General features: G+C 70.2%; 39 protein-coding genes (1 of these 39 only partly in view). 28 read left to right on the plus strand and 11 right to left on the minus strand.

The window, feature by feature from the left end; genetic code table 11:
* Nucleotides 1-689: the 3' portion of a lipid-transfer protein gene (locus tag Aph01nite_RS15465; RefSeq protein WP_204041566.1), read on the plus strand. Its footprint begins 475 nt before the window's first position; the window shows 689 of its 1,164 coding nt (coding positions 476-1,164); its start codon lies off the left edge, out of view; its stop codon occupies nt 687-689.
* A gap of 15 nt (nt 690-704) precedes the next feature.
* On the opposite strand, the gene Aph01nite_RS15470 is transcribed toward Aph01nite_RS15465, so the two are convergent.
* Nucleotides 705-2,210 carry an RNA polymerase sigma factor gene (locus Aph01nite_RS15470; RefSeq protein WP_204041567.1) on the minus strand — a complete coding sequence of 502 codons (1,506 nt, stop codon included), beginning with the start codon at nt 2,208-2,210 and terminating at the stop codon, nt 705-707.
* 229 nt (nt 2,211-2,439) lie between these two features.
* On the opposite strand from Aph01nite_RS15470, the gene Aph01nite_RS15475 reads away from it, so the two are divergent.
* From Aph01nite_RS15475 to Aph01nite_RS15510, 8 genes are all read left to right on the plus strand, one after another.
* The gene (locus Aph01nite_RS15475; RefSeq protein ID WP_204041568.1) at nt 2,440-3,456 is read left to right on the plus strand and encodes an ABC transporter ATP-binding protein; all 1,017 of its coding nucleotides are present in this window, start codon (nt 2,440-2,442) and stop codon (nt 3,454-3,456) included.
* Nucleotides 3,449-4,120, plus strand: coding sequence for an ABC transporter permease (locus tag Aph01nite_RS15480; RefSeq protein WP_239161720.1), 672 nt, complete (start codon nt 3,449-3,451; stop codon nt 4,118-4,120). The genes Aph01nite_RS15475 and Aph01nite_RS15480 overlap by 8 nt, the downstream gene beginning before the upstream one ends.
* Nucleotides 4,117-4,779, plus strand: coding sequence for an ABC transporter permease (locus Aph01nite_RS15485; RefSeq protein WP_204041569.1), 663 nt, complete (start codon nt 4,117-4,119; stop codon nt 4,777-4,779). The genes Aph01nite_RS15480 and Aph01nite_RS15485 overlap by 4 nt, the downstream gene beginning before the upstream one ends.
* A gap of 36 nt (nt 4,780-4,815) precedes the next feature.
* A complete protein-coding gene (locus Aph01nite_RS15490) occupies nt 4,816-5,727 on the plus strand; it encodes an ABC transporter substrate-binding protein (protein WP_204041570.1) in 912 nt (303 codons plus the stop codon).
* Nucleotides 5,728-5,774: 47 nt separating this feature from the next.
* Complete coding sequence (locus Aph01nite_RS15495) at nt 5,775-6,254, plus strand: flavin reductase family protein (RefSeq protein ID WP_239161721.1); 480 nt, start codon at nt 5,775-5,777, stop codon at nt 6,252-6,254.
* 928 nt (nt 6,255-7,182) lie between these two features.
* Nucleotides 7,183-9,354 (plus strand): 1,4-alpha-glucan branching protein GlgB, encoded by a 2,172-nt coding sequence (glgB, locus tag Aph01nite_RS15500; RefSeq protein WP_204041571.1) that lies wholly within the window; start codon nt 7,183-7,185, stop codon nt 9,352-9,354.
* A 165-nt stretch (nt 9,355-9,519) separates the two neighbouring features.
* The gene (locus Aph01nite_RS15505) at nt 9,520-10,689 is read left to right on the plus strand and encodes a hypothetical protein (RefSeq protein ID WP_204041572.1); all 1,170 of its coding nucleotides are present in this window, start codon (nt 9,520-9,522) and stop codon (nt 10,687-10,689) included.
* 200 nt (nt 10,690-10,889) lie between these two features.
* Complete coding sequence (locus tag Aph01nite_RS15510) at nt 10,890-11,825, plus strand: FKBP-type peptidyl-prolyl cis-trans isomerase (RefSeq protein ID WP_204041573.1); 936 nt, start codon at nt 10,890-10,892, stop codon at nt 11,823-11,825.
* A gap of 33 nt (nt 11,826-11,858) precedes the next feature.
* Here Aph01nite_RS15510 and Aph01nite_RS15515 read toward each other — a convergent pair whose 3' ends face one another.
* Nucleotides 11,859-13,778 carry a 5'-methylthioadenosine/S-adenosylhomocysteine nucleosidase family protein gene (locus tag Aph01nite_RS15515; protein ID WP_204041574.1) on the minus strand — a complete coding sequence of 640 codons (1,920 nt, stop codon included), beginning with the start codon at nt 13,776-13,778 and terminating at the stop codon, nt 11,859-11,861.
* A 171-nt stretch (nt 13,779-13,949) separates the two neighbouring features.
* Here Aph01nite_RS15515 and Aph01nite_RS15520 point away from each other — a divergent pair, with 171 nt between their 5' ends.
* Nucleotides 13,950-15,548, plus strand: coding sequence for a glycosyl hydrolase family 18 protein (locus tag Aph01nite_RS15520; protein ID WP_204041575.1), 1,599 nt, complete (start codon nt 13,950-13,952; stop codon nt 15,546-15,548).
* 120 nt (nt 15,549-15,668) lie between these two features.
* Nucleotides 15,669-17,360, plus strand: coding sequence for a signal peptide peptidase SppA (gene sppA / locus Aph01nite_RS15525; protein ID WP_204041576.1), 1,692 nt, complete (start codon nt 15,669-15,671; stop codon nt 17,358-17,360).
* Nucleotides 17,361-17,406: 46 nt separating this feature from the next.
* On the opposite strand, the gene Aph01nite_RS15530 is transcribed toward sppA, so the two are convergent.
* Genes Aph01nite_RS15530 through Aph01nite_RS15540 form a run of 3 tightly spaced genes read right to left on the minus strand, consistent with a single transcriptional unit; the run spans nt 17,407 to nt 22,607 of the window.
* Nucleotides 17,407-18,765 carry a maltokinase N-terminal cap-like domain-containing protein gene (locus tag Aph01nite_RS15530; protein WP_239161722.1) on the minus strand — a complete coding sequence of 453 codons (1,359 nt, stop codon included), beginning with the start codon at nt 18,763-18,765 and terminating at the stop codon, nt 17,407-17,409.
* Between the two features lie 4 nt (nt 18,766-18,769).
* Complete coding sequence (gene treS / locus Aph01nite_RS15535; RefSeq protein ID WP_204041578.1) at nt 18,770-20,482, minus strand: maltose alpha-D-glucosyltransferase; 1,713 nt, start codon at nt 20,480-20,482, stop codon at nt 18,770-18,772.
* Nucleotides 20,483-20,513: 31 nt separating this feature from the next.
* Nucleotides 20,514-22,607, minus strand: a complete 2,094-nt coding sequence (locus Aph01nite_RS15540; protein WP_204041579.1) for an alpha-1,4-glucan--maltose-1-phosphate maltosyltransferase — start codon at nt 22,605-22,607, stop codon at nt 20,514-20,516.
* Nucleotides 22,608-22,948: 341 nt separating this feature from the next.
* Between Aph01nite_RS15540 and glgP the strand changes: the two genes are divergently transcribed.
* The 10 genes from glgP to Aph01nite_RS15590 all read left to right on the plus strand — a co-directional run bounded on the left by glgP (nt 22,949) and on the right by Aph01nite_RS15590 (nt 36,167).
* A complete protein-coding gene (gene glgP, locus Aph01nite_RS15545; protein WP_204041580.1) occupies nt 22,949-25,552 on the plus strand; it encodes an alpha-glucan family phosphorylase in 2,604 nt (867 codons plus the stop codon).
* A 126-nt stretch (nt 25,553-25,678) separates the two neighbouring features.
* Nucleotides 25,679-25,846 (plus strand): hypothetical protein, encoded by a 168-nt coding sequence (locus Aph01nite_RS15550; protein ID WP_204041581.1) that lies wholly within the window; start codon nt 25,679-25,681, stop codon nt 25,844-25,846.
* 17 nt (nt 25,847-25,863) lie between these two features.
* On the plus strand, nt 25,864-26,706 hold the full coding sequence (locus Aph01nite_RS15555; protein ID WP_204041582.1) for a M55 family metallopeptidase: 843 nt from the start codon (nt 25,864-25,866) through the stop codon (nt 26,704-26,706).
* Complete coding sequence (locus Aph01nite_RS15560) at nt 26,703-28,238, plus strand: flavin monoamine oxidase family protein (RefSeq protein WP_204041583.1); 1,536 nt, start codon at nt 26,703-26,705, stop codon at nt 28,236-28,238. The genes Aph01nite_RS15555 and Aph01nite_RS15560 overlap by 4 nt, the downstream gene beginning before the upstream one ends.
* 15 nt (nt 28,239-28,253) lie before the next feature.
* Nucleotides 28,254-28,745 (plus strand): YbaK/EbsC family protein, encoded by a 492-nt coding sequence (locus Aph01nite_RS15565; protein ID WP_204041611.1) that lies wholly within the window; start codon nt 28,254-28,256, stop codon nt 28,743-28,745.
* Between the two features lie 106 nt (nt 28,746-28,851).
* Nucleotides 28,852-30,978, plus strand: coding sequence for a serine/threonine-protein kinase (locus Aph01nite_RS15570; protein ID WP_204041584.1), 2,127 nt, complete (start codon nt 28,852-28,854; stop codon nt 30,976-30,978).
* Entirely contained in the window at nt 30,979-33,009 is a 2,031-nt protein-coding gene (locus Aph01nite_RS15575; RefSeq protein ID WP_204041585.1) for a serine/threonine-protein kinase, read from the plus strand.
* Nucleotides 33,010-33,088: 79 nt separating this feature from the next.
* Nucleotides 33,089-34,300, plus strand: a complete 1,212-nt coding sequence (locus Aph01nite_RS15580) for a serine/threonine-protein kinase (protein ID WP_204041586.1) — start codon at nt 33,089-33,091, stop codon at nt 34,298-34,300.
* Nucleotides 34,301-34,423: 123 nt separating this feature from the next.
* Complete coding sequence (locus Aph01nite_RS15585; RefSeq protein ID WP_204041587.1) at nt 34,424-35,203, plus strand: electron transfer flavoprotein subunit beta/FixA family protein; 780 nt, start codon at nt 34,424-34,426, stop codon at nt 35,201-35,203.
* Between the two features lie 10 nt (nt 35,204-35,213).
* Entirely contained in the window at nt 35,214-36,167 is a 954-nt protein-coding gene (locus Aph01nite_RS15590) for an electron transfer flavoprotein subunit alpha/FixB family protein (RefSeq protein WP_204041588.1), read from the plus strand.
* A 123-nt stretch (nt 36,168-36,290) separates the two neighbouring features.
* Here Aph01nite_RS15590 and Aph01nite_RS15595 read toward each other — a convergent pair whose 3' ends face one another.
* The 3 genes from Aph01nite_RS15595 to Aph01nite_RS15605 all read right to left on the minus strand — a co-directional run bounded on the left by Aph01nite_RS15595 (nt 36,291) and on the right by Aph01nite_RS15605 (nt 39,973).
* Entirely contained in the window at nt 36,291-37,469 is a 1,179-nt protein-coding gene (locus Aph01nite_RS15595) for an MFS transporter (RefSeq protein ID WP_204041589.1), read from the minus strand.
* Between the two features lie 628 nt (nt 37,470-38,097).
* Nucleotides 38,098-38,625 (minus strand): TetR/AcrR family transcriptional regulator, encoded by a 528-nt coding sequence (locus Aph01nite_RS15600; protein WP_204041590.1) that lies wholly within the window; start codon nt 38,623-38,625, stop codon nt 38,098-38,100.
* 193 nt (nt 38,626-38,818) lie between these two features.
* Nucleotides 38,819-39,973, minus strand: coding sequence for a cysteine desulfurase family protein (locus Aph01nite_RS15605; RefSeq protein WP_204041591.1), 1,155 nt, complete (start codon nt 39,971-39,973; stop codon nt 38,819-38,821).
* Nucleotides 39,974-40,168: 195 nt separating this feature from the next.
* Here Aph01nite_RS15605 and Aph01nite_RS15610 point away from each other — a divergent pair, with 195 nt between their 5' ends.
* On the plus strand, nt 40,169-40,516 hold the full coding sequence (locus Aph01nite_RS15610; protein ID WP_204041592.1) for a hypothetical protein: 348 nt from the start codon (nt 40,169-40,171) through the stop codon (nt 40,514-40,516).
* Between the two features lie 1,073 nt (nt 40,517-41,589).
* Here the strand turns inward: Aph01nite_RS15610 and Aph01nite_RS15615 are convergent.
* The gene (locus Aph01nite_RS15615; RefSeq protein WP_204041593.1) at nt 41,590-42,624 is read right to left on the minus strand and encodes a DUF695 domain-containing protein; all 1,035 of its coding nucleotides are present in this window, start codon (nt 42,622-42,624) and stop codon (nt 41,590-41,592) included.
* Between the two features lie 338 nt (nt 42,625-42,962).
* On the opposite strand from Aph01nite_RS15615, the gene Aph01nite_RS15620 reads away from it, so the two are divergent.
* Both Aph01nite_RS15620 and mnmA read left to right on the plus strand, forming a co-directional pair.
* A complete protein-coding gene (locus tag Aph01nite_RS15620) occupies nt 42,963-45,608 on the plus strand; it encodes a S8/S53 family peptidase (protein ID WP_204041594.1) in 2,646 nt (881 codons plus the stop codon).
* Nucleotides 45,609-45,668: 60 nt separating this feature from the next.
* Complete coding sequence (mnmA, locus tag Aph01nite_RS15625) at nt 45,669-46,745, plus strand: tRNA 2-thiouridine(34) synthase MnmA (RefSeq protein ID WP_275419236.1); 1,077 nt, start codon at nt 45,669-45,671, stop codon at nt 46,743-46,745.
* Between the two features lie 18 nt (nt 46,746-46,763).
* Here mnmA and Aph01nite_RS15630 read toward each other — a convergent pair whose 3' ends face one another.
* Complete coding sequence (locus tag Aph01nite_RS15630; protein ID WP_204041595.1) at nt 46,764-47,393, minus strand: MBL fold metallo-hydrolase; 630 nt, start codon at nt 47,391-47,393, stop codon at nt 46,764-46,766.
* On the opposite strand from Aph01nite_RS15630, the gene Aph01nite_RS15635 reads away from it, so the two are divergent.
* From Aph01nite_RS15635 to ligA, 3 genes are all read left to right on the plus strand, one after another.
* A complete protein-coding gene (locus Aph01nite_RS15635) occupies nt 47,392-48,414 on the plus strand; it encodes a methionine synthase (protein ID WP_204041596.1) in 1,023 nt (340 codons plus the stop codon). The genes Aph01nite_RS15630 and Aph01nite_RS15635 overlap by 2 nt on opposite strands.
* Before the next feature lie 64 nt (nt 48,415-48,478).
* Nucleotides 48,479-48,886, plus strand: a complete 408-nt coding sequence (locus tag Aph01nite_RS15640; RefSeq protein ID WP_204041597.1) for a hypothetical protein — start codon at nt 48,479-48,481, stop codon at nt 48,884-48,886.
* A gap of 146 nt (nt 48,887-49,032) precedes the next feature.
* On the plus strand, nt 49,033-51,237 hold the full coding sequence (ligA, locus tag Aph01nite_RS15645; protein WP_204041598.1) for an NAD-dependent DNA ligase LigA: 2,205 nt from the start codon (nt 49,033-49,035) through the stop codon (nt 51,235-51,237).
* 299 nt (nt 51,238-51,536) lie between these two features.
* Here the strand turns inward: ligA and Aph01nite_RS15650 are convergent, their stop codons facing one another.
* The gene (locus tag Aph01nite_RS15650) at nt 51,537-52,955 is read right to left on the minus strand and encodes a glycoside hydrolase family 6 protein (protein WP_204041599.1); all 1,419 of its coding nucleotides are present in this window, start codon (nt 52,953-52,955) and stop codon (nt 51,537-51,539) included.
* Nucleotides 52,956-53,280: 325 nt separating this feature from the next.
* On the opposite strand from Aph01nite_RS15650, the gene Aph01nite_RS15655 reads away from it, so the two are divergent.
* Nucleotides 53,281-55,350, plus strand: coding sequence for a putative bifunctional diguanylate cyclase/phosphodiesterase (locus Aph01nite_RS15655; RefSeq protein ID WP_204041613.1), 2,070 nt, complete (start codon nt 53,281-53,283; stop codon nt 55,348-55,350).
* The last annotated feature ends 20 nt before the right edge of the window (nt 55,351-55,370 follow it).

Raw genomic sequence — 55,370 nt, forward strand, 5'->3', positions numbered from 1 at the left:
ACGGCGTCAAGTCCGAGGACTTCGGGCGGGTCGCGGTGGCCATGCGGCGGCACGCCGCGAACAATCCGGCGGCCTGGTTCTACCAGCGGCCGATCACCCTGGCCGACCACCAGGCGTCGAAGTGGATCGTGGAGCCGCTGCACCTGCTCGACTGCTGCCAGGAGAGCGACGGCGCCGTGGCCCTGGTGGTGACCTCGGCGGAACGCGCCCGCGACCTGCGCAGGACCCCCGCGATGATCAAAGCCGCCGCCCAGGGCGCCGGCGCGGGCCAGATGATGATGACCAGCTACTACCGCGACGACATGACCGGCCTAGCCGAGATGGGCGTGGTCGGCCGCAAATTGTGGGAAATTTCGGGTCTGTCGCCGTCGGATATGCAGGCGGCGATTCTCTACGATCACTTCACCCCGTTCGTCCTGACGCAGCTGGAGGAACTGGGGTTCTGCGCGCGCGGCGAGGCCAAGGACTTCATCCGCGACGGCGGCATCGAGATCGACGGCCACCTGCCCGTCAACCCGCACGGCGGCCAGCTCGGCGAGGCCTACATCCACGGCATGAACGGCATCGCCGAAGCCGTGCGCCAGATCCGGGGCACCTCGGTCAACCAGGTCCCCGGCGTGACGAACATCCTGGTCACCGCGGGCACGGGCGTGCCCACCAGCGGCCTGGTCCTCGGCGCCGCCGACTGAACGACCCCCTGATCGTCAGGGCGTCACCAGCGTCGGCACCGAGAAGAACACCAGCAGCGCGATGGCCAGGCAGATCGCGAACCCGACCAGCTCCCAGAGCCAGTCGTAGTGCCGGTCGGCCGGCTGCTTGGCCGGCTTGACCTTCCGCTTCCGCTCCGGCCTCTTCGGCCGCTCGTGCTCCATGCCCGCCTGTACGGCTCGCGCCAGCGCGCTGGGCGTGTCGTCCACCGTGGTCGTGCCGGTGGGGAGATCGTCGTCGTCCCGTACGGGCAGGGTGGCCTCGATGCGGATCGGCTCGACGAGGACCATCTCGTCCGGTTCCACCTGCTCGACTGTCCCGGGCTTCTCGGCCGGTTCCGCTTTCGCGGGCTTCTCGATCTTCTGACCGGCGACCTTCAGGTCGCCCTGCCGTTCGGGCTTGCGGATCGCGTCCCGGACGACCGGCCTTCTGCGGAGCGGCTGCGTGACGACCGCTTTCGGCTCTTCGACGACCGGCTCGGTGACCGGTTCGACGGCGGCCGCCACGGGCTGCTCGGGCTCGGGGTCGGCCTCCGTCGGGGTGAAGCCGTCGAACGGCTCCATCCTGTTGAAGGTCGCCAGCCCTTCCTCGACCAGCGCCTCCACCTGGTCCACCGGCCGGGCCGGCATCGACCCCGGCCGCCTGCGCCGCGGATAGGTGTCCGCCAGCACTCGCATGATGGAACCGCGCAGCCGCGGCATCGGCTCGGTCACCGCTTCGTGCCGCCGCCGCTGCGCTCCCGGCTGGATGGCGTCCTTCGGCTCCGTCAGCTCCTCGGCCTGCACCACGCAGGCGTTGCTGACCTCGTCCGGGTCCTTCAACGGCAGCGGCCACACCGGTGTGGTCGGCCACAGCTTCTTAGTGATGACTCCAGGGGGCTTGGCCGCCGACGGCTCCTCGAAAGGGAGCGAGGACAGCACGCGGTGGCGCACACTGTGGGCGGGCTGCCGCCAGGGCAGCCGCGCCAGCACGTCCTCGATCGGGGCGACGCCGATGGCGTCGTAGATCTCGGCCACGTCCGCCGGGACGAACGGAGCCTCGCGGGCGGCCGTGACGGCGGTCCCGAGGGTCTGCCCGAAACGGTTCCTGGCGCTGGTGGCCAGCTCGGTGGCGGTGTCGACGGCGACGTCGAGCACCCAGGAGAGCTCGTTGACGTTCAGCCCGCAGACCGCCGAGAGCAGCAGCACTTCGCGCTGGTGCGGCCGGATGTCCCGGAAGACGCGCTCGATCAGCGCGGTCGCGGGGTCGGCCACCGAGTCGACGGCGGGCAGGGCATAGCTGACGTCGCGGCGGTAGATCTCGCGGCGGGCGAGCGCGTACAGGGCGGCACGCTGCGGCTCGTTGCCGGGGACGCTGGTGAGCACGGCCACCAGGGCGTCGGCGGCGGAGGCGGTCTCACCGAGCTGATCGTGACAGTACGCGAACAGCCCGGCGGCGTGACGCTCGTAGAGCTCTGCGATCAGGTCGCTGCGCGTGCGATGACCGGTGAGCGGTTGTGTCACGGCCGGTACCTCTGGGGTTCCTGTGGACGGATCGTAGGAGCAATCATGCCAAGGCCGGGACCTTCGGCGCACTATATAGCGGTTCTTTTTGATTGGATATTTGGGACGGCATATGGATAGATCATTTAGAAGTTCCAATTCAGTTGCCGTACGCGACAGAACTGACAGCCTCCTCGTAGGCTGACCGAGGAGATCAGGTGCCGGGACCGGCCATACCAAGAGGTCACGAGTGATCACATTTGACGGTGTCACCAAGCGTTACGCGGACGGGACCGTGGCTGTGGACAACCTCAGCCTGGAGGCGGCGAGCGGGACGATCACCGTCTTCGTGGGGCCGTCCGGCTGCGGCAAGACGACCTCGCTGCGCATGATCAACCGGATGATCGACGCCACCCAGGGCCGCATCCTGCTGGACGGGCAGGACGTCAAGCAGATCGAGCCGTCCACGCTGCGCCGCGGCATCGGCTACGTGATCCAGCAGGCCGGGCTGTTCCCGCACCGGCGGATCGTGGACAACATCGCCACGGTGCCGTACCTGCTGGGCTGGGACCGGAAGAAGGCGCGGGCGCGGGCCATGGAGCTGCTCGAACGGGTCGGGCTCGACGCCAAGCTGGCCCGGCGGTACCCGTTCCAGCTGTCCGGCGGGCAGCAGCAGCGGGTGGGGGTGGCCAGGGCGCTGGCCGCCGATCCGCCGGTGCTGCTGATGGACGAGCCGTTCAGCGCCGTGGACCCGATCGTCCGGATGAGCCTGCAGGAGGAACTGCTGCGGCTCCAGTCCGAACTGCACAAGACCATCGTGTTCGTCACGCACGACATCGACGAGGCGGTCAAGCTGGGCGACACGGTCGCGGTGTTCCGGGTGGGCGGGCATCTGGCCCAGTTCAGCGACCCGGCCACGCTGCTGAGCGAGCCCGCCGACGACTTCGTGCGTGAGTTCCTCGGCCGCGACCGGGGCATCCGCCGGCTGTCGTTCATCCCGGCCGCCGGCGTCGAGCTCAGCCCGCCGCCGCCGGAGCTCGTGCTGGAGGACGGCAAGCCGGTGGGGTGGAAGTCGGACGACGGGCTCCAGCCGTACGGGAGTTTCAATCCGGGGACGGACTCGCTGCGGGCGGCGCTGGACGCGTCGCTGCTGTCGGCGAACGGGATCGCGGTCGCGGTGGACGGCGACGGCAAGGTGCTCGGGGTGCTCGCCAGGGAGGCGCTGGACGGGGCGATCTCGGGCGGGCCGGGGGCGGCCCGTGGATGAGCCGCTCGTCCGCTGGGACTGGATCGCCAGGAACTGGGACAACGGGAGCCCGCTGGCGATCAGGACCCTGCTGGAGAACCACGTCGTGATGGCGTTCGTACCGGTGGTCCTCGGCCTGGTCCTGGCGCTGCCGCTCGGCCTGGCCTGCGCCCGCTGGCGGCTGCTCTACCAGCCGGTCACCGGCGTGATGAACATCGTGTACGCGATGCCGTCGCTGGCCCTGTTCTCCATCCTGCTGTCGGTGACCGGCCTCACCCAGACCACCGTGATCATCCCGCTGACCCTGTTCTCGCTGGCCGTGCTGATCCCGGCCGTGGTGGACGGCATGACCTCGGTGCCCGACCACGTCCGGCAGTCGGCCACCGCGATGGGCTTCCGGCCGCTGCGGCGGCTGGTCCTCGTCGAGCTGCCGATCGCCACCCCGGTGGTCCTGGCCGGCGTACGGGTGGCCACCGTGGCCAGCATCAGCCTGGTCAGCGTGGGCGCCCTGATCGGCCAGGGCGGCCTGGGCGCGCTGTTCACCGACGGCTGGCAGCGCCAGTTCTACACCCCCATCGTGGTCGGCATCGCGCTCATCGTGCTGCTGGCCGTCTTCGCCGACCTGCTCCTGATCGCGCTGCAACGGCTGCTGACGCCGTGGTCGCGGGCGAGGAGGTCGGCGTGAACTGGCTGATCGACTTCTTCGGGAACCCGGACAACTGGTCGGGCCCGGACGGCATCCCGGTCCGGCTGCTCCAGCACGTCGAGTTCTCCGTGCTGGCCTTCCTGATCGCGGCGCTCATCGCGCTGCCGCTCGGGCTGTGGGTCGGGCACACCGGCCGGGGCGCGGTGCTGGTGGTCCTGTCGGCCAACGCCGCCCGCGCGCTGCCGACCCTGGGCCTGCTGGTGCTGGTCGTGCTGCTGATCGGGGTCGGCACGATCTGGCCGGTGCTCATCCCGCTGGTGGCGCTGGCGATCCCGCCCATCCTGGTCAACACGTACGAGGGTGTCCGGGGCGTGGACCGGGACCTGCGCGACGCCGCGTACGGCATGGGCCTGCGCGGGCGGCAGGTGCTGTTCCGGGCCCTGGTGCCGGTCGCGCTGCCGCTGATCCTGCTGGGGCTGCGGCTGGCCGCGATCCAGGTGGTGGCCACGGCCACGGTCGCCGCGTACGTGGGTCTGGGCGGGCTGGGGCGCTACATCATCGACGGTCTGGCCACGAAGGACTATCCGAGTGTCTTCGGGGGAGCGGTCCTGGTCGTGCTGCTGGCGCTGGCCGTGCAGTTCGGCTTCGCACTGCTCAACCGGGTGGTCGTCTCCCCGGGGGTGCGCCAGGTCCGGTAATGTCTCCTTTACCTCCCGATTGTGAAGGGATCCTTGATGAAACGCCTCATCCTCACCGCGGTCGCCGCGGTGTTCGCCTTGTCCGCGTGCGGGGGCGGATCCGACCCGCTCAGCCAGGCCACGCCGTCCGCGCCGCCGGCCAGCTCGGGAGGTTCCGCGCCCGCCGCCGTGACCGTCGGCTCGTTCGACTTCCCCGAGAGCGTGCTGCTGGCTTCCATCTACGCCCAGGCCCTGACGGCCAAGGGCGTGACCGTGACGGAGAAGCCCAACATCGGCAGCCGCGAGGTCGTCTACGACCAGATCAAGAGCGGCGGCCTGACCGTGCTGCCGGAGTACGTCGGCTCGCTGCTGGGCTTCGTGGACAAGAACGCCACCGCCAAGAGCACCGCTGACGTGGTGGCCGCGCTGAAGACCGCCCTCCCGCCCGAGCTGGAGATCCTCACCCCGTCGGCCGCCGAGGACAACAACTCCCTGACGGTCACCAAGGAGACCGCCACCAAGAACAGCCTCACCACCATCGAGGACCTGGCCAAGGTGTCGAAGGACTTCGTCGTGGGCGGCCCGCCGGAGTTCAAGGACCGCCAGGAGGAGAACTTCAAGACCGTGTACGGCCTGGAGTTCAAGGCCTGGGAGCCCACCGGCGCCACCACCGCCGACGCGATCAAGAGCGGCACCATCCAGGTCGGCAACGTCTTCACCACCGACCCCAAGATCATCCTCAACGACCTGGTCTCGCTCCAGGACAACAAGAGCGCGTTCGCGGCCGAGAACGTGACCCCGCTCGTGAACAAGGCCGGCGTGGACGACACCGTGCGCACCACGCTGGACGCGATCTCGGCCAAGCTCACCACCCAGGGCCTGCTCGACATGATGAAGCGGGTCGCGGTCGACAAGGACGACCCGCCGGTCGTCGCCAAGGACTGGCTGACCCAGAACGGCCTGGTCTAGCACTCCCCGGAACCCTGGCCCTCGCAGGTGAGGGCTAGGGTTCTCCGGTGAGCGAGTTCACCGAGGCGATGGCGCAACTGGCCGGCGGCGTGGCCGTGGTCACCGTCAAGGACGGCCGCGACGACGTCGGCAACACGGTCAGCACGCTGCTCTCGGTCTCCGCGCAGCCCCCGCTGATCCTGGTCAGCCTGACCTCCTCCAGCTACCTGGCCGAACTCCTGCTCCGCCAGGACCGCTGGGCGGCCACCCTGCTCGCCGACGGCCAGCAGGCCATCGCCTCCCGCTTCGCCACCCCCGGCCGCCCCGGCGCGCGGCTACTGCTCGCGGGCACCCCCCACCACCGGGGGGTCGCCTCCGAGGCGCTGCTCATCGACGGCGGCGTCGCCGCCCTTGAGGCCGAGACCACCCGGGTCGTCCCGGCCGGCGACCACACCCTCTTCCTGGCCGCCGTGCTCGCGGTCGACTACGTCGACGCCGCCAGGGCCCCCCTGGTCCGGCTGCGCTCCCGCTACCGCGCCGTCGGCTAGCCCGTGCGCCGACCGTACGGCCCAGACCGCGCCGAAGACGTTGGTGTAGTAGAGCGTGGAGATCAGCTGGATGGCCAGATCGGACGACACGATCAGCCGGTAGAGGGCGTCGGGGCCGACCAGCACCAGGGGCAGGAGACCCAGCACGACCAGGGTCGCCCAGCCGGGCCACAGCGCCCGCCAGGTCCAGCGGCCGTCCCGGTGCTGCGCGACGAGGATCAGGATCAGCCAGAGGGCGGGCGCCAGCCCGGCCGCGAGCGAGATCACCTCCGGCTCCAGCGGCGTGGGGACGCCGAACCAGCGCACGCCGATCAGCGCGCCCCTGGACAGCACGCCCAGCACGCCGATGATCGTCGTGATCCAGCGGTACGGGGTGGAGGAGCGGAGCACGCGGTGGAAGAGCACGACGACCACCGCGGTCACGGCCGTCTCCACTCCCGCAAGGAAGATCGAGAGCGTGATCGGCCGCACGATCGCGTACGCCAGCTGCACCGCGGCCAGGCAGTAGAGCGCCCGCCGCAGACCGTCCACGCCGCCGGTCAGCAGCGGCGAGGAGAGCTTCGGCACGGTCTTGGCCGGACCGCGCACGACGTGCCAGACGGCCCAGACGATCAGCAGGGCGGCGACCGCGTTGCGGATCACCCCGAGGTCCGGCGAGCGGCCGACCTCGCTCATGTAGAGATAGCCGCGGCTCATGGTGGCGGCGACGAGCATGAGGAAGCCGCCCGCGAGGATCAGGGCGAGGACTGCGTAACGGTATCGGGTCACGGCCGTTCCTCCCGAATGATCAAACGTCGCCCACTGTAGCCGGGTTCACCCGGCGGATCCCGGCCAGTGAAGTGAATCTTTCGGGCGCGGGGGGTGGGTGTGCGGAAGGTTCTGGGGCAGGGTAGGAGCGGCGGCGGGTAAGGCGAGGAGTTGAGGCAGCGTGAGCGACCAGACACGCAGGGAACTGGACCGGCTGGCGGGAGGTGCGCACCACGATCCGCATTCGATCCTCGGAGGGCACCTGACCGGTGACGGCATCGCCATCCGGGTGCTGCGGCCGTTCGCGGAGAAGGTCGAGTGCCTGGTCGACGGCTCCGCGTACGAGCTGCGGCATGTCGCCTTCGGCGTGTTCGAGGTGGTGCTGCCGGGGCTGGACAAGATCCCGGCGTACCGGATCCGGGTGACGTACGCGGGCGGCGAGCCGTACGAGTCGGGTGATCCGTACCGGCACTGGCCGACGCTGGGCGAGGTGGACCTGCACCTGATCGGGGAGGGGCGGCACGAGCGGCTCTGGGAGGTGCTCGGCGCGCGGGTCCTCGAACACGACGGCGAGCAGGGTACGGCTTTCGCCGTCTGGGCGCCCAACGCGCTCGGCGTGCGGGTGATCGGCGACTTCAACCACTGGAACGGCGGCGGCCACCCGATGCGCTCGCTGGGGCGGGCCGGGGTGTGGGAGCTGTTCGTCCCCGAGGTGGCGGCCGGCTCGACGTACAAGTTCGAGATCCTCGGGGTGGACGGGGTGTGGCGGGCCAAGGCCGACCCGATGGCCCGGCGTACGGAGATTCCCCCGCAGACCGCCTCGGTTGTCGACAGATCCGAATATGTCTGGCAGGACGAGGAGTGGCTGGCCGACCGGTCCGCCCGGGACGCGCTGGCCTCGCCGATGAGCACCTACGAGGTCCACCTCGGCTCGTGGCGGCCCGGCCTCTCCTACCGCGACCTCGCGGAACAACTCACCGCGTACGTCAAGGAGATGGGCTTCACCCACGTCGAGTTCATGCCGGTCGCGGAGCACCCGTTCGGCGGCTCCTGGGGTTACCAGGTGACCTCGTACTACGCCCCGACCTCCCGCTTCGGCAGTCCCGACGACTTCCGGTACCTGGTCGACACCCTGCACCAGGCCGGCGTCGGCGTGATCGTCGACTGGGTGCCCGCGCACTTCCCGATGGACGACTGGGCGCTGGCCCGCTTCGACGGCACACCCCTCTACGAGCACGCCGACCCCGAACGCGGCGAACACCCCGACTGGGGCACGTACGTCTTCGACTTCGGCCGCAACGAGGTGCGCAACTTCCTGGTCGCCAACGCGGTCTACTGGCTGCGCGAGTTCCACATCGACGGCCTGCGGGTGGACGCGGTGGCCTCCATGCTCTACCTGGACTACTCGCGCCGCGAGGGCGAGTGGAAGCCGAACATCTACGGCGGCAGGGAGAACCTGGACGCGATCGAGTTCCTCAAGGAGATGAACACGCTCGCCTACCGGGAGGCCCCCGGGATCGTGACGATCGCGGAGGAGTCCACCGCCTGGCCCGGGGTGTCCCGGCCGGTGCACCTCGGCGGGCTCGGCTTCGGCTTCAAGTGGAACATGGGCTGGATGCACGACACGCTCGCCTACCTCAAGCACGAGCCGGTGTTCCGCCAGTACCACCACCACCAGCTCACCTTCTCGCTGATGTACGCCTACTCGGAGAACTTCGTGCTACCGCTCTCGCACGACGAGGTGGTGCACCTGAAGGGCTCCCTGCTGGGCAAGATGCCCGGCGACGAATGGCAGCGGTTCGCGAACCTGCGCGCGCTCTACGCCTTCATGTGGGCGCACCCGGGCAAGCAGCTGCTGTTCATGGGCGGCGAGTTCGGCCAGGGCTCGGAATGGTCGGAATCGCGCGGCCTCGACTGGTGGGTGCTCGATTTCGACTTCCACCAGGGCGTGCAGCGCCTCGTCCGCGACCTGAACCGGGTGTACGCGGCGACGCCCGCCCTCTATTCGCAGGATTTCACCCCCGACGGATTCCGCTGGATCGACGCCGACGACGCCTCGGGCAATGTCTTCTCCTTCCTCAGGTACGGCGCGGACGGCTCGGCCCTGGCCTGTGTGGCCAACTTCTCCGGGGGACCGCACGAGGACTACCATCTCGGGCTGCCCCTGCCGGGACGCTGGGAAGAGGTCGTCAACACCGACGCGTACGAGTACGCGGGGAGCGGCATCGGCAACCTCGGCGAGGTCGTCGCGGAGGAGGATCCGCACCACGGGCTGCCGTACTCGGCGCACCTCCGGGTGCCGCCCCTGGGCGCCGTCTGGCTCCTGCACAAATCGGAAATTTCCGACATCTAATTAAATAAGCGAAATGAATGACCTTGGCGTTTGTTAGCGTGCATTAGGGTTCGACTGCACTCTTTCGGGGTGATGTCCGGGTTGGAAAGTATCTCGGCCGTATTTTCGGCGGGATATCGAATTCCACGAGTACCGGATATTTCCTGATAAGAGGAGTGCTACCTCATGCGAGGTCACGTCTACTTCCGGCGCGCGGGCGCCCTGACCGCGGTCGTCGCCGCCGGGATGATCATGAGCGTGGCGCCGGGCGCTCGGGCCGACAACGGGCCCGAGGCTCCGGTCCCCGGCGCGCCCGAGGTGATGCGTGGAGACCCCAGGGACGTCTCCAACTGGGGCACGGTCCTGGCCCTGCCCGGCTGCGTGCAGTCCGACGCCTGGATCGCCCGCCTCAAGGGCCTGGGCGGCGTCGTCAACACCACCCTGTTCCAGGCCCACTACCCCGAGTACGGCCAGGCCAGGAAGACCGCGGGCGGCAAGGGCCTGGTCGACCTGAAGATCCCCGACCCGACCCGGCTCACCTCGGGCCTCTCCTTCGGCCAGGGCAACGCCGTCTACGCCAAAGCCATCGGCAACGCGCTGCCCGGCAAGGAGATCAGCGCCGAGGACGTGGCGACCCCGTGCGCCGCGTACGCGGAGGCCGGTGGCGGGATGATCGACGTCGGCCTGCCGACCATCCCCGGTTTCAACTTCCTGACCTCGGCCGCGGGCGCCCTCGGCGGTCTCTTCAACACGATCAAGCCGCTCCGTCCGGCTTCGGCGCCGGCCTGGAGCGAACTGCGCGACTCCTCGCCGCTGCGGGTGCACGTCGAGGGCATCGCGGTGTCGGCCCGGTCCGTCCCCGGCAAGCCGGTCGAGTTCGCCGGCAACTTCGCGCACGGCTACGTCGCCAGCTTCGGCACCAAGGTCGTCGACATCCCGGCCAAGTGGCCCGCCAACTTCGGCGTGGAGGTCCCCACCCCGTTCGGCGCTCCGCTCGGCATCGTCACCACCAACGAGCAGGTCACCACCAACCCGAACGGCACCGGCACCCTCGCCCCCGGCCGTACGACCTACCAGTACAACCCGGTCGCGGCCAGCGGTTACATCAACGCCATCCACGTCAGCGTGCTCGGCACCAACGCCGCCGACCTCACCGTGGGCCACGCCGCCGTCCTGAACACCACCGCGGTCACCGGCACCACCACGACCGGCACCGGAACCGGCCTGCCGGTGTTGCTCCCGTGCGTTTCCTCGCCCGGCCGTGAGGCCGCCTGCCCCCTGAACCTCCTGGAGAAGGAGCAGAGGACACCGGCCGCCAAGGCCGCCGCTCCCGCGGTCTCCGCGCGGCTCAAGTAAACACGTCCCGGCCGAAGCGCTCCGGTGCTCGGCCCGGCCGCCTCAGTTCCATCTGACCGCGTCCCCGTGGCGCGTTGAATTCCTTCGCGTGGCGTCTCGGCCACGTTGTTCCTCAGGGAACCGATATCGGCGGGCAACGCTTCGGGCAAGCCCGCCCGTGGGTGGCACATCGACCGGCGCACCGCTCGGATGATCGACGGGTGCGCCGGTTGCTGCCTTTCGTGGTCTCGGTGGTTTCGCTGCTGTCCGGCTGCGGGCAGATCCACGGAACGCCCGGGACCGCCCTCTCGGTCACCGGCGACTTCGGCACCAGGCCGACGGTGGTGCTCCCGTCCGGTCCGCCGCCCGCCGCTCCCGTCGTCGAGGTCCTCGCCGAGGGCCGGGGCCCGGTCGTACGCGAGGGCCAGGTCGTCGTCACCCATGCCGACATCCGGCTGTGGCGGGACGGCAGGCCGTACATGAGCACGCACGATCTCAGGCAGCCCACCACCGTCACCCTGGACGGGCAGCACGTCTCCGGCACCTGGGCCGCCGCGCTCGTCGGCCGCCGGGCGGGCAGCAGGGTCACCCTGGTGAGCCCGGCCGCCCAGGGCTTCGGCCCGGCCGGCATGGCCCCCTCGGGCGTCTCCCCGTCGGAGACCCTGGTCATCGTCTTCGACATCATCGGCGGGTACGCGCCGACCGCCAACGCCCGGCACGTGCGGACGCCCACCGACGCGGGCCCCACCCTCCCCGTGGTCGGCGGCTTCCCGCCCTTCCCCAGCAGCTTCCCGAAGAGCCCGCCCCGGGCGCTCACCGTCCGCACCCTCCGCCGCGGCTCCGGCCCCCCGGCCAAGCCGGGCTCCACCGTGGTGGTCCAGTACGTCACGACTCCCTGGGGCGCCACCACCCCCACCGACGCCTCCTACGCCCGGGGCGGCCCCAACGGCTTCCTGCTCGCGGAGAACTCCGTGCCACCGGGCTGGGTGGCGGGCCTCACCGGCGTCCCGGCCGGCAGCCGGGTCCTGCTGGTGGCCCCGCCCAAGCCCGGCTTCACCAGTACGACGGGCGGCGTCATCGTCCCCCAGGGCGTGTTCGTCACGTACGTCATCGACATCCTGGACGTCTTCGACCCCGCTCGCGGCCCGGCCGGCTGAGGCCCGGCCATGTGAGGTACCAGCCGGGTCAGGCTAGGCCCGGAGCGGTGGGCGGTCCAGGCCGCCGCCGGCCAGGACGTCGGCGACGAACTCGGCCGCGTTGCGGGCGGCCAGCGCGTGGTTCTCCTCGGTCCTGCCGGTGCCCCAGTCGCTGATCGCCTTGACCACGATCCAGTCCACCTTGCCCTTGGCGGCGGCCGCGTACACGCCCGCGCCCTCCATCTCGACGCCGATCGCGTCCGGTTCCGCGGCGGCCATCCGATCCCGCAGGGCGGCGGAGTCGAGGTGGGTGTTCCCGGACAGGATCAGGCCGGAGTGCACGCCGGGCACGCCCGGTTCCAGCCGGGCGCTCTCACAGCGGTTCAGCAGGGTCACCGACGGGCTCACCCGGTCGCCGCGCGGAATCTCGGCCGCCTGCCCCCACTGATAGTCGATCACTTTCTTGTGGTCCATCGCGCGCAGCTGAGTGCAGATCAGGACGTCGCCCAGCCGATGCCGGTCCTCGCGAAGCCCGGAGCAGGTCCCGGTGAGCAGGAGATAGTCCGGGTTCAGCTGGTCGATCAGGGACTGCGCGGTCAGCGTGGCCGCGCCCGGCTCCAGTACGCCGGGTCGGCTCCGCGCCAGCAGCACCCGGGCTCCGCGCACCACTCCCAGGTCGAGGGCGGTGTGGTGGTCGAGGTGGCGGCGGATCGGCTCGGTGCCGGTGAGTTCGCGGGCGGCGCGTATGACGGCGTCGCGCTCCACCGGTGTGACGACGAGCAGCAGGACCGTGGAGGTGCTCAGCACAGCGTCGATGTCCTTCTCGAAGTCGGTGCGCCGCTCCTTGCGCGCCGCTCCGGCCCGCCACATCGTGACCCCCGCCACCAGCACGAACATGAGCCCGAGCAGCCCGTTCGCCCAGCCGAACGCCCAGCTCTGGGCGGTGGCGGGGAAGATGCCCGGCGGGTTCTGGAAGGCGAGGCGGTAACCGAACCAGAGCAGTGCCGTGCCGAATGTCGCCGGCCGCCCGGCGCAGTCGCCGCGCGGCCGGCAGGCTTCCAATTCCTCCGGATAAGTCCCGAGGGCCTCGACCACCACGATCATGGCGACCCCGACCGTGTAGAGCAGGAGCGCGCCCCCGGATTCGGCCAGTTTCGGCCGCCGGAGCCGGGCACTCGCCCCGGCGGTCAGGAAGGTGATCCCGGCATGATGATCGGACACGCCGGAGGAGGCGCTGGTGGACATGGCCATGATCGCGGCCTCGGCCCCCGCGGTGGTCGCCCCGCTCAGCACGCACACCAGCGGTTCGACGATCTGGACCCGCGCCGCGACCCCGCCCAGGCTCTCGGCAGACCTGTCGATCTTGTTCTCCATCAGCCGCCGCACCCGCTCGGCGACGGTGGCGAGCAGGGCGGGGGCCCGTGCGTCGTCCGGGCAGTGGCACAGCGGCATGGTCCAGTGCACGAAACGCACGCCGGCTTTCATGGAGTCGCCTTCGCTGACCGGCCGGGCCGCCAGCCACCTGAGCCCGCCCAGCAGCAGGACACCGAGACCGAGCGTCATGACCGCGGTCACGTACAGCATGGCGGCGAGCAGCAGCACCATGGCGGCGAGCAGTAGCACCCCGGAGCTCACGTACAGCCCCGCCAGCCCCACGATCAGCCCGAGCAGCATCGCCACCGCGGGAGGCCCGAAGAACAGGACGAACTCCCACTGCCGGTCGATCGCGCGCAGCCAGCCCCGGGGGCGGTGGCCGCGCATGTCGTCCTGCGGCGGTTCCAGCAGGGCGAACCGGTCGGGGCCCTGCCAGACCAGCCGGCCTTCGCGGGAGGCGGCGTAGAGCACCACGGCCAGGGGCGCCCTCGCCCGGAAGACCCCGACGCCGCGCGGCCGTACGGTGCGGATCGCGTCGCGGCCGCGTTCGGCGCGCCGGACCTGGCGGGCGGCCTCCCGGGCGGCCGTGAAGGAGAGCACACACCCACCTTGCACTGATCCGAGGCTTAGCAGGGGCTTAAGTGTGGATTAACCGTAACCATCGGTCATTGACCCTGGTCCACGATGAACCTTACGCTCCCGGTTAATTCATAGGAAACTTTCCTATTAGTTTGGTTCGCCCTATCTGACCAGGAGCAACCCTTGCGTCGAATGACATTCGGGTCCTTGATCGCCGCGGCGGCGCTGTTGGTGCCGCTGGGGATCGGGACGGCTTCCGCCGCCACTCCGGCCACCGCCACGTACGCCGTCTCCGCCGACTGGGGCTCCGGCTTCGAGGCCAAGGTGACCGTCCGGGCGGGCGACTCCGCGCTGGCGAGCTGGCGCGTCGAGTTCGACGTGCCCGCGGGCACGGCCATCAGCTCGGCCTGGGACGCCGACATGACCAGGAGCGGCAACCACTACACCTTCGTGAACAAGGGGTGGAACGGGGCGGTTCCGGCGGGCGGGCAGGCCTCGTTCGGGTTCATCGGGGCGCCCGGCGGGCTCTCGGCCGTACAGAACTGCACGCTCAACGGAGCGGCCTGCACGGGCGGCACGAACCCGTCGCCGTCCCCGTCTCCGTCGCCCAGTCCGACCCCGACGGCCTCGCCCTCGCCATCTCCGTCTCCGAGTCCCACCCCGACCGCGCCTCCCGGCCGCAAGGTCATCGGCTACTTCACCAACTGGGGCGTCTACGGCCGCAACTACCACGTGAAGAACCTGGAGACCAGCGGCTCCGCCGCCAAGCTCACCCACATCCTGTACGCCTTCGGCAACGTCGCCGGCGGCCAGTGCGCGCTCTCCGACACCTACTCCGACTACGACAAGTTCTACTCGGCCGCCGACTCGGTGAACGGCGTCGCCGACACCTGGGACACCGGCGCGCTGCGCGGCAACTTCGGCCAGTTGCGGCGGCTCAAGGCCATGCACCCCGGCCTGAAGGTGATCTTCTCCTTCGGCGGCTGGACCTACTCCGCCGGCTTCACCCAGGCCGCGGCCAACCCGACGGCGTTCGCGAACTCCTGCTACAACGTGGTCGAGGACCCGCGCTGGGCCGACGTCTTCGACGGCATCGACATCGACTGGGAGTACCCGAACGCCTGCGGCCTGTCCTGCGACACCAGCGGCTTCGCCTCCTTCAGGAACCTGATGCAGGCCCTGCGCAACAGGTTCGGCCAGAACAACCTGGTCACCGCCGCGATCACCGCCGACGGCACCAACGGCGGCAAGATCGACGCCGCCGACTACGCGGGCGCCGCCCAGTACGTCGACTTCTACATGCCGATGACCTACGACTACTTCGGCGCCTTCGCCGCGCAGGGCCCGACCGCGCCGCACTCCCCGCTGACCTCCTACACGGGCATCCCGACGGCGGGCTTCCACTCCGACGCGGCCATCCAGAAGCTCAAGTCCAAGGGCATCCCGTCGAGCAAGCTGCTGCTCGGCATCGGCTTCTACGGCCGCGGCTGGACCGGCGTGACCCAGAGCGCGCCCGGCGGCACGGCCACCGGCGCCGCACCGGGCACGTACGAGGCGGGCATCGAGGACTACAAGGTCCTCAAGACCAGATGCCCGGTCACCGGTACGGCCGGCGGCACCGCCTACGGCTTCTGCAACGGCCAGTGGTGGGGGTACGACACCCCCGGCACGATCACCGGCAAGATGACCTACGCCAAGAACCAGGGCCTGGCGGGCGCCTTCTTCTGGGAGACCAGCGGCGACACCGCCAACGGTGAGCTGATCAGCGCGATCTACAACGGCCTCAGGTAACCCTCGCCGACCCTCCTCGAGATCCCCGGGGCCGTAAGGCCCACATCCCCCGCGGGATCCGGCGGCCCTCGCGTGAATTTCCACGCGAGGGCCGTTCGCGCGTCGCTTAGGGTGGCGGGTATGGACGCGACGAGGACGATCGTGGAGACCGTCGGGCGGATGCGGCAGCGCCGCACGGGACCGCTGGTCCTTGAGCTGGATCTCACCGAGGGCCTGTCCGAGGGCCCGCCCGCCGACCCGCTCGGCGCCCTGCTCACCATGCGCAAGCCGCGCCTGGCCGACGTGCTGGCCGGGCTGCGCCGGGCCCGCAAGGACCCCCGCGTGAAGGCGCTGATCGTGAAGATCGGCAGCGGCCAGCTGGGCCTGGGCATGGTCCAGGAGCTGCGCGGCGCCGTCGTCAAGCTGCGCGCCGCCGGCAAGCTGACCGTGGCGTACGCGGAGACGTTCGGCGAGTTCGGCGCCGGGACCGTGGCCTACTACCTGGCGAGCGCCTTCGAGCGCGTCTACCTCCAGCCGTCCGGCGACGTGGGCCTGACCGGCATCGCCCTGGAGCAGCGCTTCGTGAAGGACGCGCTGGCCAAGGTGAACGTGGAGTACCAGCTCGGCCAGCGGCACGAGTACAAGACCGCGGCCAACATGTTCACCCAGGACCACATGACCGAGGCGCACCGCGAGTCCACCGTGCGGATCGCCGAGTCGATCACCGAGCAGATCGTGGCCGGCATCGCCGAGTCCCGCTCGCTCGACCCCGCCCACGTCCGCGACCTGATCGACCAGGGCCCCTTCATCGGCGCGGAGGCGCTGGAGGCCGGCCTGGTGGACGCCCTCAAGTACCGCGACGAGGTCTACGCCGAGACCGTGCCCGAGCACGCCCACCTCCTCTACGTCGCGCGGTATGCGAAGACCGCCGGCCCCAGGAAGCTGCCGCACCCGGGGGAGGACGTGATCGCCCTGGTCCAGGGCGTCGGCCCGATCCGGATGGGCCGCAGCGGGCGCTCCCCGCTGGGCGGCGGCAGCGCGATGGGCTCGGACACGATCGCCGCCGCGCTCCGGTCCGCCCGCCGCGACGACAAGGTCAAGGCGATCGTCTTCCGGGTGGACAGCCCCGGCGGGTCGTACGTGGCTTCCGACACCATCTGGCGTGAAGTCGTGCTGGCCCGCAAGGCCGGCAAGCCGGTGATCGTCTCGATGGGCGACGTGGCCGCCTCCGGTGGGTACTTCGTGTCGATGGCCGCCGACGTGATTGTGGCCCAGCCGGGCACGCTGACCGGGTCCATCGGCGTGTTCGGTGGCAAGCCGGTCCTGGGCGAGCTGCTCACCCGCATGGGCGTGGTGTCCGAGACGGTGACGGAGGGCGCCAACGCCGGCATGTTCTCGCTCACGCGCGGCTTCTCCGAGGCCCAGTGGTCCCGCGTCAACGCCTGGCTCGACCGGGTCTACGACGACTTCGTGGGCAAGGTGGCCGACGGCCGGAAACTGGACCGGGAGCGCGCCCACGAACTGGCCCGCGGCCGCGTCTGGACCGGCGCCGACGCCCGCGCGAACGGCCTGGTGGACGAGCTGGGCGGCCTGGAGGACGCGATGGCGCTGGCCCGCAAGCGGGCCGGGCTGCCGGTGGACGCGCCCGTGCGGTTCTACCCCCGGCTCAACCCGCTGGAGCGGCTGCGCCCGGCCGAGTCGAGCGAGGACAAGGCCGCCGCGCTGGCCAGGATCCGGCTGGAGGCGTGGGGGCCGCTGTCCGCGCTGGCATCCGAGCTGGGCCTGCCCGCCGCCGGACCGCTGATCCTCCCCGGCCGGTGGAACATCCGCTAAGCCACCCCAGGAAGGCCCACGCCGGGAATGCTCCTTCCTGGAATGCTCACTCCAGGAAGGCCCCCTCCTGGAAGGCGGCGAGCGGGATCGGCAGCCAGGTCGGGCGGTTGCGGGCCTCGTAGACGACCTCGTACACGGCCTTGGAGAGTTTGAGGGCGTGCAGCAGGACCGCGTCCGCGCCGGTGATGCTGCCGCCCGCCTCGGTGTAGCCGGTCAGGAACGCCTGCCGGTTGCGCGCGGACCACTCCTGCGCCCGGGAGGCCAGCGAGGCCGCGTCCGGGTGGTCGGCCAGCAGGTGCCTGGCCGCGTACTCGATGGAGCGGAGCATGCCCGCCACGTCCCGCAGCGGCGAGTCCAGCGCCCGCCGCTCGGACAGCGGCTGGCCCGGCTCGCCCTCGAAGTCGAGCACCACCCAGTCGGCCGCCGTGCGCATCACCTGGCCCAGGTGGTAGTCGCCGTGCACCCGCTGCACGGCCACCGGCCGGTCGATGTCGGCCAGCCGGTCGTAGGCGGCGTGCGCCACCTCGGCGTGCGCGTCCAGCTGCGGGACCTCGGCGATGGCCCGGTCCAGGCGGCGCCGGAACGTCTCGGTCATGCGCTTGACCTCGGGCGGCTCGATCATGCCCGTCGGGAACACGTGGGCCAGGTCCCGGTGCACCTGCGCGGTGGCGCAGCCCAGCCGCCGCGCCTCGGCCGCGAAGTCGCCCCCGGCGTCGGCCGCCGAGACGTCCCTGGGCTGGGCGTACAGGTCGCGCACGCTGGTCAGGGCCATGGACCAGCCCTCGCTGGAGTTGGACAGGAACTCCTGCATGATGGCGAGCGTGGTCGGCTCCCCGTCCACCGTGGTGTCGATCCAGCCGTACGGCTTGGCCACGTGGGTGGAGCCCGCGGCGGCGAGCGCGGTGACGATCTCCAGCTCCGGGTTGACGCCCGGGATGATCGCGCGGAACTGCTTGAGGATGTACCGGTCGCCGAAGACGATCGAGGTGTTGGACTGCTCGGCGGTCATCACCAGGCTGCGCGGGCTGGTGTCGATCTCGACGCCGGGGATCCGGTGGAAGGACAGCGGGTCGATCTGGAGGTTCACGTCCATGCCGGCCAGCAGGCGGCCGGTCAGACTCGCGTCGTGGGCGGCGTCGTAGCAGTAGCGGTCCCGGCCGCCCCACTCGGTGCGGCCGATCATCGCGTGCCTGAGGCGGTCGGGGATCTCGTCGCGCAGCCCCAGCAGGAGCTGGTAGCGGGTGGACTGCTCGCCCTGCCGTACCGCGATGAGCAGGTGGGCGAGGACGGGGTCGTCGGCGGCGAGCTGGGTGCAGGACTCGATCGACACGCCGTCGATCGGGCGCCCCTTACCGGCGAACCAGCGTTGAGTGGCGATCCAGCCGGTAAGGAGCTCAGTCAGCACGTCTCTATTCCTCCCGTGACACCGGTGGGATGGTGAACCAGTAGAAACCATGCCCCGGGAGCGTCAAAAGATACGGAAGTTCACCAATCGGGGGGAAAGGTACCCCGCCCATGGTCTCCACCGGCTCGGCTCCCTCGAACCGCCGCAGGTCCAGCTCGACCGGCTGCGGGAAGCGGGACAGGTTGTTGACGCAGAGCACCCGGTCGTCGCCCAGCTCCCGCACGAAGGCCAGCACGCTGGGGTTGGAGGAGTTGAGCTCGATGAACTCGCCGAGGCCGAACACCGGGTGCCGCTTGCGGATGTCGATCATCCGCTTGGTCCAGTGCAGCAGCGAGCCCGAGCTCTTCTGCTGCGCCTCGACGTTGATCGCCTGGTAGCCGTAGATGGGGTCCATCACCGGCGGCAGGTAGAGGCGCCCCGGGTCGCAGTTGGAGAAGCCCGCGTTCCGGTCGGGCGTCCACTGCATGGGGGTACGGACTCCGTCCCGGTCGCCCAGCCAGATGTTGTCCCCCATCCCGATCTCGTCCCCGTAATAAAGCACCGGTGAACCCGGCAGGGACAGCAGCAGCGCCGTGAACAGCTCGATCTGGTTCCGGTCGTTCTCCAGCAGGGGGGCCAGCCGGCGGCGGATGCCCACGTTGGCGCGCATACGGGGGTCTTTGGCGTACTCGGAGTACATGTAGTCGCGCTCTTCGTCGGTGACCATTTCGAGGGTGAGCTCGTCGTGGTTGCGCAGGAAGATGCCCCACTGGCAGTTCTCGGGGATCTTCGGGGTCTGCGCCATGATCTCCGAGATCGGGTAACGCGACTCCCGCCGTACGGCCATGAAGATGCGGGGCATCAGCGGGAAGTGGAAGGCCATGTGGCATTCGTCGCCGCCGGTGACCGGGTCGCCGAAGTACTCCACCACGTCGGCCGGCCACTGGTTGGCCTCGGCCAGCAGCACCCGGTCCGGGTAGAGGCGGTCCACCTCGGCGCGGACCCGCTTGAGGTATTCGTGCGTCCTCGGCAGGTTCTCGCAGTTGGTCCCCTCCTGCTCGAACAGGTAGGGGATGGCGTCCATGCGGAAGCCGTCGATGCCGAGGTCCAGCCAGAACCGCAGCACCTCCAGCATCGCCTCCTGCACTGCCGGGTTCTCGTAGTTGAGGTCCGGCTGGTGGCTGAAGAAGCGGTGCCAGTAGTACTGGCCGCGGACCGGGTCGTGGGTCCAGTTGGACGTCTCGGTGTCGATGAAGATGATCCGCGCGTCCTTGTACGCCTCGTCCGTGTCGTTCCAGACGTAGAAGTCGCCGTACGGACCGTCCGGGTCACGCCGGGAGGCCTGGAACCACGGGTGCTGGTCGCTGGTGTGGTTCATGACCAGGTCGGCGATGACCCGGATGCCGCGCTTGTGGGCCTCCTCGACCAGCTTGACGAAGTCCCCAAGATCCCCAAAATCGGGCAAAATCTTCATAAAGTCGGCGATGTCGTATCCGCCGTCCCGCAGGGGGGACTCGTACAGCGGGAGCAGCCAGAGGCAGTCCACGCCGAGCCACTGGATGTAGTCGAGCTTGTCGATCAGGCCCCGGATGTCGCCCGTGCCGTCACCGTTGGAGTCGGCGAAGCCCCGGATCAGCACTTCGTAGAACACCGCCCGCTTGTACCAGTACTGATCGCGGGGTTTCTCGTGCGTGAAGGTGTTCGGGATCGGCTGATGCTGACTCGGCGTAAGGCTCACCGTTGTACTCCCCGGTTGTGCAGGGCTGACTTCACGGGCGGTGCGCTGACCCGTGACGCAGCGTGAAGACGTGTGCAGGATTGACATGTGGGTCGAGGCGCACGTAGTTGGACTGCCGCCAGCGGTACGACTCGCCCGACAGCTCGTCGTCCACGACGAACTCGGCATGCCAGTCGAGACCGAGGGCCGGCAGATCCAGATGGACGATGCCCTCATGGGTGTGGTGCGGATCCAGGTTGACGACAGCCAGGACGACGTCGCCTAGGCCGTGCCGTCGTGTGGCCGTGTCGTAGGCGCCGGGAAGCCGCTTGGAGAAGCAGATCACATCCGGCTGATCAACGTTGTGAAACCGTAGATTACGCAATTCCTGGAGGGCCGGGTGTGCTCTTCTGAACAAATTGAGGTGCGTGATGAACGGGGCCAGGCTGCGGCCCTCCCGTTCGGCCGCCTGCCAGTCCCGTGGGCGGTACTGGTACTTCTCGCTGTCCAGGTACTCCTCGCTGCCCGGACGTACCGGGACGTTCTCACCTAGTTCGTAGCCCGCGTACACCCCCCAGCTCGGCCCGGTCAGCGCGGCCAGGACCGCGCGGATCTTGAAGGCGGGTATGCCACCGTTTTGAAGGTACTCATGCAAGATGTCGGGAGTGTTGACGAACAGATTCGGGCGCAAAAAATGTCCCGTTTCATGGGACAGCTCGGAGAGATACTCCTCCAGCTCCGCCCGGGAGTTCTTCCACGTGTAGTACGTGTACGACTGGTGGAACCCCACCTTCGCCAGCGCCCGCATCATCGCCGGCCGGGTGAACGCCTCCGACAGGAACAGCACGTCGGGGTCCTCGGTCCGGATGTCGGCCAGCAGCTTCTCCCAGAACGCCACCGGCTTGGTGTGCGGATTGTCCACCCGGAAGATCCGTACGCCGTGCGCCATCCAGTGCCGCACCACCCGCTTGACCTCGGCGTAGATCCCGGCCGGATCCCGGTCGAAGTTGAGCGGATAGATGTCCTGGTACTTCTTGGGCGGATTCTCCGCGTACGCGATGGACCCGTCGGCCCGGATGTTGAACCACTCCGGATGGTCCTTCACCCACGGATGGTCCGGCGAGCACTGCAACGCCAGGTCGAGCGCGACCTCCATGCCCAGCTCGCGGGCCCGCGCCACGAACGCGTCGAAGTCCTCGATCGTGCCCAGATCCGGATGGACGGCGTCGTGCCCGCCGTCCTCCCCGCCGATCGCCCACGGCGACCCGGGGTCGTGCGGCTCGGGGGTGAGCGTGTTGTTGCGGCCCTTGCGGAAGGCCACCCCGATCGGGTGGATGGGCGGCAGATAGACCACGTCGAAGCCCATCTGGGCGACCGCGGGCAGGCGTTTGGCGGCGGTCGCGAAGGTGCCCGAGACCGGCACGCCGTCCTCGGCCACCGCGCCCTCGGAGCGGGGGAAGAACTCGTACCAGGAGCCGAACAGCGCGCGCCGCCGGTCCACCCGGATCTTCGCGGGCGTCGCCCTGGTGACCAGGTCGCGCAGCGGATGCGCGGCGATCAGGGCCAGCGTCTCCGGCAGCTGCGCCGCCGCGAACCTGGCGCGCGGGTCGACCTCGTCGTCCCGCAGCCGCGCGGCCAGCGCCAGCAGCGCCGCCCGGTGCCCGCACACCGGCAGGTCGGCCGCCAGCACCCCGCCCGTTTTGGTGTCACCGCTCTTGACCAGGCGTTTCCCGCCGTTCACGCAGTCGCCCGCGCGTACCGCCCGGGCCGCCCGCTCGAACAGGCGGGCGCCCTCCTCGCACATCAGGTCGGCGTCCAGCCCCCGGGGGATCTTGATCCCGGCGTCGTGCAGCCAGGTCGCCACCGGGTCGCTCCACGCCTCGACCCGGAAGGACCACAGGCCTTCCGCGGGAAGCGTGACGCTCACCCCCCATCGATCCGTGCCCGGCGCGAGCTCGCGCATGGGCTGCAGCCGCCCGGCGACGCCGTCCGGGTCGATGAGCACGACCCCCGCGGCGACCGCGTCGTGTCCCTCCCGGAACACGGTGGCGCTGATCTCGAAGGTTTCCCCTGCGGCCGCCTTCGCGGGGCGCTTCCCGCAGTCGACGACAGGGTGGATGTCCTGGATTGGGATTCGTCCGATCATCGTTTCTCAACGTAGCGACGGCACACCCGGTGCCGCCGGAGTTACGGGATTAGGACCGATCTTGGCTCGGAGTCGGGCAGCACGAACCACGACCCGCCGATCGGGCCGGTGGCTCATACAGGAGTTGCCCCAATGCTCCATGTTTACCCCTGGATATGAAAGAGCATGGCGCGGGTCAACTCCATCTCCTTCCGCTGAACGCCGGATTACCCCCGATTAGTCGTGGAGTGGCATCGAGTTCACCGGGGAGTGGCGCGGGTCTGTGAGGTTTGAGCCGGTGGGGCAATGGTGAGAGCTGTATGTGCTCCTCCACCCCCTCACATCCCCTAGGGTCTGGCCACGTGAGAGCTATTCGCAGGTTCACCGTCCGTACCGTCCTTCCGGCCGAACTCGCCCCGCTCGGTGAGCTGGTCCAGAATCTCCGCTGGTCGTGGCACCCGGAGACGATGGATCTGTTCGCCGAGGTCGATCCCGACGTGTGGGAGCGCGTCGGGCACGACCCGGTGGCGCTGCTCGGCGCCGTGGCCGCCGAGCGGCTGCGCGAACTCGCCAGGGACCGACGCTTCCTGCGCCGCCTGGCCGACGCCGCCGACGATCTCCGGGAGTACATGACCGCCCCGCGCTGGTACCAGACCCTCCCCGGCGGTCCCGCCGCGATCGGCTACTTCTCCCCGGAGTACGGCATCGCCGCCGCCCTCCCGCAGTACTCCGGCGGCCTCGGCATCCTGGCCGGCGACCACCTCAAGGCGGCCAGCGACCTGGGCGTGCCCATCCTCGGCGTCGGCCTGCTCTACCGGCACGGCTACTTCTCCCAGTCGCTGTCGCCGGAGGGCTGGCAGCAGGAGCACTACCCCTCGCTCGACCCCGGCGGCCTGCCGCTCACGCTGCTGAAGGAGGAGGACGGCACGCCGTCCCGGATCCGGATCGGCCTGCCCGGCGGGCGCACCCTGCACGCCCAGATCTGGGTGGCACAGGTCGGGCGCATCCCGCTGCTGCTGCTCGACTCCGACGTGGCCGACAACGACGCCGCCGCCCGCGACGTCACCGACCGGCTCTACGGCGGCGGCGGCGACCACCGCCTCATGCAGGAGCTGCTGCTGGGCATCGGCGGGGTGCGGGCGCTGCGCGCGTACTGCCGGATCACCGGCCACGCCGAGCCCGAGGTCTTCCACACCAACGAGGGCCACGCCGGCTTCCTCGGCCTGGAGCGCATCCGCGAGCTCACCGAGTCCCGCCTGTCCTTCGACGAGGCCCTGGAGGCCGTCCGCGCGGGCACGGTGTTCACCACCCACACGCCCGTCCCGGCCGGCATCGACCGCTTCCCGGCGGACATGATCGCCCGCCAGTTCGGCGGCGACAACGCCTGGCCGACCGTGGACGTGGACCGCATCCTGGAGCTCGGCGCCGAGCCGGACGGGTCGGACGGGGACGGCGAGAAGGCCGTCTTCAACATGGCCGTCATGGGCATGCGGCTGGCGCAGCGCGTCAACGGCGTGTCGGAGCTGCACGGCGAGGTCAGCCGGGAGATGTTCCAGGGCCTGTGGCCCGGGTTCGACCTGTCCGAGGTGCCGATCGGGTCGATCACCAACGGCGTGCACGCCCCCACCTGGGTCGGGCGCGAGGTGATGGAGCTGGCCGGCAAGGAGCTGCCCACGCTGGTGGACAGGACCCAGAACTGGGACAGCGTGCAGAAGCTCACCGAGGCCGACATCTGGACCATCCGCGGCCAGCTCAGGGGCCGCCTGGTGGCCGACGCCCGCAAGCGCCTGCGCCGGTCCTGGCGGGAGCGCGGCGCGTCCGAGGCCGAGCTGGGCTGGACCGACGAGGCGCTCGACCCCGGCGTGCTGACCATCGGCTTCGCCCGGCGGGTGCCCTCCTACAAGCGGCTCACCCTCATGCTGCGCGACCCGGAACGCCTCCGCGAGCTGCTGCTCGACCCGGAGAAGCCGGTCCAGATCCTGATCGCGGGCAAGGCGCACCCGGCCGACGAGGGCGGCAAGAAGCTGATCCAGCAGATCGTGAAGTTCGCCGACATGGAGGACGTGCGGCATCGCATCGTCTTCCTGCCCGACTACGACATGGCCCTCGGCCAGCTGCTCGTGCAGGGCTGCGACGTCTGGATGAACAACCCGCTGCGCCCGCTGGAGGCCTGCGGCACCTCCGGCATGAAGGCCGCGCTCAACGGCGGCCTCAACCTGTCCATCCTGGACGGCTGGTGGGACGAGTGGTACGACGGCACCAACGGCTGGGCCATCCCCACCGCCGACGGCGTGCCCGACCCCGACCGCCGGGACGAGCTGGAGGCCGCCGCCCTCTACGACCTGATCGAACGCGAGGTCGCCGACCGCTTCTACGACCGCGCCGCCGACGGCCTGCCGCGCCGCTGGCTGGAGATGGTCAAGCACACCCTCAGCTCGCTCGGCCCCAAGGTCCTGGCCGGCCGCATGCTCCGCGACTACGTCGTGCAGCTGTACGCGCCGGCCGCCGACTCGGCCAGGAATCTCGCCGTCGACCACTTCCACGGCGCCAAGTCCTTCGCCGCCTGGAAGCTCCGCGTCTCCCAGGCGTGGCCCGGCGTCCGGGTCGAGCACGTGGAGACCTCCGGGATCGGCGACACCCCCGAGCTGGGCGTGCTCATGGAGATCACGGCCACCATCGCGCTGGGCGACCTGTCTCCCGAGGACCTCCAGGTCCAGGCCGGGTACGGCCGGGTCGGCCCGCACGACGAGCTGATCGAGCCCGCGTACGTCACCCTGACCGCCGGGCCGTCCGGCGACGACGGCCGGGCCCCGTTCACCGGCACCATCCCGCTCGACCGTACGGGGGCCTTCGGGTACTCGGTGCGGGTCGTGCCGTTCCATCCGCTGATGGCCTCTCCGGCCGAACTCGGGCTGATCGCCGTGCCCGAGGAGCCGGCCGGGATGACCAACGGCACGCTGCGCTGACCCGGCGGCCCGCCGTGATCGCGGCGGGCCGCCGCAAGCCTCCGGATTGTGATCAGAGCCGGGCGTTTTCGTCATGCGTTGCGGCTATCGTGGCCGTTCATGCGGTTCGTCATGAGGATTGTTCCCATGCGGCTTCGGCGGGCGCTGCGAGTCCGGATCGACGCGCGGTACGTCACCAAGGCCGATCATCTGCGCGACATCAGAGATACCTTGTGGGAGGTCCAGATGTTGCGGCGGGAGGTCGTGGCGATGCGGCGTGAGCTGGATCGATTGCGGGACCTCAAGGCCATCTGAAACGGGGGCGGGGTCGTATGAAGGTCTATCTGTCGGTGGACATGGAGGGTGTCACCGGGCTGACCGATCCGGAGGAGATGCACGCGGGCGGCCGGGGGTACGAGCGCGGCTGCGAGCTGATGACCGGGGACGCCAACGCGGTCGTCGCGGGCGCCTTCGCGGCGGGCGCGCGGCAGGTGCTGGTCAACGACGCCCACGGCTCCACCAAGAACGTACGGATCGACCTGCTCGACCCGCGCGCCACCCTCGTCCGTGGGCCCGGCAAACCGCATCGGATGGCCCAGGGGCTGACCGCCGGCTTCGACGCCGCCTGCTTCGCCGGCTACCACGCCCGCGCCGGCGTGCCGGACGGGGTGCTCAACCACACCTGGATGGGCAAGGAGATCCACAACGTCTACCTCAACGACGAGATCTGCGGGGAGACGAGGCTGGTGGCCGGGTTCGCGGGCGCGCTGGGGGTGCCGGTCGCGCTGGTCACCGGCGACCAGGCGGTCTGCGACGAGGCCACGGAGCTGCTGGGCCGGGTCGAGACGGTCGCGGTCAAGAAGGGCGTGGACCGCTTCTCCGCCGAACTGCTGCCGCCGGAGGTGGCGCACGCCCGGATCGGGGAGGCCGCGGAGCGGGCGCTGAACCGGCTGTCCGACTTCACGCCTTACGTGGTGCCGCCGCCGTACCGGCTGGGGGTGGAGTGGAACTCCACGGCGATCGCCTCGGCGTGCGCGCTGATCCCCGGCACCCGGCTGGCCGGTCCGCGGCACACCGAGTTCGAGACCGGTGACTACCACGAGATCATGGCGCTGTTCGGCCTCTACGCGATGATCGCCGGACAGGTGGCCTGCGGCAGCGGGATCTACGGATGAACGTCAGCCGGCGCGCGCTGCTGATCGGCCTGGGCGCGGCCGGCGGGGCGGGCGCCATGTACGCCGCCATGAACGCGCTCGGCCTGGCTCCGGGCGAGCAGCGCTCCGAATTCGAGGCGCCGCGCCCGTCCGACTTCGCGCTGCGTGGCAAGGCGGCCGCCAAGGTGATCGTGCTCGGCGCCGGGATCGCCGGGCTCACCTGCGCGTACGAGCTGGGCAAGGCCGGTTACGACTGCACGGTCCTGGAGGCCTCCGACCGGATCGGCGGGCGCAGCCTGACCCTGCGCGGCGGGGACGGGCTCACCGACACCACCGGCGAGCGGCAGACGGCGGCCTACGGCGAGGGCGTCTACTTCAACGCGGGCCCGGCCAGGATCGCCTCCTGGATGGTCACTCTCGACTACTGCCGCGAACTCCACGTGCCGATCGAGCCCTTCGTCAACAGCAACGCCTCCGCGTACGTGTACACCTCCGGCATGAAGGCCCCCGTCCGGTTCAGGACCGCCAGGGCCGACGTGTACGGTCACCTGTCCGAGCTGCTCGCCAAGGCCACCAGCCAGGGCGCCCTGGACGAGGCCGTGCAACCCGCCGACAAGCAGCTCCTGCTGGACTTCCTCCGCCAGTTCGGCGACCTCGGCGAGCGGACCACCTACGGGGGCTCGGAGCGCCGGGGCTTCGCCGTCTACCCCGGCGTGGAGCCGGGCGCGCCGCTGCCGCCCCCGCCGACCCTCAGCGAACTGCTCGGCTACCAGCTCGCGCCGGCGCTCACCTTCGACCTCTCCGCCGACCAGGCCATGCCCATGTTCCAGCCGGTCGGCGGCATGGACATGATCGTCCAGGCGCTGGCCGACGCGGTCGGCCGGGACCGGATCAAGACCTCCTATCCGGTCACGAAAATCGTCAATGTGCCGGACGGCGTCGAGGTCTCCCACCAGGACGGCACCATGAAGGCCGCCTACTGCGTCGCCGCCCTCCCGCCGCACGTGCTGGCGAAGATCCCCGGCAACCTGGACAGCAGCGTGCTCGCCGCGCTCCGCGTCGCCGTCCCGTTCTCCGCCGGCAAGCTCGGCCTGGAGTACGGCCGCCGCTGGTGGGAGCAGGAGGACCGCATCTACGGCGGCATCACCGAGACCGACCTGGACATCGGCCGCATCTGGTACCCGTCCGAGGGCTTCCACCGCCCGCGCGGCCTGGTGGTCGGCTACTACAACTTCGCCGGCGACGCCGACGCCTACGCCGCGCTGCGGCATCCGGAACGCCTGGAGAAGGCGCTGGCGCAGGGCGAACGCGTGCACGGCGCCAAGTACCGGAAGGACTTACTCTCCAGCGTCTCGGTGGCCTGGGCCAACCGCCCCCACATCGAGGGCGCGTGGGCCAACATGCCGCCGTCGGCGCTGCTCCAGGAGCCCGCCGGGCGTGTCTATTTCGCCGGCGACTGGCTCACCCATCTGGTCGCCTGGCAGGCTGGGGCCTTCGAGTCCGCCCGCCATGTGGTGACCAGCCTGCACGAACGGGTGCTGAAGGAGAACTGAGTGACGCTCGACTGGATGCCCGCCGCCGACCACCTCGACCTGCTCGCCGCGCCGGTCGCCAAGGCTCTCGCCCCCGGCCTGCGGGTGGCCGAGATCGACCCCGCCCTGTCCGACACGGCCGCCTTCTGCGAGCGGTACGGCGTGGCCCCGGAGGACTCCGCCAACTGCGTGATCGTGGCCGGCAAGCGCGGCGGCGTCACCCGCTACGCGGCGGTCATGGTCCTGGCCACCGACCGGGCCGACGTCAACGGCGTGATCAGGAAACGGCTGGACGTGCGTAAGGTCTCTTTCGCTCCGCAGCAGGAGGCGGTCGAGCTCACCGGCATGGAGTACGGCGGCATCACCCCGCTCGGCCTGCCCGAGGACTGGCCCGTGCTCGTTGATGAAAACGTGACCAAGCGTTCATTTGTAGTGATAGGGAGTGGTCTGCGCCGCTCCAAGCTGGCCATATCCGGTCCGGACCTGGTCGCGGCCACCGGGGGCGAGACACTGGTGCTCACATTGTGACCGTAGGGTGGGAAACCGTTGAGCCACACCTAACGTTGTGCTTAGCAGGAATGTGGCCCGATGGCTCACTCATGGACGGTGTTTTAGTCGGTATGGTGCTTAAGGCATGAATCAGGACGACCGACTTGGCCCCTACCGGTTGCTGCGGCGGCTAGGTGAGGGTGGTATGGGCGTGGTCCACCTGGCCCTGGATCCTCACGGCAGGCAGGTGGCCGTCAAGGTGCTGCGCCCGGAGGTCGCCGGCGACGATACCGCGCGCCGCCGCCTCTCGCGCGAGGTCGAGACCATGCGGCGGGTCCGCAACCGGCACATCGCCGAGGTCGTGGACGCGGACGTGACCGGGCAGCGGCCGTACATCGTGACCAGGTACGTGCCCGGGCGCCCGCTGGACGAGATCGTCAAGCAGGACGGCGCGCTTCCGGTCGAGGCGCTGCTCAAGGTGGCCGCCGGGGTGGCCGAGGCGCTCGCCGCCGTACACGCCGCCGGGGTCATCCACCGCGACCTCAAACCGGGCAACGTCCTGATGCTGGACGGCGAGCCGGTGCTGATCGACTTCGGCATCGCGCAGGCCGTCGACGCCACCCGGCTCACCCAGACCGGCATGTTCATCGGCACGCCCGGCTACCTGGCCCCCGAGATCATCGAGGGGCACGAGGCCGGACCCGAGGTGGACGTGCACGCCTGGGCCGGCACCCTGATCTACGCGGCCACCGGCCTGCCGCCCTTCGGCAAGGGCACGCTGGAGATGATCTTCTTCAACATCACCTCCGGCAAGGCGAACGTGGAGGGCACGCCGCAGGTCATGCAGCCGGTGCTGCGGGCCGCGCTCCAGCGTGACCCGTCCCGCCGCCCGAGCGCCGCGGAGCTGCGCGACCAGGTCGCCCGGCTGCTGCCCAACCCGTACCGGCCGCGGGTGCCCGACGAGGTCACCACGGTTCCGAACGTCGACCAGACCACCGGCAAGCCGATCGCGGTGCTCGGCCTGGACGGGCCGCCGCCGACGCCGCGCCCGCCCTCCAACGAGCAGGTCAACCAGCAGGTCGCGCCGAAGCAGCACCCGCAGAGCCAGCAGAACCCGCACGTGACCCCGGCCGTGCCCCGGTCGGAGTTCGTCTCGCTGCTCGGCGACGCCCCGGTGACCGGGCAGGTGGCGACCCCGCCGCCCGCCCCGGCCGGCGACCCGTTCCCGACCGTGCGCGTCACCGGCGAGGACCTGCGCCGGGCCGGGCTGGCCGCCCAGCCGGAGGCGCCGCCGCCGCCCAAGTACGAGCCGCCGACCATCCCCAAGATCGTCGAAGGCGACATCCCCACCCGGATGGGCCCCCCGTCCGGCGCGAGCGCCTGGCAGCCCCTGCCCCAGCAGCAGCCGCAACCGCAGCCCCAGCCGCAGCTTCCGGTGCCGGACCAGCTGGGACGGGACGGGGACATCCCCACCCGGCGGGTACGCCCCGAGGAGCTGCGCCAGTCGCTGCCGCAGCAGCAGGTCTTCTTCGAGCAGCCGGCCGAGTTCTACGAGCAGACGCCGCACGTCAACCAGCCGCACCCGGTGCCGTTCCAGCAGACCGTCCGGGTGCCGCCGCCGCAGCCGCTGCACAACCCGGGCGTGCGTCCGGGCGCCATGTTGCAGCGTTCCCGTGCGTACGGGGTGGCCGCCGTGCTCATGCTGGTCGCGATGACCGCAGCGGCCGTGATCGCGCCGGTGCTGGTGGCGCTGGTCACGCTGCCCGCCGTGGTGCTGTTCCGGGCCGCCGACCAGGCCCAGCCGGTGCTCAACTCGCGCCGCCCGATCGGCGCGGCGGCGGCCGACGTGTTCCGGGTGATCAGCCTGCCAGGACCGCTGTTCAAGTCCATCGCGTCCACGGCCGGCCTCGTCCTTTACGGCCTGATCCTCGGCGTTCCCGTCACCCTGCTGCTGGCCGTCCTGGTCACCACCATGGACCCGAACGCCGCCCTCGCCTGGGGAGTCGCCGTCGCCCTGTGGGCCATCTGCGCCGGGCCCGCCGTGGAGGCGCCGAGCCGGCAGGTGAAGCGGACGCTGGCGTCTCTCTTCCCGGCCAGGGGTGCGGCCATCGGCGTGGCGTGGGGTGTCGGCGTTGTCGCCGTGTTATTGGCCGGAATCGCGTTACTGTCGGTGAGGGGGGACGACACCGCCGGCCTGTTCTGGGGATTTGACACCCTGGATCTGGTCGACCGCTTGACCGAACTACGGGCGAAGGGACCAGGGGGGTCATAGATGGCCACGACTGAGGCTCCGGAGCGGATCGGTCCGTACCGATTGCTCCGCCGGCTCGGTGAGGGCGGCATGGGGGTCGTCCATCTCGGACTCGACAGGGACAACCGCGAGGTCGCCGTCAAGGTGCTGCACCCGCATGTCGCGTCCGACCTGAAGGCGCGGGACCGGCTCACCCGCGAGGTGGAGACCATGCGCCGGGTGCGCAGCCCTCGCGTCGCCGAGGTGCTCGACGCGGACCTGATCGGGGCCACGCCGTACATCGTTACCAGGTTCGCGCCCGGGCGCACGCTGGAGCAGCGCGTCCTGGAGGACGGGCCGCTGAGCGGCCGGGAGCTGGTCAGGCTCGCCCGCGGCCTGTGCGAGGCGCTGGTGGCCGTGCACGCCGCCGACGTCATCCACCGCGACCTCAAGCCGGCCAACGTCATGCTGGTCGAGTCGGGCGGCGGCTTCGAGCCGCTGGTCATCGACTTCGGCATCGCGCATCTGGTCAACGCCACCCGGCTGACCCAGACCGGCATGTTCGTGGGCACCCCCGGCTATCTGGCGCCGGAGATCATCAGGGACACCGCGATCACCCAGGCCGCCGACGTGCACGCGCTGGCGGCGACCGTCTTCTTCGCGGCCACCGGGCAGCCGCCGTTCGGCTCGGGCACCTTCGAGGTGGTCTGCTACAACATCCTGGAGGGCAAGGCCAAGGTCGACCTGGCCCCCGCGTGGATGCGCGGCTGGCTGCGGCTGGCCCTGTCCACCGACGCCGGCACGCGGCCCTCGGCGGGCGCGCTGCTGCGGCTCGCGCGGGCGCTGGACCCGTCGGTCACCGTGTTCAAGGAGTCCGCCGCCACCCACGTGCTGACCGGGGAGGACGGCACGCGGGTCCTGGAGGACGGCACGCGCATCCTCACCGACGGAACCCGCATCCTCACCGACGGCACCCGCGTGCAGCCGGATGGCACCCGGATGCTGGCCGACGGCACGCGCGTGCTCACCGACGGAACCCGGGTACTCAACGACGGGACGCGGGTCCTCAACGACGGCACCAAGGTGCTGGCCGACGGCACTCGGGTGCTCGACGACGGGCCCGGCCACACGCGCGGGCTGCCGGTGGACCACTCCGACCTGCTCACGCCGGTCAACTACGCCAAACCGGAACGTCCGCAGAAGCCTCCCAAGCAGGGCAGGGGCGGGAGCAGGACGGCGCCGCCGCCGTACGTGCCGCCGCCTCCGTACCAGCCGGCGCCGCTCGCCGACCAGCGGGTGGCCGGGTATCCGCCGCCGGCCAACGCGCAGCCGACCGCGCCGCCGCGGTACCAGCCGCCGCCCGCGCCGGGCAGGCCGTACCAGCCGGAGGGGGAGCGGCAGCGGTACCGGACCGGGCATCCGTTCCTGGCGGCGCTGCTGCTGACCGCGCTCGTCGCGGCGACCTGCCTGCTGCCGGTGATCGTCAGCCTGTTCGCCATCGGCCTGGCGCTCTGCCTGCGGGTCGGCAACTACCTGTTCGGGGATCTCACCGAGCGGCGGCAGACCCGGGGGAGCAGCGGCGCCGATCCGGTGCTGGCCGTGCTCGGCACCCCGTGGGCGCTGATCAAGGCGACGCTGGCCACGCTCGTGCAGGTGCCGCTCTCGATCATGTTCGGGATGTGCGTCTGGGGCGCGCTCGTCTACGGCGCGCACCAGACCACCGACACCGCCGCCGGATACGCCGCCGGGGCTTTCGTGGCTGGGCTGTTCATCCTGCCGGGCGGCGGCGGCCCCAGGAAGGCCGTGGCCAAGTCGCTGAGCGGGCTGATCCGCAGCCCCGGCGCGGGCATGGTGGTGGCCATCGCGGTCGGCACACTCGCGTTCTTCCTGGTGATGGCCGCGTTCTCGGCCACCGCGATGTGGACCCCGTGGCGCCCGCCGTCCGTGGCCATCGACGCGATCGTCGCCGACCTGAAGCAGAAGGGCGAGGACACCGTCGTCAACCTCATCGGCGGCCTGGTCGACGACCTGATGAACCAGCTCGGGCTCGGATTCCTCACATTCTGGAAGTGACCACAGGGGTGCGAACGCGATCTGACGGGGCACGATAAATCCGGGCACGGTAGATCGTGGGGCGGCGAAGGGAGAGCGCGTGGGCGCGGAGTATCTGGACTCCTATCGGCTGCTCTCCCCGCTGGGCTCGGGCGGATTCGGCGCGGTCCACCTGGCGCTGGACGGCGAGGGCCGGACCGTCGCGGTGAAGGTGCTCCACCCGCACGTGGCCGCCGACGCCTCCGCGCTGGCCCGGCTGGCCCGCGAGGTGGAGACCATGCGCCGGGTCCGCGGCCCGCACATCGCCGAGGTCCTCGACGCCTCCCTGGACGGCGACCAGCCGTACGTGGTGACCCGTTATGTGCAGGGCCGGGCGCTCTCCGCCGTGGCCCCGCTCGCCGGCGACGATCTGGTACGGCTCGCGCACGGCCTGGCCGAGGCCCTCGTCGCCGTGCACCGCGCCGGCGTGGTCCACCGCGACCTCAAACCCGCCAACGTGATCATCGCCGACGGCGAGCCGTACGTGATCGACTTCGGCATCGCGTACGCGCTGGACTCGGCCGCGGTGACCGCCTCCGGCGCGGTCGTCGGCACGCCGGGGTACCTCGCGCCCGAGATCCTGGAGGGCCGGGAGACCGGTCCCGCCGCCGACGTGTTCGCGTGGGCGGCGACGATGGCGTTCGCGGCGACCGGGCGGCAGCCGTACGGGACGGGGCCGGTGCCGGCCGTCGCCTACCGGGTGGTGCACGGGGACCCCGACCTGGAGGGCGTGCCCGACTGGCTGGCGCCGCTGCTGCGCGAGTGCCTGCGCGCCGAGCCCGCCGCCCGCCCGTCGGCCGAGCGGCTGCTGGCCCGGCTGGCGGGGACCTCGCGCCCCCGCGTGCTGACCGGCGCTCCCGCGCCCATGATCGTGGAGCATCGGGAGGCGGAGACGCGGGAGTGGCGGCCGGGCGCGCAGGCTCCCGAGCGGCGTCCGACCGGGGAGGAGGCGCGGCTGCGCCGCCGGGAGGTCGTGCGGCGGCGCTGGGTGGTGGGGACCGGCCTGGTGGTCGGCCTGCTGGCGGCGACCGGGCGGGAGCACGTGCCCGAGGTGTCGCTGCTGCTGCTCGTCGCGTACGGGACGACGGTGCTGGTGGACGCGGGATTCGGCCTCGTGGCGAAGTCACGGTCCCGGGTGGTGGTAGACCTGGTGTGCATCGCGGGGTCTGTGGCGCTGTGGGCAGGGTTGAGTACGTTGTTCAGCACGTTCACGCTGCTGCTGGCCGTGGGCGCGCTGCTGTTCGCGGTCGGACTGCTCGCGCTGGCCAGTTGATCCCCCTGCGCATCGCTTCCGGAACATAGTTCGGTAGGGTGCGGGTATAAGGTTTGCGTCTAAGCTACTCACGGGTAACATGCGATCAGAGCCACACGGAATACGGGAGGTCGGCCACCGGCCATGAACATCGTCGTCTGCGTGAAACAGGTCCCCGACACGGCCACCGAGCGCAAGCTGCGGTCCGATGACAAGACGCTCGACCGCGACGCCGCCGACGGCGTCATCAACGAGCTGTGCGAATACGCGGTCGAGGAGGCGCTGCGTCTGAAGGAGGCCCACGGGGGCGAGGTGACCGTGCTCACCATGGGCCCCGACAAGGCCACCGACACCATCCGCAAGGCCCTGGCCATGGGCGCCGACAAGGCCGTGCACCTGGTCGACCCGGCCCTGCACGGCTCGGACGCGCTGTCCACGTCGTACGCGATGGCCCAGACGCTGAAGAAGATCGGGTTCGACCTGGTCATCCTCGGCTCCGAGTCCACCGACGCCAGAACCGGCATGCTCGCCGCCATGCTGGCCGAGCGGCTGGGCGCGCCCCAGCTCACCCTGGCCAACAAGGTGGAGATCGGCGACGGCGCGATCCGCGTGCAGCGGGTCACCGACTACGGGTTCGACAAGGTCGAGGCGTCCCTGCCCGCCGTCGTCTCCGTGGTCGAGAAGATCAACGAGCCGCGCTACCCGTCCTTCAAGGGCATCATGGCGGCCAAGAAGAAGCCGGTGCAGACCTTCGGGATCGCCGACGCCGAGATCGACGCGGCCCAGGTCGGCGTCGCCAACGCGTGGAGCGAGGTCACCGACTTCGCGGTCGCGCCGCCGCGCGCGGCCGGCACCGTCGTGAAGGACGAGGGCGACGGCGGGGTCAAGGCCGCCGACTTCCTCGCCTCGAAGAAATTCATCTGAGGAGGGTGGCATGGCAGAGATCCTGGTGCTCGTCGAGCACGTGGACGGTGACGTCAAGAAGGTCACCCTCGAACTGCTGACCCTGGCCAGGTTGCTGGGCGAACCGGCGGCCGTCTGGGCCGGACCCGGCTACTCCGACATCGCCAAGGGCAAGCTCGCCGAGTTCGGCGCGGAGAAGGTGTACGTGGCCGACTCGGCCGACATCGTGGACCACGTGGTCGCGCCCAAGGCCGAACTGCTGGCCTCGCTGGTCGCCTCCCGCGCGCCGGCCGCCGTACTGGTCGCCTCCACGGCCGAGGGCAAGGAGGTCGCCGGGCGGCTCGCCGTCAAGACCGACTCCGGCGTCATCACCGACGCGGTCGGCGTGGGCGAGGGCCTCGTCGCCGACCAGTCCATCTTCGGCGGCGGCGTCAACGTGCACAGCCGCGTCGCCAAGGGCACGCCGATCATCGCGGTCCGCCCCAACTCGACGGCGCCCGTACCCGCGACCGGGGCGGCCGCCGAGGAGAAGGTGGACGTGGAGTTGTCCGACTCCGCCCGCGCCGCGAAGATCGTCGAGCGGGTCAAGCAGGAGAAGGGGGCCCGTCCCGAGCTCACCGAGGCCGCCATCGTGGTCTCCGGCGGGCGCGGTGTCGGCTCCGGTGAGAACTTCGCGATCATCGAGAAGCTGGCGGACTCGCTCGGCGCGGCCGTCGGCGCCTCCCGCGCGGCGACCGACGCGGGCTGGTATCCGCACGCCTTCCAGGTCGGCCAGACCGGGAAGACCGTCTCGCCGCAGCTGTACATCGCGGCGGGTATCTCCGGGGCCATTCAGCACCGGGCGGGCATGCAGACGTCCAAGACGATCGTGGTCATCAACAAGGACCCCGAGGCGCCCATCTTCGAGATCGCCGACTTCGGCATCGTGGGCGACCTGAACCAGGTCGTCCCGCAGCTCACGGCGGAGATCGCCAAGCGCAAGTGACGCAGGCTTCGGCGCCGCTCCTTTCCGGAGCGGCGCCGTTTCCTTTCGCACGGCCCTTTGCGCGGTCCTTTTTGCGCGGTTCCTTTTGCGCGGCTCTCTTGTGCGGCTATACGGCTTGTGCGGCTATGCGGCGACCGGCACGCGCTCGGTGACGGGCTGGATCTCGGTGGCCCGCGAGCGGGGGATGAACCGGGCGGCCACGGTGATGAGCACGCCGAGGACGACCGCGGTGAGCATGGCCACGCGGAGCGAGGTCGCGCCCGACAGGAAGCCGATCAGGACAGGGCCCAGGAGCAGGCCGGCGTAGCCCATCGCGCCGGTCTGGGCGATGGCGGGGCCCGGAGTGGCGGACGCGGTACCGGCCAGGGACATGGCCATGGGGGAGATCATGGCCACCGCGATGCCGACGAACAGCATCCCGGTGACCGCCGCCACGGGGGAGGCCACGAGGATCACTGTGCCGTACGTGGCGGCGGTGGCCAGGCCGGAGAACGCGATCAGGCCCGGTGCGCCGAACCGCAGCCGCAGACGGTCGCCGGAGAGGCGGCCGAGCAGCATGCCCGCTTCGAAGACGGGGTAGCCGAGTGCGGCCAGAGCCTCCGGAGCGTTGAGGGTGTCCCGCAGGTAGAGGCCGTTCCAGTCGGCGACGACGCCCTCCACCATGAACGCGCCGAAGGTGATCGCGCCCAGCAGGTAGACCACGCCGGGGAGTCTGCGTGTCGTGGTGGTCTCCGCCGTACGGATGCGGTCGTTCAGGTAGAACCGGCTCAGCACCATCGAAGCCGGAAGCGACAGCAGGGCGACCAGCACGATGTGCACGGTCAGCGAAAGCCCCGCCGCGATCGCCGCCGTCCCCATGAGACCGGCCCCGATCGCGCCCACACACCATCCGGCGTGCATGCCGCTCAGCAGCGGCCGCCCGGCCCGGCGTTCGACCGCCGACCCCTGCGCGCTCATGGCCACGTCCACGGCCCCGAACGCCATCCCGAACGCGACCGACGCCGCCACCAGCACCGGCACCGACCAGGCCAGCGCCACCAGCCCCAACATCACGGCACACACCGGCGCCGCGACCCGCAACACCCCACGACTACCGACGCGCCCCATGACCCCGCGCATCGCCTGCATGGTCACCAGGGCCCCCAGGCCCCACGCAAGCAAGACGAGCCCGACCTCCGCCTCGGTCATCCCCAGCTTGTCGCTCAACGCCGGAATCCGCACGGTGTACGTCCCGCACATGATCCCCGCCAGAACGAAGGTGAGGATCGCCCCCATACGAGCAGTCCTCAGGGCGCGCGTCATCGAAATCTCCTTACAGGTCATAGGCCGACAGTTCGGCCAAGAATGGTCGTGACAGGTGTGACGGTGCGTTGGGCACCAGGTGGGAATGTTGTGAGCCGTGTGACCGGACCGGATCCGATCTGCGGAAATGGTGCGGGCAACTTGGCTTGAGGGCGGTCAGGTGCGGAGAGGCGCGGGCAGCCGATCAGGGGCGATCGGATGCGTGGAGGAGGTGTTGCAAGGCGTTTGGGGGCGGACTGACATGTACGGCGGGAGCATTTCGGTTGGGCGCGGTTCGATGTGCGGAGATGGGTGCCGGGCCAGAGGCGTAGACGGTGTCGTTGGTTATGGGGCCGGCGTCGTCGTAGCAGACATGATCCGGATCAGCGCAGACCGGAGACCGCCGCAGCGGTGGGTGACGGGTCGGACAGCACGGCCGCATGGCTCAGACCGGCTTGACAGGATGGTTCGGCCGATCTTGGCGCCGGTGCGGCGAGTAGCGTCACCTGCGTTAACGGCGCCGGATAACGGCGAGAAACCTGGCGTCCGGTCCATCCCGAGAGGGCTCACCTCCAGCCCTGACGGATCAGCTGGCACCCGGCAGGTGGGGATAAGCACGGGGGTGCCGTGCCGATGCCTGCGGATCCGGCTAATGCACGAGGGAAAGAAGACGCTCGCGTAGTCCGGGATAGTCGCCCTGGCCGGAATCAGAGGAACGGCCAGGGTCGAAGACCGTGGGGCATTGCGTGGCGGCTTCCCAGACGCCCTCGCAAGCCAACCGGACAATCCGCGACATCACCGGATCCGGCTCAATATCCAGATCCTGCGTATGCCAGCGACCCATGGCCTCACGCAGCGGCACCAACAGCGCGGGATCCCCGGCGGCCCCGGTCGCGACGGCCCAACGCCTGAGCCGCCCACTCTGAACAGCGACAAATGTGGCCCGGACATACGCCCGCGTGTAACAGCTCTCGTCCTGGGCCTCGATGAGCGCGTCGAAGTCCGCGATCAGCCGCTCGATCATCCCCGCGACCAGGGCGTCCTTAGTACCGAAGTGGTACAGAAGCCCACCCTTGCTGACCCCGGCCCGCTCGGCCACCGCCGCCAGGGTGAGCGCCTGCACACCGTGGTCGGCCAACAGGCCCTCCGCGGCATCAAGCAACTCATCCCTTTTCACACTCTTTACTATACCGTCCGGACGGTTAAGCCCCAAATCCCACCCGAAACCCCTACACGTAGGAAGCCGACACCAATCCCGGCCAGCGCGCCTGATCACCCTGTTACGGCCGTCGAGGCCAGCGTCTCTGTGGTGGGGATACGCCCCGCTGCGGGTCACGTTTGAACGGGGAAGTAGAGGTTTGCGGCGGGGGTCAGGTGAGGCCGGCGCGGCGGGCGCGTTCGACTACGACGGCGATGACGGCGGCCACGCGGTCGATGTCGGATTCGGTTGAGGTGTGACCGAGGGAGAAGCGGAGGGAGCCCCGGGCGCGGATGGTGTCCTGGCCCATCGCGAGCAGGACATGGGACGGCTGGGCGACACCCGCCGAGCAGGCCGAGCCGGTGGAGCACTCGATGCCCTTGGCGTCCAGCAGCATGAGCAGGGCGTCGCCCTCGCAGCCGGGGAAGGAGAAGTGGGCGTTGCCCGGGAGGCGGTCGATCGGGTCGCCGTTGAGGATGACGTCGGGGACAGCGTGCCGTACCCGGGTGACGAGGTCGTCGCGGAGGGCGGTGAGGCGGGTGGCGTGCTCGGAGCGGTGGTCCACCGACGCCTGCACGGCCGCCGCGAAGCCGGCGATCGCGGGCGCGTCCAGAGTGCCGGAACGCACGTCGCGTTCCTGGCCGCCGCCATGTAGCACCGGAACCGGATCCACCCCGCGAGCGAGCAGCAACGCGCCGACACCCATGGGCCCGCCGACCTTGTGCCCCGAAATGGTCATCGCGTCCACACCGGACTCCGCGAAGTTCACCGGCAACTGGCCGATCGCCTGAACCGCGTCCGTATGAATCGGAATGCCGTGCGCGTGCGCGATCGCCGCCAACTCCGGCACCGGCTGGATCGTGCCGACCTCGTTGTTGGCCCACATCACACTGACCAGCGCCACATCATCCGGATTCGCGGCGATCGCCGCCCGCAGCGTCTCCGGATGCACCCGCCCCTGATCGTCCACCGGCAGCAGTTCGACGACCGCGCCCTGGTTGTCGGCCAGCCAGTACGCCGGATCCAGCGCCGCGTGATGCTCCACCGCGCTGATCAGGATCCGAGGCCGCTTCCGCGCCCAGTAAAGCCCCTTGATCGCGAGATTGTCCGCCTCGGTCCCCCCCGAGGTGAAGACCACCTCACTGGGCCGCGCCCCCAGCGCACAGGCGATCGTCTCCCGCGCCTCCTCCACCACACGCCGAGTCCGCCGCCCCGCCGCATGCAACGACGACGCGTTTCCCACCTGGTTCAACTCGGCCACCATCGCACCGATCGCCTCAGGCAACATCGGCGTGGTCGCAGCATGATCCAGGTACGCGGTCCCCACGACCCCTCCATTTCCACCAACGCACAACCAACCAAGCGTACTGTGACGGGACTCCTCCGCTGCCTGACGGCACCGGCTTCTCGCCAAGCCACCGCGGTCTCGCGAAGGGCAAGCCCTGCGCGCGCTTCGACTTACTGCGGGGGAGTTGCCCCCACTCGTGCGGAGGACGGTGCGCACGTTCCGACGGGCTAAGAGGTGCCTGAAGGTCAAGCGGAACGCGGATACGCCTACGACCAAGCGGGACGCCTCACCTCCTGGACGGCTCCCGGCGGCGCGGTCACCGTCTATGACTGGGACAAGTCCGGCCACCGCACCGGAGCGGGGGCCGACACCTTCACCTACGACCAGCGCAACCGGCTGACCAGCGGCGGTGGGACCTCCCACACCTACGACCAGCGCAACCGGCTGACCAGCGGCGGCGGGGCCTCCTACACCTACGCCCCGCGCGGCACCATCGCCACCACGGGCGCGACCACCAAGACCTACACCTTCGACGCCTTCGACCGGATGACCGCCGACGGCGACGGAAGGAGCGCATGCTGATCGGTGGGGCGAGATCCTTAACGGTGATGACAGCATTACCATCTCAACCCGAATCCCCAGGTCTCTGGCGGATCAACTCCATCACCACGAGGGCAAACTAGATGGAATTGGGCCGGCGTATTACGCAGACGCGAGCAGCTTGAGCAGATAAATCAGGAGATGAGTGGAATCAGCGTTTGGCCATGATGCAGCAGATTGAGGAGCCGATGGCGGAGGCCGTTATCCGTTGGCTCGCTTCCGAAGATGGTGGGCGGCGGACAGGCCCACCCACGGCCGCTGTTTACATGTCCACAGCCACGCTCGCGTACGGGGACGAGAGCGAGGTTCAGCCTGGTTGGCCGGCCTCGGCAGAGGTATTCAGTGTGTTGATCCAGCGAGTGGAGGTGCTGGATGACGGGCGATGGCGTTGCCTGGTCGGCTTCCTGGCACCTGATCTGGCTCGGCCCTGGCTACATGACGGTGCCCAGATCCTTGTTCTGGAAGGACCTCGTCTGGTCGCGTCGGGACGGCTAATAGCCGTTTTCGTTTGAAGATCTTCGCGGCGACGCGAGTATGCCGAAGAATCTGAAAATCTTCGGCAGAGCCTGTCCGCCGACCTCGCCCAGGACCCAATGCCACTCAGACTAAATTGATCATGGCTTGAAGTACGGGCACGTGCTCTTGCCGACCGCTTCCCAGGGCCGGACCAGAGAGATCCACTACGGTTCGTGATCGTAATGGAGACCCGAGAGCAGTCCCCGCGGTGGTTGGCCGATTCTGTGTCGCTGGGCTGGCTCACTCTCGGAGAGCCACACCCATAACAGGGATCGATGCATTCGAAAGGGCAAGGGTTCCCTTCCCATGAGCTCATTTGGCGAATTCGGTCGGTCGACCTGGTTCGACTGGCTGGTCATGGCTTCGGGATCTCAGGCTGTTGACGCTTTCAGGTTCGGCGGATGCTGAGTCGGCGGTGTTGTTCTTCGTGGGCGTAGAAGGCGTGGGTCGCGGCGCTGGAGGATGTGTGAACTGCCGAGGAGCCGACGCGGCTGGGCCCCAGTTCGAAAGGAATGCGAGGTTGCGCCCGGGATCGGGTGTCAGGTCAGGAAGGGGGCGACGGAGGACCAGGAGGGGTCGGGGGTGGTGGTGAGGTGGGGGCGGCCTTCGGGCCAGGAGGTGGTGAGGGGTTTGAGGGTGGGGGTGAGGTTGGCGGTGGGGTCGGCGTAGATGTGGTAGGTGCGGGTGCCCTCGGTGGTGAGGTGGGCGGCGAGGACGGCCGAGTCGGTGAGGGCGGAGGTGAGGTGGGTTTCGAAGGTGGTGAGGGTGGATTCGGCTTCGGGGGTGGGGAGGCCGTCGGGGTCGCGGTGGCGGTAGGTGACGGTCAGGGCGATGTGCTGGTCGTAGAGGGGGTAGTCGACCGGGCGGAGGGGGTAGCGGGCGATGGCGGTGAGGGGTTTGCCGGTGCCGGTCTGGCCTTCGAGGCGGGCCCAGCGGTTGCCGGGGAAGCCTTGGGCGACGTCCGCGACCACGCCGGGGAGGTGGATGGCGGCGATGGCGTCGATGGGCTCGAACTCGGACGCGACGATGTCGCCGATCCAGCGGGCGACCTCGTCCTCACCGAGCAGCCAGTCGAGCGCGAGCAGAGTGGTCTCCATCCGCGTCTCGTCATCGATGTCCTGAAATATCGGGTGGTACGCGGAGACATTCACCCGGGGCGTACCAGGCGGAACCCGTACGCCGAGTACGAAGCGGTCCATGCCGAACTGGTGGCCGCCGACGTCGACGGTCAGGTCGTGGGCCTGCGGATTGGCCTGCCGCGACGGGTGGAACTCCCAGCGTCCGTCCGCCTCGGGCGCAGCCAGCGCCCATCGATGCGCGAACGACCGCAACTCGGGATTGCCCGCCGCGCTGACCACGAGCGCGTGCTTGGCCGCAAGCCCGGGCGCGACCTCCCAGATCAACGACTCGTCCAGCGCGTTCACAGCGGGCCCGACCAGTTCGGCCAGCTCACCCGCGTCGCCCGCGTCTACGAGCGCGTCCACCCGAGGCCGTGCCTCGTGCCACCAGGTCCAGAAGTCAGCGATCAAAGCGCCCGGCTCCACCGGCTCGCTCTTGCGCCCGAACAGTCGCATGGCCAGCAATCATCCCAGCCGGACCACCCGCCTGCCAACGCGACCCTGTAACCAGGGGACCAGACAGGGTAAGTGTGTCCAGCCGCGGCTGTGCTGTTCCCGACGAACCGCTGAGCGGTGTAGCACGTGGCTGCTTAGGGGCTAGAGCGCGTAACAGAACGCGGCCTCTCGCTGATATCCGGTGCCGTTAACGCAGGTGACGCTGCTCGTCGCACCGGCGCCGAGAATGACTGGCCCATCGCGGAGGACGTTGTCCCTTGGTGGAACGGGATGGAACGCCTTCGGGGGCGGGTGTGTCGATGTGCCCCGGAACCCGGATGACAGGAAAGGCGCGTCCCTTGCCACGTCTTCGTCGGATGATCGCCGCGGTGTGCGCGGTCTCGTTGAGTGTCGCCCTGCCGGTGCCGTCGGCCGCGTCCGTACAGGATGATCCGGCCATCGCCAAGCTGCGGGAGGAGGTCAGCCAGACGGCCGATCCCGCGGAGCGGGAGACGTTGGACGGGTGGCTGGGCAGGGCCGTACAGGCGGAGGGGGATGTCTGTGCGGTCGCTGAGGCGTTGCAGGGGTTCGCGGACGGCGCGCCCGAGGAGCTGAGCCGGGAGGGGGCGCGGATTCGGGGGCGGTTGCTGGGCGGGATGGCCGACAGCGAGGGATGTGCGGGGCCGATATCGGTTCATGTGGATCCGGAGATCGGTAAGGGGCGGGTCACCATTCCCGGGTTCGGCGACGCGACGCCGCGGGAGGTCGTGGAACTGGTCGACAGTGAGGGCCTGCGGTCGAGGTTCGTGGCGGACGAGCTGATCGTGGCCACCACCGAGGAGTCGCGGGTGGACGATCTGGTGAACCGGCTGGACGGGAAGGTGCTGCACCGGATCGAGCCGCTGGTGGCCGGCGGACCAGCACAGTATCTGCTGAGGGTCGACACCGACCTGGCGGACACCGCCACACTCAGCGACGATCTCGCGAAGCTCAACGGCGACCACCGCAAGGCCGAGCAACTCGCCGTCTCCAGCCAGGACGGGCTCCGCCTGCTGGCCGCCGCGTCCTCGGCCGCGGCGGACCAGTTGACGGTGGGCGTGAACTGGGTCGGCGAACCGCAGGGGTTCGCGGACAGGGCCACCTCGGAGGCGAGTTCCGGCCCACCCGGGTTCAACGTGGACAACACTTCGAGCTACACCCGCAATCCGTACAAGTGGACTTATCTCGCGAATAGCGGCGCGATGGGGATCGGGGTGGCCGAGGCCTGGACGTTGCTCGACTCGGTCGGTGTGCTGGGTGGGGTCACGCCGGTCACGAGGGTGCCGATCGGCATCGTGGACGCGGGCTTCAATCCGGTGGCGAGTGGTGACCTGCCGGCGCAGGTGCAGCTGTCGTCGGCCAACGCGTCCTCGCCGACCGATCCGGGGCCGTTCCCGTCGAGCGAGCGGCTGCTCCGGTGGCACGGGAACCACGTCGCCGACGTCGCCGCCGGAGTGCCGGACAACTTCGTCGGCGTCGCCGGCCCGGCCGGTCCGGTGGCCAAGCTGAACCTGGTCAGGACCCACTTCGACGAGTTCTCCATGACCTGGGCGCTCGTGAAGGCCAAGCTGCAGGGAAGCAAGATCATCAGCTCCAGTCTGTCGCACCACGTGCACTGGGCGCTGGCGTGGACCACCCTCCCCACCGAGGGAGCCACCTTGACGATCCGCCAGCAGGGCACCCTGATCTTCGCGTCCGCGGGCAACGACGGCCGGGACGTGGACGCCGAGACCTGCTTCCTCTGGGACTGCTGGGAGAAGGGCAAGGAGTCACTCTGCGAGAACCTGGGGGTTCGGTGCGTCGGCGGAGTGGCCAACCGGACCCGTAATCGGCATCCCGGGTCCAACCACGGAGCGAAGGACGTCGACATCTTCGGCCCGTTCCAGGTGCTGACCGGCGCCGACCCGACCGATCCCGACCAGTCGACCGTGGTCATGGCCGAGGGCACCAGCGCCTCCGCGCCGTTCGCCGCCGGGGTCGCCGCGCTCATCTGGGCCGCGGATCCCCAGCTCAACGCCACCCAGGTGGACGAGATCCTCCGCCGCAACCTCATGACGAGCCCCGACCCCCTCGTCCACAATCGGATGATCAACGCCCTGGGCGCCATCCGCGACGTGCTGCCCCCGTCGGTACGGATCACCAGCCCGCTCCCCGGCCAGACGCTCTCGATCGTGACCCCCGCTCTCTTCCAGGCCACGACCTTCGACGACGGGCTCGGCACCCCCACGCTCACCTGGACACGCAACGGCGTCGCGATGGGCACCGGACCGTCGGTCCTGGCCCAGTTGCCCGCCGGTCTGCACACGATCCGCGTCACGGCGACCTTCCCCGGCGGGGTGAGCGTCGCCGACACGCTCGACGTCGAGGTCACCGACTTCACCCCGGACGTCCATCTCACCGGCCCGGCCTCCGGCGCGGTCTTCGGCCAGTCCGAGGCGATCCCGTTCCACGCCACCAGCCTCGACGACGCCGGACCCCTGCCCGAGGCCAGGATGCGCTGGTACCTGGACGGTTCGGCCGGCAGCTTCGCCACCGGTCACAACCCGACGGCGAACACGGGCGCGGCGCCGGGCCCGCACACCGTCACCGTACGCGGATGCGACACCTCCGGCCTCTGCGGGTCCGAGACGATCAACCTCACGATCATCCCCGACTCCGCGAACAAGGCCCCGATCGTGAACATCACCAACCCGCTCAACGGGACCAAACTCTGGGTCAACGGCAACGACGGCACACACTTCTGGCACGAGATCACCCTCACCGGCACGGCCACCGACCCCGAGGGCGGCGCCGTGAGCCTGGTCTGGCGGGACAACGGCGTGATCGTCTCCACCGCCGCCGCACCCGTGGTCCGGCTCGCCGGCGGCTGCGGCGACTCCACCCACAAGATCAGCCTGACCGCCACCGACGCGGCCGGCAACAGCCGCCAGGACGTCACCCAAGTGCTCGTCTCAATGGTCTGCTGACCCCGTACGCCCGGAAACCCCGGCGACCGAGTTCGCCGGGGACGGTAACCTCGAATTGTTATGGGAACCTTGCGTGTGCTCGCCGCCATGTCGGGCGGTGTCGACTCAGCGGTCGCGGCGGCCCGGATCGCCGAAGCGGGTCACGACGTGACCGGCGTCCATCTCGCGTTGTCCGCCAACCCCCAGTCGTACCGGACGGGGGCCAGGGGCTGCTGCACGGTCGAGGACTCCCGGGACGCGCGACGCGCCGCCGACGTGATCGGCATCCCGTTCTACATCTGGGACATGGCCGAGCGTTTCCACCGCGACGTGGTCGAGGACTTCGTCAGTGAGTACGCGGCGGGCCGCACGCCCAACCCGTGCCTGCGCTGCAACGAGAAGATCAAGTTCGAGGCGGTCCTGGACCGGGCGCTGGCCCTCGGCTTCGACGCCGTCGCCACCGGCCACCACGCCCGCCTGGTGGACGGTGTCCTGCACCGCTCCCCGGACCAGGGCAAGGACCAGTCGTACGTGCTGGGCGTGCTCACCCGGGAGCAGCTCAGCCACGCCATCTTCCCGCTCGGCGACTCCACCAAGGCCCAGGTCCGCGAGGAGGCCGCCCGCCGCGGTCTCACCGTCGCCGACAAGCCCGACAGTCACGACATCTGCTTCATCGCCGACGGCGACACCCGCTCCTTCCTGGCCGACCGCCTCGGTACGGCCGAGGGCCCGATCGTGGACGCCCTCACCGGCGAGACCGTCGGCGCCCACCCGGGGGCGTACGGGTACACGATCGGGCAGCGCAAGGGCCTCCACCTCAACCGCCCGGCCTCGGACGGCAAGCCGCGTTACGTCCTGTCGATCGAGCCCGTCTCGAACACGGTCACCGTGGGGCCCCGTACGTCGCTTGAGGTGACCTCCATCACCTGCGCCAGGCCGCTCTGGAACGGCCCCGCCGACCCGCCGGCCGAACCGTTCGCCTGCCACGTGCAGTTGCGCGCCCACGGCGAGGTGCACGCTTGCCAGGCCCAGGTGTCCGGTGACCAGCTGCACATCCAGCTGACCTCCCCGGCCATGGGTGTGGCCCCGGGCCAGGCCGCCGTGCTGTACGACGGCGACACGGTGATCGGCTCGGCCACCATCTCCGCCGCGGCCTGACCCGTCTCAGACCTCGACTCAGACCTCGACGTCGTCGCCGACGTGGATCCGGCGCACGTCGGCTTTGAGCTTGTCGCCCTCGCTCTCCAGCCAGCCGTCGATCAGGCGATGGCCGATCTCGTTGAGCATGCCGTCGTGGGTGGAATAGGCGCGGGCCGGATGGACTGAGCGCAGGTATTCCACCATGTCGTACAGCCGGAGCCACGGGGCGCTGGTGGGCAGCAGGAGGGTGGGGACCTCCCCGCCGGGCGGGGTGAGCGCGTCGCCCGGGTAGAAGAGCTGCTCGTCGACGAAGAAGCCGACGTTCTGGATGATCGCCACGTCGGGGTGGACGGGCGCGTGCCATTCGCCGACGGTCCGCACGGTGAAGCCCGCCGTCATGAAGGTGTCGCCGTGCCGGACGGCGTGGACCGTCGCGGGGATGCCGGCGAGTTTGTCGGCCACCGCCTGGCAGGTCCAGACCTCCATGCCGGCTGGGGCGGCGCGCAGCACCTCCGGATCCAGGTGGTCGAAGTGCTCGTGCGTGATCAGGATCGCGTCGGCGCCGTCGATCAGGCCGGTTCCGCTGAACGAGCCCGGGTCGATGACGAGCCTGCGGCCGTCCTTCTCCACGTGCCAGCACGCGTGGCCGAACTTGGTGAGCTTCATGACTTCTAAGCTAGGGCTCGTGACTGACTTTCCTTGGGACGAGGGCGCGGCGACGGGGGTCGGGTCGCATCCGGGTGAGGACGGCCTGTCGGCGCTGAAGACCGTGTTCGACGAGGTGCCGGTGCCGTACCTGCCGGAACTGCCGGGGCGGGGAGTCGGCGCGGACATGATCGGGCGCACGGCCTCGCTGCTGGTGGACCTGCCGGTGGAGGTGCAGCCGTCGGGGTGGCGGTTCAGTGATCGTCCGGGGCGGGACTTCAAGCGGGCCCGCGACCATCTGCTGCGCGATCTGGACATGCTGGAAGAGGTGTCGCAGGGCTACACGGGCGCTCTCAAGATCCAGGTTTGCGGGCCGTGGACGCTGGCGGGGGCCGTCGAGCTGCGGCACGGGGACAAGACGCTCGCCGACAAGGGCGCCGTCCGGGATCTGATCGACTCGCTCGCCGACGGGCTGGCCGCGCACGTGGCGGACGTGCGCAAGCGAGTGCCCGGAGCCGGGCTGATCGTGCAGGTGGACGAGCCGGGCCTGCCGGGCGTGCTGGCCGGGACCGTGCCGACCGCGTCCGGGTTCGGGCGGCTCGCCGCCGTCGAGGAGCAGCCCGCCGCCGACGGGCTCCGGCGCGTGCTCGCCGTGACCCCCTTCCCGATCGTGCACTGCTGCGCGCCCCGCGTCCCCTTCTCCCTGTTCGGTACGGCCGGAGCCCGTGGTATCTCCCTCGACGCGAGCCTGCTGCGGCGCGCCGACGAGGACCGCATCGGCGAGACCGTCGAGGCGGGCATCGCCCTGCTGCTCGGCGTGCTCCCCGGCGTCGACTCCCGCCTGCCCGAGCCGGCCGCGGTCGCCCACCCCGCCCGCGAGCTGTGGCGGCGCCTCGGCTTCCGGCCGGAGGAGCTGGCCCGGCAGGTGCTGCTCACGCCCTCCTGCGGGCTGGCCGGCGCGTCCCCGGCGTACGCCAAGGCGGCGCTGGTGCGGTGCCGGGAGGCGGCCCGCGTGCTGCGCGAGGACCCCGAGGCCGAGTAGCCGGACGGCAAGCCGGTTGCAAGCGCCCGGCCGTATCTCTTGTTCTGCATCGAAGGAGAGATATATGCGTGCACTCGTCATCGCCGGGGTCGCGGCCGCGGCTCTGGCCGGAGTTCTGGCCTCCCCGGCGAACGCCGCCGACACCTGGCACTGGGGTCCCGCGTACTCCGCGGACGGCAAGGCCAAGGTGACCAGCGGCAAGATCGTGACCCGGCCGGGGGGCCTGCGGGTCACCGGCAGACTGCACGACGGGTCGAGTTCGGGGGCCTGTTCGTGGGTCCGGTTCCGGTACCTGACGGACCAGGGCAAGACCATGCACAAGAGCTACAAGACCTGTACGGCCGGCTATCGGAAGATCACGCTCAACACCGGCCACGTCCTGTCCATCGAGGCCAAGGTGTGCCGGGGCACGGCTGCCAAGATCACCGGCAAGTGCTCGGCGTACGAGGGGGTCTGGGCACAGGGCGGCTGAGAGCGGCTGAGCCGGGGCCGTGCCTGCGTCCTCGCGGCACGGCCCCTTCGCATGTCCCGGCGCGTCAAGATCCGGTCTTGGCCTCGGCGAATGTCGGTGGGCGGCGCTACCGTTCTACCTGGGTCTGACTACGAGGGGAGCGGGGCATGACGTCGCCTGAAGGGGTCTCCGGCGAGCTGTCCGAGCGCCGGGGGCGGCACGCCGAACTGACCGAGCTGGTCGAGCAGGCCAACTGGCGCTATCACGTGCTCGACTCGCCCACGGTCAGCGACGCGCAGTACGACACGTGGATGCGCGAACTCCGGGCGATCGAGGAGGAAGTTCCCGAGCTGCGCACGCCGGATTCGCCCACCCAGAAGGTCGGGGCGCCCATCTCCACGGACTTCGCCGCCGTGCAGCATCTGATGCGGATGGAGAGCCTCGACAACGCGTTCAACGCGGCCGACCTGGCGGCCTGGCAGGTGCGCGCCGAACGGCTGGCCGAGGCGGAGCCGGGGCCCTACCTCTGCGAGCTGAAGATCGACGGGCTGGCCATCGCGCTGGTTTACGAGAAGGGCCGCCTGGTCCGGGCCGCCACCCGGGGGGACGGGCGGACCGGCGAGGACGTGACGCCCAACGTGCGGACCGTCCAGGGCGTGCCCGACCGGCTGTCCGGCGACGACGTGCCCGACCTGGTGGAGGTCAGGGGCGAGGTGTTCCTGCCGGTCGAGGGCTTCGAACGGCTCAACGAGCAGATCATGGACGCCGGCCGCCCGCCGTTCGCCAACCCGCGCAACGCCGCCGCCGGGTCGCTCCGGCAGAAGGACCCGCGGATCACCGCCCAGCGCCCGCTGCGGATGATCGTGCACGGGGTCGGCAAGTGGGAGGGCGCGGCCCCGCCCAGAACCCAGTCGGAGATGTACGACCGGCTCCGCTCCTTCGGGCTGCCGGTCAGCGATCTGTACCGCGTGGTGCCGGGGCTGACCGAGGTCCAGGAGTTCGTCGAGTACTACAACGAGCACCGGCACGACCCGGCGTACGAGATCGACGGCGTCGTGGTGAAGATCGACCGGATCGACGTGCAGCGGCAGCTCGGGTCCACCAGCAAGGCGCCCCGGTGGGCCATCGCGTACAAGTATCCGCCGGAGGAGGTCACCACCCGGCTGCGCGACATCCAGGTCGGCATCGGCAGAACCGGGCGCGTCACGCCGTACGGGGTGATGGAGCCGGTGGTCGTGGCGGGGTCCACGGTCGAGCGGGCGACCCTGCACAACGCCTCCGAGGTGGTCAGGAAGGGCGTGCTGATCGGGGACACGATCGTGCTGCGCAAGGCGGGCGACGTGATCCCGGAGATCGTCGGCCCGGTGGCCGACCTGCGGGACGGGAGCGAGCGCGCGTTCGAGATGCCGACGCACTGTCCCGAGTGCGGCACCGCCCTGGCGTACGAGCGGGAGGGGGACGCCGACCTGCGCTGCCCGAACGCCCGGGCCTGCCCGGCCCAGCTGCGCGAGCGCATCTTCTTCGCGGCCGGCCGCAACGCCTTCGACATCGAGGGCCTGGGTTACGTCGCGGCCACCGCGCTCACCCAGCCCCTGCCGCCGCAGGACCCGCCGGTCCGCACCGAGGCCGACCTGTTCGACCTGACCATGGACCGGCTGCTGCCGATCAAGTCGATCGTCCGCGACCAGGACACCGGCCTGGCCAAGACCGATCCGGAGAACGGCGAGCAGAAGGTGGTCTCCTTCTTCGCCACCATCGCCGGGGCGCCCAGCAAGAACGCCGAGAAGATGCTGGAGCAGCTGGAGAAGGCCAAGGCCCAGCCGATCTGGCGCGTCCTGGTCGCGCTCTCCATCCGCCACATCGGCCCGCCCACCGCCCGCGCCCTGGCCGACGAGTTCCGCTCCATCGACGCCATCGCGGCCGCCTCCGAGGAGGAACTCGCCGCCGTCGAAGGCATCGGGCCGCGCGTGGCCGCCACGATCAAGGACTGGTTCGCCGTCGACTGGCACCGCGACATCGTGGACCGCTGGAAGGCGGCCGGCGTGCGCATGGAGGACGAGCCGCCCGCCGACCAGGGCCCGCAGACCCTCGAAGGGCTCACCTTCGTGGTCACCGGCACGCTCGCCGCCTACACCCGGGACGAGGCCGCCGCGGCGATCACCAGCCGGGGCGGCAAGGTGACCAACTCTGTCTCGAAGAAGACCTCGTTCCTGATCGCGGGCGAGAACGCCGGATCCAAACACGACAAGGCCACCAAACTAGGCGTCCCCATCCTGGACGAGGCCCAGTTCGGCACCCTCCTCACCGAAGGCCCCGAGGCGTTCGCCCCACTCGACGAAGCCGAGAAAGAGCCCGAGGAGTCCGGAGAATAGGCCGAGGCGTCCGGCTATCCGGTGCCGTCTGCGAGGGCGACGATGTCGCCGGGGCCTGCCTCCTCGGCCGGCTTTGCGCTCCTGCGCCTCGGTCATCAGCAGCTCGGTGATCCTCACCCGCCCATCCGGCAGATGGGCCTGCCTGATCCTGGGCGCCGGTGCGGCGGGGCGTCACCTGCGCTAACGGCGCCGGATAACGGCGCGAGGCGGCACGGAAGAGGCCACCCGGCGCCGGTTTGGTGGCGGGCCGGGTGGCCTCGTGGGGCGGTCGCGCTAGGCGTACCTGCCGGGATGGAGGGTCAGTTGGACGTGCAGGTCAGCGCGGGGACCGCGTTGGTGCCGTTGTGGGTTCCGTTGAAGCCGAACGACGTGCTGGCGTTGACGGCCAGGTTGCCGTTGTAGTTCAGGTTGTTGACGGTCACCTGGCTGCCGCTGATGGTGTGCTGGCCCTGCCAGAGCTGGCTGATGCCCTGCCCGTTGGCGAAGCTCCAGCGCACGGTCCAGGAGGTGGTGGCGACGGAGCCGCTGTTCCGCACCGTCACGGTGGCGCCGAAGCCGTTGTTCCACTGGTTGGTGATCGCGTAGGTCGCGGTGCAGGCCTTGCCCCCGGACGGCGACGGGGACGGCGACGGGGACGGGGAAGGCGAGCGGGACGGCGACGCTGACGGAGACGGGGAAGGCGAACGCGACGGCGACGCGGAGGGCGACGGCGAAGGAGACCGGGACGGCGACGCGGACGGCGACGGCGTGTTCGTGGGCGGCGGGGCGGCGATGGCCAGGTCGTAGGCCCGCTGCGCGACGAACTGGCCGGCGCCCGCGATGCACCCGTCGGCCTCGCCGGGCAGCTTGATCCAGAGGAAGGCGTCGATCGCCGAGTCGCCCGTCACGTTGGTGCTCCACGTGCCGGTCGCCCGGCCCGCCGGGTCGCACCACTCGCTGCCGAGCGGCCCGTTGCCGTTGCGGCTGGTGTCGATGACGGCCTTCAGGCGGCTGATGCCGGTGGCCTGGATGATCGCCTTGGCGTACGCGACCTCGGCGCTGGTGGAGCGGTAGTTGGAGACGTTGACGGAGATGCCGTCGGCGCTGTTGGCGATGTCGGAGGCGACGAGCCGGTTGGCGGCCTCGCCCGCGCCGAGCCAGGCCGAGTGGCCGATGTCGAAGTAGACCTTGGCCGCCGCGGAGCCGGCCTTCAGGCGCTTGCCCGCGTACGCCATGGAGGCGCGGGTCTCGGCCTGCTGGGAGCTGTTCTGGCAGTTGGTCATGATCGGCAGCACGTCGGGTTCGAGGATGATCGACGCGGGCCGTCCGGCCAGGCCGGCCGCGACCTCGTCGACCCAGGCGCGGTAGGCGGTGTGGTTGGGAGCGCCGCCGGTGGAGGCGCCGCTGCAGTCCCGGTTGGGGATGTTGTAGACCACCATGATCGGGATCTTGCCGGCCGCGGCGGCGGCGCCGACGTAGGTGCTGACCTCGTTGCGTACGGTGGAGGTGTTGGTGGTGGTGAACCAGCGGCCCTGCGGGACGGCGGCGATCCGGTCCCGGATCACGGCTGTCTTGCTGTCGTTGGGGTTGGCGGCGACCCAGCGGGCGGCGTTCGTCTGCGGGTCCACGTAGAACACGGAGTCGGCGGCGCGCGCGGCGGATCCGGTGAGCACGGCGGCACCCATCCCGAGTGCGGCGGCGGCGATTACGGCCACCGTCAGTGGCCTGCTACGAAACATGAGGTCTCCGTCCCTGGGGAGTGGGAGCGCTCCCACTAACCTGGACGGATCTAATCACCAGATCCTAGGGACTAGAAGGCTTCGGGGAATAAGGCGGGAGATCCAACTTGAAACCCGCTGGCAACGCGCTCGAAACCGGTATCCGGTCATCTGAAACTTTCACCCCGAAAGGCCCGGATGCCGAGAAGCCGCGAAATATCCCGTAACGCAACGTGCCCAAGCGGTTTCGCGAAGTGGCCCAGAGGCCGTACCCTCCCATAGTGACCTCTTGGGGGGTTTCTTACCGATGACAGCGATTGCGCGCCATCTCGCGCCATGCCCGGAGATGGCGGACCCGACCGACACGCGGGACACCGGACCGCGCCTCGGCTCACCCCTGTGGACCTACTTCACCGGGGTGATCACGATCGGGCTCACGGCGCTGGTCGTCGCGCAGGTCCGGCTGGGCGTCAACGAGATCGCCGGACTCGCCGGGACCGCGCTGTTCTGGATCCTGGTCGTGCTGGTGGTGCTGGGCGAGCTGCGCCCGGTCATGGTCAGTTCGTCCACGGTCGTCGGGGGCACCCCCACCTCCACCATGTTCACCTTCGCCGTCCTGATGCACCACGGCCTGTCCGCCGCCGTGCTGGTGCAGGCGGTGGCCGTGGTGGTGAGCGGCCTGGTGCACCGCCGCTCCTGGCATCGCATCGCCTTCAACATCGCCCAGATCACCCTGGCCTGTACGGCCTCCGCCGTCGTCTTCGGCGCCTTCGGCATCCACCCCCGCCCCCTGGACACCTGGACCCCCGAGGGCACCGACATGCCGGCCATCGCCCTGGCCGGCCTCGCCTACTTCACCGTGCGCGGCCTGCTCGTCTGCAGCGCGGTCGCCCTGCACGAACGCAAGTCGATCATCCGCGTGATCAAGGCCTCGATCGGCCCGCAGGCCCTCGTGTACGGCGCGCTGCTCGGCCTGGCCCCCCTCGTCGTGGTCGTGATGGAACACTCCACCGGCCTGGTGCCCCTGTTCGTCGCCCCCCTGGCGGCCGTCTACTTCACGGCCACGCTCTCCATGCGCCGCGACCACCAGGCCATGCACGACAGCCTGACCGGCCTGCCCAACCGCAAGATGCTGATCCTGCGCACCGAGGAGGCCCTCGCCGAGGCCAGGGAGGACGAGCGCGTCGGGCTGTTCCTGCTCGACCTCGACCGGTTCAAAGAGGTCAACGACACTCTCGGCCACCCGGTCGGCGACCTGCTGCTCCAGATCGTCGCGCACCGGCTCACCCACAGCGTGCGCCCCGGCGACGTGGTCGCCCGTCTCGGCGGCGACGAGTTCGCGGTGCTGCTGCCCTCCATCAGGGACGCCCACGCCGCCAAGGAGGTCGCCTCCCGCCTGCGGGTCGCCCTCACCGAGCCGGTACGGCTTGAGGGCATGACCTTCGACCTGGACGCCTCCATCGGCATCGCCCTCTACCCCGACCACGCGCCCGACTTCGAACTGCTGCTCCAGCGGTCCGACGTGGCGATGTACATGGCCAAGGAGGGCCGTACCGGGGTGGAGTTCTACGTGGCGGAGCGGGACCGCAACTCCCCGGAGCGGCTCAGCCTCCTCGGCGATCTGCGCAGGGCGATCGACCGGGACGAGCTCTACCTGCACTTCCAGCCGAAGGTCTCGCTGGAGGACGGCCGGGTCGAGGGCATGGAGGCCCTGCTGCGCTGGTGGCATCCGGTGCGCGGCCCGATCTCCCCGGCCGAGTTCATCCCGCTGGCCGAGCAGTCGTACCTGATGCGGGAGCTCACCCAGCACGTCATCGACAAGGCCCTCGACCAGGCCGCCCGCTGGTGGCGCGACGGCCTCGGGGTGCCGATCTCGGTGAACGTCTCCGCCCGCGACCTGCTCGACTCCGGCCTGCCCGACCAGCTCGCGGCCGGCCTGGCCCGGCTGGCGCTGCCGCCCAGCGCCATCCACCTGGAGGTCACCGAGCGCATCCTGATGACCGACCAGGCCTACTCCGCCGACACCATCCGCACCCTGGCCGCCCTCGGCGTCCCGCTGGCCCTGGACGACTTCGGCACGGGCTACTCCACGCTGGTACGGCTCCAGCGCCTCCAAGTCGACGAAGTCAAGATCGACGCCTCCTTCGTACGAAAAATCGGTGAATCGCCGGACGACGAGAGGATCGTCCGCTCGATCATCGACCTGGTGCGCTCCCTGGGCCTGCGGGCCGTGGCTGAAGGCGTCGAATCCGCCGAGATCGCCGCCCAGCTCCGCGCCATGGGCTGCGACGCTGGCCAGGGCTGGTGGCTCGCCGAACCCATGCCCGCCACCGAGGCCGGCGTCTGGCTCCGCGCCCGCCTGCGCCTGCCCGCCATCTCTCACGAATCGCACATGGCCATGGACGGCACCGTCTGATCGCTCCGGCCACCAAATGG

The sequence above is a fragment of the Acrocarpospora phusangensis genome (genome assembly GCF_016862995.1).
GTDB classification, from domain to species: Bacteria; Actinomycetota; Actinomycetes; order Streptosporangiales; family Streptosporangiaceae; genus Acrocarpospora; species Acrocarpospora phusangensis.

What these genes read in the sequence shown, in the direction of transcription:
- Aph01nite_RS15490 (WP_204041570.1), top strand. Translation starts at nt 4,816, where the DNA reads ATGAAACGCCTCATCCTCACCGCGGTCGCCGCGGTGTTCGCCTTGTCC.
- Aph01nite_RS15505 (WP_204041572.1), top strand. Translation starts at nt 9,520, where the DNA reads ATGCGAGGTCACGTCTACTTCCGGCGCGCGGGCGCCCTGACCGCGGTC.
- Aph01nite_RS15520 (WP_204041575.1), top strand. Translation starts at nt 13,950, where the DNA reads ATGACATTCGGGTCCTTGATCGCCGCGGCGGCGCTGTTGGTGCCGCTG.
- sppA (WP_204041576.1), top strand. Translation starts at nt 15,669, where the DNA reads ATGGACGCGACGAGGACGATCGTGGAGACCGTCGGGCGGATGCGGCAG.
- Aph01nite_RS15540 (WP_204041579.1), bottom strand. Translation starts at nt 22,607, where the DNA reads ATGATCGGACGAATCCCAATCCAGGACATCCACCCTGTCGTCGACTGC.
- Aph01nite_RS15550 (WP_204041581.1), top strand. Translation starts at nt 25,679, where the DNA reads ATGCGGCTTCGGCGGGCGCTGCGAGTCCGGATCGACGCGCGGTACGTC.
- Aph01nite_RS15555 (WP_204041582.1), top strand. Translation starts at nt 25,864, where the DNA reads ATGAAGGTCTATCTGTCGGTGGACATGGAGGGTGTCACCGGGCTGACC.
- Aph01nite_RS15560 (WP_204041583.1), top strand. Translation starts at nt 26,703, where the DNA reads ATGAACGTCAGCCGGCGCGCGCTGCTGATCGGCCTGGGCGCGGCCGGC.
- Aph01nite_RS15565 (WP_204041611.1), top strand. Translation starts at nt 28,254, where the DNA reads ATGCCCGCCGCCGACCACCTCGACCTGCTCGCCGCGCCGGTCGCCAAG.
- Aph01nite_RS15570 (WP_204041584.1), top strand. Translation starts at nt 28,852, where the DNA reads ATGAATCAGGACGACCGACTTGGCCCCTACCGGTTGCTGCGGCGGCTA.
- Aph01nite_RS15575 (WP_204041585.1), top strand. Translation starts at nt 30,979, where the DNA reads ATGGCCACGACTGAGGCTCCGGAGCGGATCGGTCCGTACCGATTGCTC.
- Aph01nite_RS15585 (WP_204041587.1), top strand. Translation starts at nt 34,424, where the DNA reads ATGAACATCGTCGTCTGCGTGAAACAGGTCCCCGACACGGCCACCGAG.
- Aph01nite_RS15590 (WP_204041588.1), top strand. Translation starts at nt 35,214, where the DNA reads ATGGCAGAGATCCTGGTGCTCGTCGAGCACGTGGACGGTGACGTCAAG.
- Aph01nite_RS15595 (WP_204041589.1), bottom strand. Translation starts at nt 37,469, where the DNA reads ATGACGCGCGCCCTGAGGACTGCTCGTATGGGGGCGATCCTCACCTTC.
- Aph01nite_RS15615 (WP_204041593.1), bottom strand. Translation starts at nt 42,624, where the DNA reads ATGCGACTGTTCGGGCGCAAGAGCGAGCCGGTGGAGCCGGGCGCTTTG.
- mnmA (WP_275419236.1), top strand. Translation starts at nt 45,669, where the DNA reads ATGGGAACCTTGCGTGTGCTCGCCGCCATGTCGGGCGGTGTCGACTCA.
- Aph01nite_RS15635 (WP_204041596.1), top strand. Translation starts at nt 47,392, where the DNA reads ATGACTTCTAAGCTAGGGCTCGTGACTGACTTTCCTTGGGACGAGGGC.
- Aph01nite_RS15630 (WP_204041595.1), bottom strand. Translation starts at nt 47,393, where the DNA reads ATGAAGCTCACCAAGTTCGGCCACGCGTGCTGGCACGTGGAGAAGGAC.
- Aph01nite_RS15640 (WP_204041597.1), top strand. Translation starts at nt 48,479, where the DNA reads ATGCGTGCACTCGTCATCGCCGGGGTCGCGGCCGCGGCTCTGGCCGGA.
- ligA (WP_204041598.1), top strand. Translation starts at nt 49,033, where the DNA reads ATGACGTCGCCTGAAGGGGTCTCCGGCGAGCTGTCCGAGCGCCGGGGG.
- Aph01nite_RS15650 (WP_204041599.1), bottom strand. Translation starts at nt 52,955, where the DNA reads ATGTTTCGTAGCAGGCCACTGACGGTGGCCGTAATCGCCGCCGCCGCA.
- Aph01nite_RS15655 (WP_204041613.1), top strand. Translation starts at nt 53,281, where the DNA reads ATGGCGGACCCGACCGACACGCGGGACACCGGACCGCGCCTCGGCTCA.